We start from the raw sequence: 50,248 nt of genomic DNA, 5'->3' as shown, positions 1-50,248 counted from the left end.
CGCAAGACGCTCGGCTGGGAAACCCCAGCCGAGCGTCTGGCTAAACTCCTCGCGGCCTAGACAACCGACCACGTGTTGCAACGACCACTAAAAACCGCCACGTCTCCGCCGGGCCGCAAAAGCCGCCACCGCGGCATGGGAAGTCGGCCCGTCCGACTTCTCGTGCAGGCCCTCCGCGGCCGCCCGCCCGCCCTGCTCCGGGCCGAGGCCGGGGACCGCGCCGGAAGGAAGCGGGCGAGCCCGACCGCCCCCGCGAACGCCGGGCCGGGCCCGCGTCCGGTCAGCCCGTGGGCGCCGTGGGCGGGGCCGGGGCGGCGGCGGGGGGCGCCGCAGGGAGGCCGGACGGGCCGGCGCCGGGCCAGGACTCGTCGAGGGTGCCGTCGGCCCGGACGGTGTAGCGGGTGGAGGTGACCGCCCCGGTGGCGGCCACGCGCTCCTCGCGGACGACGGTGCTGCCGTCCAGCCGCCAAGTGGCCGCTGCCTGCGGGTCCGCCACCGAGGTGCGGGAGGTGGTGGCGACCGGGGTGTCCCCGGCGAAGGTGTAGAGCTGGACGAGGTCGACCGGCGCCGAGCCCTCCGCCCGCCGCAGGACGACGACCGCGGCCGGCAGGCCCCTGTACCTGGCCGGCAGGACGGCGCTCAGCGCGACCTGCGGCCCGGCCCCCGCCGAGCGCCCGTCCTTCAGCGCGATGGCCGGCCCGCCCGCGCCGTCGGGGTAGCTGCGGTTCGGCCAGTCGACCGCCGGCAGCGGCCCCTGCGGAGGCGTCAGCGCCCCGTCCGCGGCCGCACCGCCGCGCGCCGCCGCCGGCAGCGGGGCGGTCGATGCCTGCGGAGCGACGTCCACCGATGTGTCCGGTGCCGCCAACTGTCCGCCGCCCGAGCCGACGTTCGCACTCGCGACCGTCCCCGCCGCGGGCCGCAGCCCCTGGTTGCTCCGGTTCTCGCAGCCCTGCGCCGCCGCGATGGCCAGGGCCACCCCGACCGTCACCGTGACGAAGACGACCAGCCGCTGCCGCAGCAGTCGTTGCCGCGCGGTGCCGGGCCGCCCGCCGGGGGCGGGGGTGTGCTGGCGGTCCCGGGGCCTGGCCCGGTCGTGGGCTCCGGGGCGAGCCGAGGGAGGCGTCCGGGTGCGGTCCGTCCGCAGCGGCCGGGTCACGGGGGTGGGCTCGGGGCGGGGCAGGGGTGCGCCCGCACCCTGCGGCCGCCGCCCTGCGGTGCCCGCCACCTGCTTCTCGGACCGCCCGGCCGTCGCCCGGGCCCGCGCCGAGGCGGGCGGTTCGGGCGAGTGCCCGGGTGCGGGAACGCCCGGCCGGGCGCCGTCGTGCGGGCCGGGAGCGGACGTGCCGCGCCCGGGCCGTGCCGGGCGCGCGCCGCCGGCGGAGGCCCCGGTGGCGGCGCCGCGTGCCGCCAGCTCGCTGAGCCGCTCGTGCAGCGCCGCCGCGCCGGGCCGTTCGGCGGGCTCCTTGGCCAGGCAGGCCCGGATGAGTGGCGCCAGCTGGAGCGGCACCGCCGACAGGTCGGGCTCCTCGTGGACGACCCGGTACAGCATCACCTCGGAGGACGCCCCGGATCCGAACGGGGTGTCGCCGGTGAGCGCGTACGCGAGGGTCGCCCCGAAGGCGAACACGTCGGTGGCGGGTGTGACGGCCGCCCCGCGGACCTGTTCGGGCGCGAGGAAGCCGGGGGAGCCGACCGCCGTGCCGACGTGGGTGAGCGTGCTGGCGCCGCGCGACCAAGCGATGCCGAAGTCGATGATCCGCGGGCCGCGGGGCGAGAGCAGGATGTTGGACGGCTTGAGGTCCCGGTGGACGACTCCGGCCTCGTGCACCTTGACCAGCCCGTCGGCGAGCGCGGCCCCGATCCGGGCCGCCTCGGGCCAGTGCAGCGGTCCCTCGTCGCCGACCCGCTTGTAGAGCGAGGGGCCGGGCACGTACGCGGTCGCCAGCCAGGGCCGGTCGGCCTCGATGTCCGAGCCGACCACGCGGGCGGTGCAGCCGCCGCGGATGCGGGAGGCGGCCGCGATCTCGCGAGCGAAGCGGGTGCGGAACTCCTGGTCCTCGGCGAGTTCGGCGCGGATCAGTTTGAGGGCGACGCGCTGCCCGCGGCGGTCGGATCCGAGGTACACCACCCCCATGCCGCCGGCGCCCAGTCGCCGGTGCAGGCGGTACGGCCCGACGATGCGGGGGTCCTCACGCCTCAGCCGCATCATCGCCATGTTCCGTTCCCCGTCAGGTGTGGGTGAGGGCCCGTCGGTTGGGCCGTCGTCAGTTCCTGTCCGGCACAGCTTACGGACTGCCCGCTGCGGTGTGCTGATACGCAACACCCCGAGCCGCCGTGCGATTGTCCGATCGTGCGCTGACCCGCAGGTCAGAGGGGCGTCGGATCGCCCCTCGGGGTTACCCCTCAGGGTTCCCCCGGGGGTCGGGCGAGGCTTCCCTCCCCCTGCGGTAGTAGGCCCCGGGGCCGAGCGTCATCCTCCGGGACGTCCGAGGAACAGTACGACGGCATGACGTCCGGCGCGCCCCCGGCCAATAGCGTTGTGCCCAGCGGTGGACGGGGAGCTCGTCCCCCGAGGTACGCCGTTCACCGCGCCAACTCGACCGGATCAGGAGCAAGGGCATGGCACCGCAGCTCATGGGTACGCCCCGGCGCCGTCGGCCGGCCTTCGTCCAGTCCCGGTCCACCACCGAGCAACCCACCCGGCACCCTGCGGTGGCGCTGGCCATGGCCCTGCCGTGCGCCGTGCTCCTGGTGCTGCTCTTCGGCGGTTGGGACCAGATGGTGGGCCAGGCCGAGGCCGTCGCCGATCTGATCTCCCGCTGAGGAGCACCTGAGAAGGACGCCGTCCCCCAGGGGACGGCCACAGAACGGGCACCGGTCCCCAGGGGACGGGGAGCGGTGCCGCCGGGGACGCCGCGGCTGCGATGACACGCGGACGGGCGAGGAGCGGTACGCAGGAGCGCCCCGGCAGGCGGTTGAACCAGTGACCCCTACCGTGTCAAGGTAGTGCTCTCCCGCTGAGCTAATCGCGCCTGGTGTGGCGGTCCTGCAGCAGACCCGGAGGGTCCGACGTGCGCGATACTGGGATTGAACCAGTGACCCCTACCGTGTCAAGGTAGTGCTCTCCCGCTGAGCTAATCGCGCCTGGTGTGGCGGTCCTGCAGCAGACCTCGAAGGGTCCGACGTGCGCGATACTGGGATTGAACCAGTGACCCCTACCGTGTCAAGGTAGTGCTCTCCCGCTGAGCTAATCGCGCGGGGAGGTCTCCCGGAAGAACCGGGTGAGCCTCTTGGAGGTGGAGACGGGATTTGAACCCGTGTACACGGCTTTGCAGGCCGTTGCCTCGCCTCTCGGCCACTCCACCAGGCAACACACGAAGAACGATCTTACACTGTTCTCCATCGAGCGGACGACGAGATTCGAACTCGCGACCCTCACCTTGGCAAGGTGATGCTCTACCAACTGAGCCACGTCCGCCTGTCTCCCGGGACTTCCACCGTTTTTCGCGGCTGCGCTCCCTGGCGACGTGTTGAACTCTAGCGGATTCCTGGGCCAGCTAAAAATCCGTTCCCGCAGCGTGCCGAGGGGATGCCTTCGGCGTGCCGTTCCGTCAGTGCTCCCGGACGGTCACCGGCCGCCACCTGCGGAGCTTCCGGACGATCACCCGCCGGCCATCCGACGCACACCCGCGGGACGCCCGGGACCGCCCACGCCCGAGCGGCCCACGCCAGGGGCGCGGCCCCGCCGCACGCCCCCGCTCACGCGCCCGGTCGCGCGATCGGCTCCCCAGGGCCGGGGCCGCGCCCCCGACCTACACTTCAGGCACCGCCGCCCCGCACACCGCGCAGGAGAACCGTGTCCGGCCACCCCGACCCCAGCACCCCGCTCGCCCGCTTCGGCGGCCGCCTGGCCACCGGGCTGCGAGACGTCACCTCGGACCCGGCCGCCCTCGACTCCTCCGGCTACTGGGCCGTCGCCTACGACTTCGAGGGCCGGCTCACCTGCGCCCGCTTCGACGAGGTCCGCCCCGCCCCGGCCCCGCCCTCCGGCGCCGGCTGGCGCGGCCCGGACGCCGGCAGCTGGCACAGCTCCCTGGACCGTGCCGCCTACACCGCGGGCGTACGCCGCATCCGCGAGCACATAGCCGCCGGCGAGGTGTACCAGGCCAACCTCTGCCGCGTGCTGTCCGCGCCGCTGCCCGACCCGGACCTCAGCGACGTCGACGCCCTCACCGGCCTCCTCGCCCACGGCAACCCCGCGCCGTACGCCGGCACCATCCGCCTGCCCCGGCACGGCGTCGAGATCGCCACCGCCTCACCCGAGCTCTACCTGCGCCGCACCGGCCGCACCGTCTCCTCCGGCCCGATCAAGGGCACCGGCCGCACCGAGGACGACCTCCTCGACAAGGACCACGCCGAGAACGTCATGATCGTGGACCTCGTCCGCAACGACCTCGGCCGCGTCTGCGAGACCGGCAGCGTGACCGTCCCCGACCTCTGCGCCGTCGAGAAGCACCCCGGCCTGGTCCACCTGGTCTCCACCGTCGAGGGCACCCTGCGCGAGGGCGCCGGCTGGCCCGAGCTCTTCGCCGCGAGCTTCCCGCCCGGCTCCGTCACCGGAGCCCCCAAGTCCAGCGCCCTGCGGATCATCGACGCCCTGGAGACCGCCCCGCGCGGGCCCTACTGCGGCGCCGTCGGCTGGGTCGACGCCGACCGGGGCGAGGGTGAACTCGCCGTCGGCATCCGTACCTTCTGGCTCGACCGGTCCGGCCCCGGCGCGCCCGTGCTGCGCTTCGGCACCGGCGCCGGCATCACCTGGGGCTCCGACCCCGAACGCGAGTGGGCGGAAACCGAACTGAAGGCCGCCCGCCTGGTCGCGATAGCGTCGGGCAGCGAAACCGATCCGGCCGGGGCGTGCGCCGCACCAGCCCCACCGGCCCACCGCTGAGGAGCAGCCCTCGATGCACAACCGCACCACGAGCTGGGTCAACGGCACGCTCGTCGACTCCGCCGACGCCGCCGTCTCGGTGCTCGACCACGGCCTCACCACCGGCGACGGCGTCTTCGAGACCATGAAGACCGTCGACGGCAAGGCCTTCGCGGTCACCCGCCACCTCGACCGCCTCACCCGCTCCGCCCGCGGTCTCGGCCTGCCCGACCCCGACCACGACCGGGTCCGCGAAGCCTGCGCCCAGGTCCTCGCCGCCAACCCCGCTCCGCTCGGCCGCCTGCGCGTCACCTACACGGGCGGCGACGCCCCGCTCGGGTCCGAGCGCGGCACCACCGGCCCCACCCTCGTCGTCGCCCTCGGTGCGATCAACCGCCGCCCCGACGCGACCGCAGCCGCCGTCGTCCCCTGGCGCCGCAACGAGCACAGCGCCGTCGCCGGGCTCAAGACCACCTCGTACGCCGAGAACGTCGTCGCCCTGGCCGCCGCCCACCGCGCCGGCGCCTCCGAGGCCCTGTTCGCCAACACCGCCGGCCGGCTCTGCGAGGGCACCGGATCCAACGTCTTCGTGGTCGTCGGCGGCCGGCTGCTCACCCCCGCCCTCACCTCCGGCTGCCTGGCCGGCATCACCCGGCAGCTCGTCATCGACTGGTGCGAGGCAGAGGAGACCGACCTCCCGCTCGACGCCCTCCAGGAGGCCGAGGAGATCTTCCTGACCTCCACCACCCGCGACGTCCAGGCCGTCACCCGCGTCGACGACCGCGAGCTGCCCGGCATCGGGCCCGTCACCGCCAAGGCCATGGCCGTCTTCTCCGAGCGCAGCGGCGACGACCTCGACCCGTGACCCACACCCCCGCCGCCGCTCCCGGGGAGACGGACCGGCTGCGTGGAGGCCCTCGTGGATAACCTCCCGAGCAAGGGGAAGGGAGCACCACATGACCACCACGCTGCGCCCCGAGGGCCCGGAGACACCCACCGCGGCCGGCGGCCGCACCAGACGCTGGCGGATCCTGACCAACGGCCACCCGGTGGGTGCGCTGCGCACCACGGCCGTTCCGCACGGCGGCCGACTCTCGGGCGAGATCGACGAGTTGGAGATCTCCGAAGGGCGTGGCCGGGGTCGCGGCACGTTCGGCGCGCTGGCCGCGGAGGAGGTGCTGCGCACCTGGGGCTGCACCCGGGTGGACGTCCGGATCCCCGAGTCGGCCCCGATCGCCCGCGCCCTCGCCGCCACCCTCGGATACACCGAGCGGATGCGGACCCTGAGCAAGCGCCTGGCCGCGCCCCCCGCCCTGCCCGCCGGTCTCACCGCGAGGCCGATCGATGCCGCGGCCCTTCCGGCCTGGCTCGACCGGGCCGCGGAGGACTACGCCCGCTGGCTCACGGTGTCCGGCCTCAGTGAGGAGGAGGCCCGCACCATGTCGGCCGGCGGCCGGCCGGACCTGCTCCCGCAGGGCGCCGACACCCCGGGCGTCGTCCTGCGCAGCCTGTACGGCGCCGACGGCGGTCCGCAGCCGTACGGCTCGATCTGGGTGGACCTCCACCTGCGCGACCTGCCGGACGGCGAGCCGCTCGCCTGGGTGATGGTGGTCGAGGTGTCCCCGGCCCACCGGGGCCGGGGACACGGCCGCGCCCTGATGCTGCTCGCCGAGCAGGAGTGCCTGGGCGCGGGGGTGCGCAACCTCGGCCTCAACGTCTTCCCCGGCAACGAAGTCGCCGTCCGGCTGTACGACTCGCTCGGCTACCGGATCACCAACCGCCTCTACGGGAAGGCGCTCTGACGTCGCGTCAGGAGGCTTTCGCCGCCTCGATGACGGCCGTGATCCGCTCCCGCAGCCCGTCCTGGCTCTGCCCGCCGTCGAGGCGCTTGCCGCCGATCACGTACGTCGGCGTGCCCGTGATCCCGATCGCCTTCCCCTCGGCCTGGTCGGCGTCCACGGTCAGCATGTGCCGCCCGTCGATCAGCGCGGTGTCGACCTCCTCGACGTCCGCCCCGACCTCCCGGGCAACGTCCAGCAGCACCTGCGGCCCGCGGGCGTCCAGCTCCTCGACCCGGGCCAGCAGCGCCTCGACGAACGGCCAGCCCAGCCCCTGGGCGAACGCCTCCTCGGCCGCCTCCGCCGCGGCATAGGCGTGCTTGTGCTTCTCCAACGGGAAGTGCCGCAACTCGACGGGCAGGGCGTCGCCGTACTGCGCCCGCAGCGCCCGGACGTCGTCCAGCGCGGTGCGGCAGTCGGGGCACTGGAGGTCGCACCAGAACTCGAGCCGGGGGAGGGAACCATCGATCATCCCCCCAGTGTTCCATTAGTGGGTGACCGCCCCGGCCGGCGGTGCGCCCGACGCCGGACCGACAGGGAGGCAACGATGACCAGGACGACCGGACGCGAAGGGGCGGTCCCGTGCTGAGCGCGGCGGTCAGCTTCCTCCTCACCGCGGGCGGCGTGGCCGTCGCGGGCCTGCGGGCCTACCGCCGGCGCTACCTCTCGGCGACCCGCTGGTTCGCGGTGGCGCTGCTGCCCGCCGGGCTCTACCTGACCGGCCTGTTCCCGCTGGCGAGCACGATCGGCCGGGCGTTCACCGACTGGGCGGCCAAGCTGGTCCTCGACCCCCGGGTGTGGGCTGGCATCGTCCTGCTGGGCGTCTCCGCCGTGCTGCTGGTCGCCACCCGCTGGGCGGGCCGGCGCGGCACCGCCGTGGAGGCCGCGCCGACGCGCCCCGCGGCCACCGGTCCGACGCCCGAGCGCCCCGCCGTGGCGCCGGCAGCCAAGGCCTCCCGGAACCAGGCCGGAGGAAAGCCGGCCGGAGGCAAGCAGGCCGGAGGCCGGCAGGAGGACGGCCTCGGCGACTTCGCCGACATCGAGGAGATCCTCCGCAAGCGCGGGATCTGACCGCAGCCCCCGGAGCCAGGTGCCGGAGCGGGCGCCCCGCGGGTCAGGCGGAGGGGACGGCCTCGGCCGAGCGCTGCCGTGCCCGGTAGGCGGCGACGTGCAGCCGGTTGCCGCAGGTCCGGCTGTCGCAGTAGCGCCGCGAGCGGTTCCGGGAGAGGTCGACGAAGATCCGTGCGCAGTCCGGCGCCTCGCACTGGCGCAGCCGCTCCTGCTCGCCCGCCATGAGGATGAAGGCCAGCGCCATGCCCAGCTCGGCCGCGAGGTGGTCGCCGAGGGCGGCATGCGGCGCGAAGTAGTGGATGTGCCAGTCGTGGCCGTCGTGGTCGGTCAGCCGGGGCGTCGTCCCCGCGGCCGCGACGATCGCGTTGACCAGTTCGGCGGCCTCGGCGGTCGACCCCGCCCCGAACACCTCGCGCAGCCGGGTGCGCAGCTCGTGGACCCGGCGCAGGTCGTCCCCGGTCAGCGAGTCGATCTCGCTGATCTCCTGGCGGACCACGAACGCCTCCAGCGCGGCGACGTCCGGCAGCCGCTCGGCGCCGCACACCTCGGGCGCGGTGTTGAGCAGTTCCACGAGGATGCTCAGCGCGCACTCGGTGTCATGGGTGATCAGCACGTTGGGGGCTCCTCGCGCAGGGGGACTCCGATACCCCGCGTCCACGGTTACCCCAGACCATACCGGGCCTTGTGCCAGAAGGGTGAAGGGTTCTTTCGAAGGCGTGTACGGATCGCGTCAGAGCGTCCGAAACCGGGCGCCGCCCCGCCGCCCCGGCCCCGAAGCGGTGTGCGGACCGGACGGACGCGTACCGCGCCGGAACGACGTCGGCGTCCGACACTCAGGCCGGCCACCCGTTTCGGATGGCCGGCCTGAGTGCCGGGCGCCTGCGGTGCTGCGGGCCCGCTCCGGTGGGAGCGGGCCACCTGCCGGCCCCGAGACCGCGCGGTGCGCGGCTGAGTCCGCTGCCGTGCCCCCGAGTAGGACGGCTGCGATGACGGCAGGGGGTACGGCCCCGCCGACAGCGGGACGTGACCGCCTCCGGTCGGGGTCAGCTTTCGGCGAGGATGTGGGACAGCTCCCGGTCGAGGTCGAAGTGACGGTGTTCGGTGCCGGGGGGCACCGCGGCGTCCGTCCGCTTGAGGAACGACTCAAGCGCCCGGGCCGGGGCCTCCAGCAGGGCTTCTCCTTCCGGAGAGCTCAGTGCGATGCAGACCACCCCTTGCCCGTGGCTGCGGGACGGCCACACCCGGACGTCGCCGGTACCGGTGGGTCGGTGCAGCCCCTCCGCGAGGAGATCTCGGGCGAACACCCACTCCACGGTCTCGTCGGCGCCCGTGTGGAACGTGGCGTGCACGGCGTAGGGGTCGGCGGTGTCGTAGCGCAGGCCCGCGGGGACGGGCAGTGAGGACTCGCTGGACACGATGAGGCGCAGGTGCAGCTCGCAGCTGACCGTGGTGTTCATAAGCGCCATGGCCTTTCGCTCAGTGTGCGCTCGGGGAATCGCACGTCGGCGAACGGACCATCCCACCCCCAAGACCGATGTAAACCCCTCTGTCCCGATTCGGGCGCGAGTCGTACCCCTTACGGCGCATTGCGGAATCGTCCCGGTGTGGGCGGGCCCGGCATTACCGAGGTACTTCTTGGTTAGTTTCCTGGCATGACTGTGCGAAACGACAAGACGGCCGAGAACACGAGAACGGGTGAAGCGGCTACGGCGGATGACGGGGCGGCCGGCGGCCGGGCGGTCGGCTCGCGGGCCCCGGCCTTCGCCCGACGCTCCCCGGCGCTGCACCGGGTCTGGCAGGCGGTCGTCTTCCTGGCCGGCCTCGCCGTGGTCGGACTCGGCGTGGTCATGCTGCCGCTGCCCGGCCCCGGCTGGGTGGTGATCTTCCTGGGCATGGGGCTCTGGGCCACCGAGTTCGTCTGGGCCCAGCTGGTCCTGCGCTGGACCCGCCGCAAGGTCGCCGAGGCCGCCCGCCGGGCCATGGATCCGCGGGTGCGCCGCCGCAACCTGGTGATCACCGCGACGGGGCTGGCCGTCATCGCCGTGGCCGGGGGCTGGTACCTGGCCCGCTACGGCCTGGTCGCGCCCTGGCGGCTCGGCGGGAGGTGAGGGGCCCCGGCCCGGAGTCGGAGTCGGGGGCGGGGAGGGTGTTCGGACCACCCTCCGGGATGCGGTAATGTTTTCCCTGCACCCGGGCGATTAGCTCAGCGGGAGAGCACTTCGTTCACACCGAAGGGGTCACTGGTTCGATCCCAGTATCGCCCACCGGAATGCATAGTGATATGTGAGGCCCAGCCGATTATCGGCTGGGCCTCACATGTATTTCCGGTAATCCTCCCGAAGGGCCGGCCGTAATCGGCTGAGCCTCAGTCACCTTCCGCGCGGAGCGCGAGTTCTGTGGATGTGTCGGCGCATCCGTCGGCGCATCCCCGAAGGGGCGAGTTGTACGACCGCCCCCGAATGGTGCTACTGTTCTTCTCGTTGCCCGGGCGATTAGCTCAGCGGGAGAGCACTTCGTTCACACCGAAGGGGTCACTGGTTCGATCCCAGTATCGCCCACCGGACAGCACGCAGGCCCTGACCAGGAAACCGGTCAGGGCCTGCGGCGTACCCGGGGTCCGAGGTGCCCGGGCCGACCGCTACGCCGCTGCCTCGCAGCCGTGGTCCGGCTCCAGCCGGCGTCCGCAGCCGCACCGGGCCGGCCGCAGCGGCCAGGACAGGTCCACCCGCTCCGTCACCCCCGAGCGGTCGAACCAGCTCTGCAGCCCGCGTGCCTGCGCCGCGTGCCAGGTCGCCTGCCGCAGGTGCAGCTCAGCCGGCGTCAGCCCGCCGAGCGCCGCCGGGTAGCGGGCGCCTATTCGCCGGGTCAGGGCCAGCGCGGCCGTCGCGTCCGCCGCCGCGTCGTGTGCTCCGGCCAGCTCCACGCCGTAGTGGGCGCACAGGTCCGTCAACGTCCGGCGGCCCTTGCGGTAGCGGTCCACGTGCTTGTCCAGCACCCGCGGATCCAGCACCAGCAGCCCGGCCGCCTCCAGGCCGTCGGCCAGCGTCAGCCCGTGGTGGCGGCGCAACTCCCGGTCCAGCAGCGTCAGATCGTACGGCGCGTTCATCACCACCACGGGATGCCCGGCCCGTGCCTCGGCCGCCAGCGCGCGGGCGACCTCCGCCACCACCGCGCGGGCCGGTCGGCCGTGGGCGCGGACCCGCTCGTCGGTGATGCCGTGCACCGCGCGGGCGCCGTCCGGGATCGGGACGCCCGGATCGGCGAGCCAGGTGGTCGTCCGCACCGGTGCGCCCGGGGCGAGTTGGACGACGAGGGCGGCCGAGACGATCCGGTCGGACTCGACGTCCACGCCGGTGGTCTCGGTGTCGAAGGAGGCGAGCGGGCCGGTGTACCAGTGCTGCTGCATGACTGCCCCTCAGACGAGCGTTGTGCGCCCGGTTGATACCCGGTTCTGACGCCTCTTCAACCCGTTTGGCCCAGGCCCGACCGGGGATCCTGCCCATGACGGTCCCGTTCGTACGACCGGCGCGTCCGAGACGGCGGGCCCGGAACCGGGGAGGCCACGGGGCGATGGCACTCACACAGCCGCAGCCCGAGGAGGCGGCGGCCGTCCTGCGGGGAAACCTCGCGACCACCGCGTGCATGGAGACGCTGCAGGTCGGCTATCTGCACGCGGTCGCCGCCGCGGCCGGCTGCTCGCTCTGCCAGCCGTTCCCGGACAACGGCATCGACTGGCAGGTCAACCACGGCTCCCGGGCGCACGACGTGGACGACGAGGTCACCATCAAGGTCCAGCTCAAGGCCACCCAGCAGATCGCCCCCGATCCGGCGGGACGGTTCTTCAGCTTCACCCTGGACAACGACCACCTGCGCAAACTCGCCCGCCCCAGGGTCGCCGTCCCCCGGATCCTGGTCGTGATGCTGCTGCCGAGCCGGGTCGACCACTGGCTCCGGGCCCGCCCGGACGCCCTGGAGCTGCGCCACTGCTGCTACTGGGTCACCCTGGCCGGCCACCCCGTCACCGGACAGCGGCGCACCAACGTCCGGGTGCCCACCGACCAGGTCTTCGACGACCGCGCGCTCTGCGACATCATGGCCCGGGTCGGCGCGGGCGGCAGCCCGTGACGGCCCGGCCCCGGCAGCGAGGAGCCGAACCCATGACCCTGCCGCACGGACCGGGCGAGCCGGCCCGACCGCTGCCCGACCCGGCCACCGTCGACCCCGCGGTGCTCGCCACCCTGCTCGCCCGGCACGGCTGGGTCCGCCGCGGCGGCCCGGCCGCCCGGTACGGACGCTGGACCCCGCCCGACGGCGAACCCGGCACCAGCCTGCTCGTCCCGGCCGGGGGCGGCTTCGACGACGCCGTCGAACTCCTCGCCGACGCCGTCACCGCGCTCTCCCGCTCCCGCACCCCCTCAGCCCGCTCGATCCTGCTCGCCCTCGCCGTCCCCGGAGACGAACTGCGCTGGCGCCGCGAACCGCCCGGCCCGGCCGACACCACCCCCTGGGACGACGCCGAGCGGCTCCGCCGGGCGGCCCGCGGGATGCTCGCCGCCGGGGCGAAAGCCGCCCGGACCAGGGCCGCCTACTTCGGTGCCCGCCTGGACGGCCTCGCCGGGGACTACCTGGACCGTGTCCTCGTGGTCGAGCAGGGCGCAGCCCTCACCGCGTACACGCCGGCCCCGGAGGGGCGCGCCGCCGTCACCACCCTCGTCCGCGCACTGGAGGCGCTGCGCGACGCGGTCGACTTCCGCCGGGTCAGCGGCGGGCCCGAGGCCTTCGAGAACGCCGTCCAGGCCGGGGTCAGCCGGGAACTCGTCCGGTCCGTCGAGGAGCTCGTCCGCGACGCGACGGCGGCCCGGCTCACCGTCTCCTGGTCGCCCGCCGCCGGGACGCCGGGCGGCTTCGGGAACCGCGGGGTCGTCCTCGACTTCTCTCCGGGGGACCTGCCCGCCCTCGCCGAGGCCGCCGGGCTGCTGGAGCGGATCGAGCCCGCCGTCGCCGTCACCGTGGTCGGCGTGGTCACCCGGCTCAAGCGCGACGACCCGGCCGGCCCGGGCTCGGTACGGCTGCGCGTCCTCGGCGGCGCCGAGGTCCGCGAACTCAAGGTCCGGCTGCCCGACCCCGGGTACCGGCTCGCCGCCGAGGCCCACCTCGCCGGCCTGCCCGTCCGGGTCGCCGGCAGGCTGGAGCGGCACGGCGGCTTCCGCCGGCTCACCCACCCCCACGGACTGGAACTGTGCGGCTGGGAGGAAGGGGACCGCGAGCGGCTGCTGAAGTCGCTCGGCGAGGGCGCGGAGGGAGGGGAGGAGGGGACGTAGGTGGACGGCGGGGGCGGCGCTCTCGGTACCATCGTCACGCGCAGCGCTGTGTTGCGTCCTCTGAATCCAGCACGTCAGGAGAGACCGGTGACGGACGTCCGGGTAATCATCAGCCGCGAACCCGATCGGGAAGAGCGCGTGGTGACGACGGGCACTACGGCCGCCGAGCTCTTCGCCGACGACCGCTCGATCATCGCCGCCCGGGTCGGCGGACAGCTCAAGGACCTCGCCTACGCCGTCCAGGACGGCGACGAGGTCGAGCCGGTCGCGATCGGCAGCAAGGACGGCCTCGACATCCTGCGCCACTCCACCGCGCACGTCATGGCCCAGGCCGTGCAGCAGCTCTACCCGGAGGCCAAGCTCGGCATCGGCCCGCCGGTCAAGGACGGCTTCTACTACGACTTCGACGTCGAGAAGCCCTTCCACCCCGATGACCTCAAGGCCATCGAGAAGAAGATGCAGGAGATCATCAAGCGCGGGCAGAAGTTCTCCCGCCGCGTGGTCACCGACGACTCCGCCCGCGAGGAACTGGCCGCCGAGCCGTACAAGCTGGAGCTGATCGGCCTCAAGGGCTCCGCCGCGACCGCCGGCGAGGGCGCCGACGTCGAGGTCGGCGCGGGCGAACTCACCATCTACGACAACCTGGACGCCAAGACCGGCGAGCAGTGCTGGGGCGACCTCTGCCGCGGCCCGCACCTGCCCAGCACCCGCCACATCCCGGCGTTCAAGCTGATGCGCAACGCGGCCGCCTACTGGCGCGGCAGCGAGAAGAACCCGATGCTCCAGCGCATCTACGGCACCGCCTGGCCGACCAAGGACGAGCTGAAGGCCCACCTCGACTTCCTCGTCGAGGCTGAGAAGCGCGACCACCGCAAGCTCGGCAACGAGCTCGACCTCTTCTCCATCCCGGAGGAGATCGGCTCCGGCCTCGCCGTCTTCCACCCCAAGGGCGGCATCATCCGCCGGGCCATGGAGGACTACTCGCGCAAGCGGCACGAGGAGGAGGGCTACGAGTTCGTCTACACCCCGCACGCCACCAAGGGGAAGCTCTTCGAGAAGAGCGGCCACCTCGACTGGTACGCGGACGGCATGTACCCGCCCATGCAGCTCGACGAGGGCGTGGACTACTACCTCAAGCCGATGAACTGCCCGATGCACAACCTGATCTTCGACGCGCGCGGCCGGTCGTACCGTGAACTGCCGCTGCGCCTCTTCGAGTTCGGGACGGTGTACCGCTACGAGAAGTCCGGCGTCGTGCACGGCCTGACCCGGGCCCGCGGCTTCACGCAGGACGACGCGCACATCTACTGCACCCGCGAGCAGATGGCGGAGGAGCTCGACTCCACGCTGACCTTCGTGCTCAACCTCCTCCGCGACTACGGCCTGACCGACTTCTACCTGGAGCTGTCGACCAAGGACCCGGTGAAGTTCGTCGGCAGCGACGAGGTCTGGGAGGAGGCCACCGCCGTCCTGGCGAGCGTGGCCGAGAAGCAGGGCCTGCCGCTGGTCCCGGACCCGGGCGGCGCGGCCTTCTACGGCCCGAAGATCTCGGTGCAGGCGAAGGACGCCATCGGCCGCACCTGGCAGATGTCGACCATCCAGCTGGACTTCAACCTGCCGGAGCGCTTCGACCTGGAGTACACGGCGGCGGACGGCTCGCGCCAGCGGCCGGTCATGATCCACCGTGCGCTGTTCGGCAGCATCGAGCGGTTCTTCGCGGTGCTGCTGGAGCACTACGCCGGCGCCATGCCGCCGTGGCTGGCCCCGGTCACCGTGACCGGCATCCCGATCACCGACGAGCACGTGCCGTACCTGCTGGAGGTCGCGGCCGAGCTGAAGAAGCACGGGATCCGGGTCGAGGTCGACACCTCGGACGACCGCATGCAGAAGAAGATCAGGAACGCGCAGAAGAGCAAGGTCCCGTTCATGCTCATCGCGGGCAACGACGACGTCGAGGCGGGCGCGGTGTCCTTCCGCTACCGCAACGGCGAGCAGAAGAACGGCGTACCGGTGGCCGAGGCGGTCCAGGAGATCGTCGACGCGGTGAAGGACCGGATCCAGGTGTGATCCGCCGGCACCACCGTCCCGCGCGGGGCAGGCTCTCCCGATGAGTCTGCCCCGCGCGGCTTTGCATCCACCGTCGGGCGAATATGCTGATCAGCATGACGACTGAGCCGGAACTGCAGCGGGGCGTCGGGGAGCCGGACGGCTTCCGCCGCCTGTGGACCCCCCATCGGATGGCGTACATCCAGGGTGAGAACAAGCCCACCGGCCCGGCTCCGGACGACGGTTGTCCGTTCTGCTCGATCCCGTCGCTGAGCGACGAGGACGGGCTGGTCATCGCCCGGGGGAGCGCCGTGTTCGCGGTGCTGAACCTGTACCCGTACAACGGCGGGCACCTGATGGTGGTCCCGTACCGGCACGTGGCCGACTACACCGACCTGGACGAGGCGGAGACGGCCGAGCTGGCCGACTTCACCAAGAAGGCGATGACCGCGCTGCGCGCGGCCTCCGGGGCGCACGGCTTCAACATCGGGATGAACCAGGGCGCGGCGGCCGGCGCCGGGATCGCGGCGCACCTGCACCAGCACGTGGTGCCGCGCTGGGGCGGCGACACCAACTTCATGCCGGTGGTCGGTCACACCAAGGTGCTGCCGCAACTGCTCGCGGACACCCGCAAGATGCTGGCCGAGGTCTGGCCGAAGGGCTGAGGTCCGGCCGAAGGGCCGAGGCGGAGCGATCGCGGGAAGGGGCCCGCCACCGACGGGGATCGGTGGCGGGCCCCTTCGCCGTGGGGCGGCCGGCTCAGCCGGCGTTGAACGTGTCGACGTCGTACGGACGGGGGCTCTGCGCCTCGGACTTGATGACCGAGGTGCGGTTCTTGAAGAAGCGGTCGGCGTCGAGGTCGTGCTCCCGCAGGAACTCCAGCGTGGCGGTGTGGACCGCGTTGAGCACCGGGACGGAGGCGTTCATGGCGTTGTCGATCATGGTGCGGTTGTCCCAGGCGCGGCCGACCCAGACGTGCCGCAGTCCGAACGGCTCGGGCAGGCCGAGCCCGCCGCCGAGCCAGCCGAGCAGGCCGGGCATCCGGTGGAAGGGTGCCCGGACGGCCTGGCGGACGACCTCGTCGTTGTCGATCAGGGGGAGCTTGACGGTGCGCTCCTCCCAGAACTTCACCGTCCGGGAGATCGTCTTCTCCTTGTCCTTGGGCTTGTCGAAGAAGACGCCCTTGACCGGGCCGAGCGCGTAGCCGGCCACCGAGATGGTCAGCACGTCGGCGAGCAGCGTGACGGTGACGGTGAAGGTCAGGACCAGCTTGCCGTCGTGGGTGATGAACTGGGTGGCGAGGTAGTGCCGGGGGCCGCCGGGGAAGGTCTGCTTGTCGGCGATGCTCTGCACGGCGAAGTCGCGCATCCGGTCGCCGTCCATGTCGGCGTTGCCGGGGCGGCTGATCTCGTCGGCGCCCGCGCTGATGTCGAAGACCACCCACTGCTTGACGGCCACGTTGGGGATGCCGCTGTTGGCGACGTGGCTGATGCCGAGGCCCTTGAGGTGGGAGGAGATCCGGCGGACCAGGTCCCACGGGTGGAAGGCGCGGAAGTCGGCGTGGCCCTCGGCGGGGTGCAGGGTGTCGGCGAGGCGCCACTCGCCCCAGCGGCGGCCGGCGCCGAGGATGCCCTTGGGGACGGCGTAGTGGTGGACGTTGGTGTCCTGCTCGGCGTCCAGGCGGCCGAGCTTGTCGCGCAGTTCGACGGCCTTCTTGTCGAGGTCGTCGCGGGGGACGGCCTTGGCGACGGTGGCGGCCACCGCGCTGCCCTCGACCAGGGACTGCCAGCGGGCGCGCATGTCCTTGGCGGAGCGCTCCACGATCCGGCGGGCGAGGTACCAGCCGACGATCGGGGCGAGCATCGTGATCCGCAGGTAGACGCCCAGGACGCCGACGGCCGGGGGGCGCAGCACGAGGAAGACCGCGAGGGCGCCGGCCAGGGCGAGGGCGATGCCGCCGTAGACGCCCGCGCTCCTCGGGCTGTCCCGCTTGAGCCAGGCGCGGACCTGGAAGGCGGCGAGCCAGAGCAGGGTGCCGGGCAGGAAGAGCGCGCCGGTGACGAGGGTGACGGTGGTGAGCTGCCGGTCCCGGGCGTGGCGGAGCTCCTCGGCGGCCAGGCAGTGCTCGACGACCTGGCGGGTGTCGACGCCGAAGGACGGGACGAGGGGCTTGCGGCCGCCGCCGAGCGCGCGGGAGACGAGCGCCTTGCTGAAGGCCTCGCCGACGTTGGGGCGGAAGAGGGCGAAGCGGCCCTTCTTCTCCTTGGCGTCGGCGACGGCTTCCACGAAGGGGCCGACCTCGCCGTCGCGGTAGGCGGCCGAGGAGAGCGCCTGGGTGACGGCGGTCTGCGGGCCGGCGTCGGTACGGGGTATCTGCGCACCCGGGGTCATGTCGAGCGTGGTCACGGTGGCGTCCCCTCCTCCCCTTGTCAGCGGCAGGTTACCGTGCCGCGGCGGCCCTGCGCGGATGATCGTCTGAAGTACCGTCACGATCGGGCCGAACCGGCGCCCGAGGGGCATGATGCCCAGCTTCGGTCCGGTCGATACCCCGCGGGGCGGGCCGGGGCGGGGCGGAGGATGATGCCGGTGGGAACGAGGAAAGGGGAAGGGCTGTGAAGGATCCGGTGCTGGTCTTCGACGGGGACTGCGCGTTCTGTTCGTCCTGTGTGCGCTGGGCCGAGCGGTACCTGCGGCAGACGCTGGCCTCGGGCGGCTGGGAGGCGGTGGCGTTCCAGTTCGCCGATCTGGCGGCGCTGGACGCGCGCGCGGGCGGCCGGGGGGAGGTGTCGGCCGAGCGGGCGGAGCGCGAGGTGCTGTGGGTGACGCCGACGGGGCGGGTGCACGGGGGCGCGCAGGCGGTTGCGCGGCTGCTGATGCGCTCCGGCGGGGCGTGGGCGTACCTGGGCGCGGTGTTGACGGCGGCGCCGGTGCGGCCGGTGGCGGCCCTGGCGTACCGGTGGGTGGCGCGCAACCGGCACCGGCTGCCGGGGGGTACGGCGGCGTGCGCGCTGCCGAACCGTCAGGCCGCTCAGTCGGTGTAGCGCTCGGCCAGGGCAGTGGGCATGGGTTCGTGGCGCAGGTAGGCGCGGGAGAACTCGGCGGTGCCGTGGGTGAGGGAGCGCAGGTCGACGGGGTAGCGGACGAGTTCGAGTTCGGGGACCTCGGCGCGCAGCAGGGTGAGGCCGGGGCCGCCGGTCTCGGTGCCGAGGACGCGTCCTCGGCGGGCGGAGAGGTCGCCGAGGACGGCGCCGAGGTAGTCGTCGGGCAGCAGGACGCTGACTGCGGCGACGGGTTCGAGCAGGCGGATGACGGCGTGCTCGGCGGCGTCGCGCAGGGCGAGGGCGGCGGCGTTCTGGAAGGACGCGTCGGATGAGTCGACGGAGTGCGCCTTGCCGTCGGTCAGGGTGACCCGGACGTCGACGAGCGGGTAGCCGGTGGCGACACCCTTGCCGAGTTGGGCGCGGACGCCCTTCTCGACGGAGGGGATGAAGTGCTTGGGGACGGCGCCGCCGACGACGTGCTCGTGGAACTCGAAGCCCGAGCCGGCCGGGAGGGGTTCGACCTCGAGGTCGCAGATGGCGTACTGGCCGTGGCCGCCGGACTGCTTGACGAGGCGGCCGTGGCCGGCGGCCGCGGTGCCGAAGGTCTCGCGCAGGGCGACCTTGGGCGCGACGGTGTCGACGTGGACGCCGTGGCGGGTGCGGAGGCGGTCGAGGACGACCTCGGCGTGGGCCTCGCCGGTGCACCACAGGACGAGCTGGTGGGTGTCGGGGTTCTGTTCGAGGCGTAGTGCCGGGTCCTCGGCGGTGAGGCGGGCGAGAGCCTGGGAGAGCTTGTCGTCGTCGGCCTTGCTGTGGGCTTCGACGGCGACGGGGAGCAGGGGTTCGGGCAGGGTCCAGCCGTCGAGGTCGACGGGGTGGCCGGGGTCGTGGACGGTGTCTCCGGCGCGGGCGGTGGTGAGCTTGGCGGCGCAGACGAGGTCGCCGGCCACGGCGTGCGGGACGGGGCGCTGGAGCTTGCCGAACGGGCTGGTGAGGGCGGTGACGCGTTCGTCGCCGTTCTGGTCGGCGGTGTGGGCCGGGCCGACGAGGTGGATCTTGGTGTCGGGGCGCAGGGTGCCGGCGTAGACGCGCAGCAGGCTGATCCGTCCGACATAGGCGTCGCCGGTGACGCGGACGACCTGGGCGGCGAGCGGGGCGTCGGGGTCGCAGGCGGGGGCGGGGCGGGTGCGCTCGGTGGGGTCGGGGAACGTGTGCGCGACGAGGTCGAGCAGTTCCGTGGCGCCGAGGCCGTTCTCGCTGGTGGGGACGGCGGGGTGGAGCGCGCAGGCGAGGACTTCGCGGCGCAGGCCGGCTTCCAGGGAGTCGGTGTCGAGGGCGTCGCCGGCGAGGTAGCGCTCCATGAGGGCGTCGTCCTGGCCGGAGATGGCCTCGACGAGGCTGTCGTGGGCGGGCCCGGTGTCGGGGAGCGGGCTGGCGTCGCCGTAGGTGTCGCCGGTGAGGAGGTCGACGCTGCCGTCGGGGTGGCCGTCGTGGAGGACGGGCAGGTAGAGCGGGCGCAGGGTGTCCGGGCCCAGGTCGAAGGCGTCGTGGCAGGCGGTGAGGATGTCGTCGAAGCTGCTGCGGGCGATGTCGAGTTTGGCGACGGCGATGGCGCGGGGGATGCCTTCGGCGGCGCACTCGCGCCACAGGGCGCGGGTGGGGGCGGTGACCGGGTCGGTGGCGGAGACGACGAAGACGGCGGCGTCGGCGGCGTGCAGGGCGGCGCGCAGGTCCGCGGTGAAGTCGGGGTGGCCGGGCGGGTCGAGCAGGTTGATCTTGACGCCCTTCCATTCGAGCGGCAGCAGCGAGAGCTGGACGGAGCGCTGCTGCTGGTGCTCGATGTCCTCGTGGTCCGAGACGGTGGTGCCGTCGGTGACGCGGCCGGCGCGGCCGATGGCGCCGGCCGCGTGGGCGAGGGATTCGGCGAGGGTGGTCTTGCCCACACCGCTGGAGCCGATGAGGACGACGTTGCGCAGGTCCCGGGGGCCGGTGACGGCGGGTGCCTGGCCGGCTCGTGCCGTGCTGCGGTCGGGCATCGGGGTCTCCTCCCGTGGCGCCGAGGCTGTCCTTCGCAGTCTAGGGTCGGGTCCGCCCGGGGCGCGTGTCGTACGACCGGTCGGTGACCGTACGTGTGCGTGCCGGGGGTGGGGGCGGTCTCGGGCGGTGCGTGCGCCGGAGCGTGTCGTCGGCGTGGCTACGATGGGTGGGCCGGACGGGCTGATCCGTTCGGCCGTCTGCCGCGCGTGTGCTGCGCCAGGCGGGTATCTGGGAGATCGGAGCGGCTGGGAAGGCCATGCTCAACAAATACGCGCGTGCCTTCTTCACACGTGTCCTGACCCCGTTCGCCGCGTTCCTGATCCGGCTGGGCGTGAGCCCGGACGCGGTGACGCTGATCGGTACCGCCGGCTCGGTGGCCGGTGCGCTGGTGTTCTTCCCGCGCGGGGAGTTCTTCTGGGGCACCATCACGATCACCCTGTTCATCTTCTCGGACCTGGTGGACGGGAACATGGCCCGCCAGCTGGGCCGGAGCAGCAAGTGGGGGGCTTTCCTGGACTCCACGCTGGACCGGGTCGCGGACGCGGCGATCTTCGGCGGCCTGGCGATGTGGTACGCGGGCAAGGGCGACAACAACCTGCTCTGCGCGGTGGCGATCTTCTGCCTGGCGAGCGCCCTGGTGGTGTCGTACACCAAGGCGCGGGCGGAGAGCCAGGGCCTGCCGTGCGACGTGTCGGGGCTGGTGGAGCGGGCCGAGCGGCTGGTGGCGAGCCTCGTGGCAGCCGGGGTCGCCGGTCTGCACAAGTTCGGTATGCCGTACGTGGAGTGGCTGCTGCCGGTGGCGCTGTGGCTGGTGGCGGCGGGCAGCCTGGTGACGGTGTTCCAGCGGATGCTGACCGTGCGCCGGGAGGCGTTCGAGGCCGACCGAGCGGCGGCCGGGAGCTGATGGGGGGCGTCCTGCGGTGACGGACCGACTGGTGTACTGGGCGTACGCGCTGGGGTGGGGGCTGCTGAAGCACCTGCCGGAACCGGTGGCGCGGGGGTTGTTCGACCGGCTGGCGGACTACGCGTGGCGCAAGCGCGGCAAGCGGGTGCTGCAGTTGGAGGCGAACCTGCGCCGGGTCCGCCCGGAGCTGGACGAGGCCGCGCTGCGGTCGCTGTCCCGGGCCGGGATGCGCTCGTACCTGCGGTACTGGATGGAGTCGTTCCGGCTGCCGGTGTGGAGCCGGGAGCGGGTGGCCCGGGACGTCCGGGTGGACGGCTTCGAGCACCTGCGGGGGACGCTGGAGGCCGGTCGGGGCGCGGTGATAGCGCTGCCGCACATGGGCAACTGGGACCTGGCGGGCACCTGGGTGGCGCAGCAGGGCTACCCGTTCACCACGGTCGCGGAGCGGCTGAAGCCGGAGCGGCTGTTCGACCGGTTCGTGGCGTTCCGGGAGGGCCAGGGCATGGAGGTCCTGGCGCTGACCGGCGGCGGGGTGAACGTGATCGGCACGCTGGCGCGAAGGCTGCGGGAGGGCCGCCTGGTGTGCCTGGTCGGGGACCGGGACCTGTCGGAGGCCGGCATCGAGGTGTCGTTCTTCGGCGAGGCCACCCGGATGCCGGCCGGTCCGGCGGCGCTGTGCCAGCGGACCGGGGCGGCGCTGCTGCCGGTGACGCTCTGGTACGACGGCCCGGTGCTGCGGGCGCGGATCCACCCCGAGGTGGTGGCGCCCGAGGAGGGCGACCGCAAGGAGCGCACCCGGGCGATGACCCAGGCGATGGCGGACGTGTGGGAGCGGGGGATCCGCGAGTACCCGCAGGACTGGCACATGCTGCAGAAGTTCTGGCTGGCCGACCTGCCCGCCCGTGAGACGGTGAAGGCGGAGGCGTCCGCGGTGCGCGCGGAGGCGGCTCCGGAGCCCGCGGCCGAGGCCACCGGGGCCTCCGGGGCATGAGTCCGGCCGGTACGACTGTCCTGAGGAGCTTGAGGAACCCGTGAAGATCGGCATCGTCTGTCCGTACGACTGGGACGTCCCCGGCGGGGTGCAGTTCCACATCCGGGACCTGGCCGAGCACCTGATCGCCCTGGGGCACGAGGTGTCGGTGCTGGCGCCGGCCGAGGACGACGAGGCGCTGCCGCCGTACGTGGTCTCGGCCGGGCGGGCGGTGGCCGTGCCGTACAACGGGTCGGTGGCGCGGCTGAGCTTCGGCATCCTGTCGGCGGCGCGGGTGCGGCGGTGGCTGCACGACGGGCGGTTCGACATCCTGCACGTGCACGAGCCGGCCTCGCCGAGCCTGTCGATGCTGGCCGCCTGGTCGGCGACCGGGCCGATGGTGGGGACCTTCCACACCTCCAACCCGCGCTCCCGGGCGATGATCGCGGCCTCGCCGATCCTGCAGCCGGGCCTGGAGAAGATGCGGGCCCGGATCGCGGTGTCGGAGTACGCCCGGCGGACGCTGGTGGAGCACCTGGGCGGGGACGCGGTGGTGATCCCGAACGGCGTGGACGTCGGCTTCTTCGCCGGGGCCGAGCCGGACGAGCGGTGGACCGGCGGTGCGGCGAAGGGCGAGCCCGGCACGATCGGCTTCATCGGCCGGATCAACGAGCCGCGCAAGGGCCTGCCGACGCTCCTGGCGGCGCTGCCGAGGATCGTGGCGGAGCGGCCGGGGGTGCGGCTGCTGGTGGCCGGCAAGGGCGACGAGCAGGAGGCCGTCGCGGGCCTGGCACCGGAGGTGCGCCGCCAGGTGGAGTTCCTCGGGATGGTGAGCGACGAGGAGAAGGCCAGGCTGCTGCGCAGCGTGGACCTGTACGTGGCGCCGAACACCGGCGGCGAGAGCTTCGGCATCATCCTGGTCGAGGCGATGTCGGCGGGCGCCCCGGTGCTGGCGAGCGACCTGGACGCGTTCAAGCAGGTGCTGGACGGCGGGGACGCCGGCGAACTGTTCCCGGTGGAGGACGCGGACGCGCTGGCCGGGACGGCGCTGCGGCTGCTCGGCGACCCGGCGCGGCTGGACGAGCTGCGGAAGGCAGCCTCGCGGCACGTGCGGCGGTTCGACTGGTCGACGGTCGGCGCGGACATCCTGGCGGTGTACGAGACCGTGACGGCGGGGGCCGCGGCGGTGGTCGAGGAGGACGAGCGCAGCGGGCGGCGCGGCCGGTTCGGGCTCGCCCGGGACTGATCCGCGCCTGGTGGGCGCCTGGTCGGCGCCTGGGCCGTGCCTGGTCCGCGACTGCGGAGGGGGGCCGGGCCGTGCCGGCCGTCGGTGGGGTTAGGGTCGGACGACCGTACCGCTGCACAGCAAGGGGGAAACCGATGCCGCACATCTCCGTCGACTACTCGGCCGGCCTGGCCGACGGCTTCGACCGCCGGGCGCTGGGCCTGGCCATCAACCGGCTCGCGGAGGAGACGATCGACGCCAAGCCCGGGTCCTGCAAGACGCTGTTCCGGCAGAGCCAGCAGCTCGTGGTCGGCACCGACGGCACTCCGGCCGACGCCCAGGTGTACGTCGAGGTCCAGATGTTCCCGGGCCGGACGCCGGAGGCGAAGGCCGCGTTGAGCGAGGGCGTGCTGGCGCTGCTGGCCGAGCACGTCAAGCCGGCCGCCGGGACTCGGCTGCTCACCGCCGTGAACCTCGCGGACATCGACCGGGACGGTTACCGCAGCGCGGTCGCGGCGGGCTGACACCGGCTCGGGCGTCCGGTGACACCCGGTAACGTAGCGGCCCGTGACTACCTGGATCTGGGCCGGCGTGGCCGTGGTGCTCTTCGGCATGTACCTGAGTTGGACGGCCGGCCGGTTGGACCGGCTGCACGCCCGGATCGACGCCGCTCGGGCGGCGCTGGACGCGCAGCTGGTCCGCCGGGCCTCGGTGGCGATGGAGCTGGCGACGTCCTCGCTGCTGGACCCGGCGGCCTCGCTGCTGCTGCTGGACGCGGCGCACGCGGCCCGGCAGGCCGACGACGAGCAGCGCGAGGTGGCGGAGAGTCAGCTGAGCCTGGCGCTGCGGGCGGTGTTCGAGGAGCCGGAGCAGGTGGCGGTGCTGGTGGCCGAGCCGGGGGGCGAGGACGCGGTCCGGGACCTGACGGCCGCCGTGCGCCGGGTGCCGATGGCCCGTCGGTTCCACAACGACGCGGTGCGGGCGGCGCGCGCGGTGCGCGAGCACCGGCTGGTGCGGTACTTCCGGCTGGCCGGGAAGGCGCCGTTCCCGATGGCCTTCGAAATGGACGACGCCCCGCCGCCCGCCCTCACGCCCGAAGGGGCGCCTGCTTAGGGTGTTCCCCGGATACGGCCCGTTTGTCGTATCCCGTCGCCCGGGCTGGACTCGGTGGCACATGGAGGGGGAACCCCTTCCGCCTACCATAGGGCGATAGCACTGGTTCATCTTCGAGTGAGGTCTCACGTGTCCACCACCCACACCACCGCAGACCAGCCGCAGATCGGCACCGCCCGGGTCAAGCGCGGCATGGCCGAGCAGCTCAAGGGCGGTGTGATCATGGATGTGGTCAACGCCGAGCAGGCCAAGATCGCCGAGGACGCCGGCGCGGTGGCCGTCATGGCGCTCGAGCGGGTTCCGGCCGACATCCGCAAGGACGGCGGGGTGGCCCGCATGTCCGACCCGAACATGATCGAGGAGATCATCGCCGCGGTCTCCATCCCGGTGATGGCCAAGTCCCGCATCGGCCACTTCGTCGAGGCCCAGGTGCTGCAGTCGCTCGGTGTCGACTACATCGACGAGTCCGAGGTGCTGACCCCGGCCGACGAGGTCAACCACTCGGACAAGTGGGCCTTCACCACCCCCTTCGTCTGCGGCGCCACCAACCTGGGCGAGGCCCTGCGCCGCATCGCCGAGGGCGCGGCCATGATCCGCTCGAAGGGCGAGGCCGGCACCGGCAACGTCGTCGAGGCCGTCCGCCACCTGCGCCAGATCAAGAACGAGATCGCCAAGCTGCGCGGCTTCGACAACAACGAGCTGTACGCCGCCGCCAAGGAGCTGCGCGCCCCGTACGAGCTGGTCAAGGAGGTCGCCGAGCTGGGCAAGCTGCCGGTCGTGCTGTTCTCCGCCGGTGGCGTGGCCACCCCGGCCGACGCCGCGCTGATGCGCCAGCTGGGCGCCGAGGGCGTCTTCGTCGGCTCCGGCATCTTCAAGTCGGGCGACCCGGCCAAGCGCGCCGCCGCCATCGTGAAGGCCACCACCTTCTACGACGACCCGAAGATCATCGCGGACGCCTCCCGCAACCTCGGCGAGGCCATGGTCGGCATCAACTGTGACACCCTGCCGGAGACCGAGCGCTACGCCAACCGCGGCTGGTAGTCGCCGCAGCTCCCGAGCCGGCCCGCCGCAGCGCCTCGGCGCGTGCGGCGGGCCGTGCCACGTACTCCCGTAGGAACGATCGATTGAGGTTGAAGACCGTGAGCACTCCAGTCATCGGCGTCCTCGCCCTGCAGGGCGACGTCCGCGAGCACCTCGTGGCGCTGGCCGAGGCAGACGCCCTCGCCCGTCCGGTGCGCCGCGCCGAGGAGCTGGCCGAGGTCGACGCGCTGGTCATCCCCGGTGGGGAGTCCACCACCATGTCCAAGCTGGCGCTGCTGTTCGGCGTGATGGACCCGCTGCGCGAGCGGGTCGCCGCCGGGATGCCGGTCTACGGCACCTGTGCGGGCATGATCATGCTGGCCGACAAGATCCTGGACGGCCGCGACGACCAGGAGACGGTCGGCGGGATCGACATGACGGTCCGCCGCAACGCCTTCGGCCGCCAGAACGAGTCCTTCGAGTCCGGGATCGCCTTCGAGGGCCTGGACGACGCGCCGGTGCACGGCGTCTTCATCCGCGCCCCCTGGGTCGAGGCGGTCGGCGCGGGCGTCCAGGTGCTGGCCGAACTGCCCGCCGCGGACGGCCCGGAGAGCCGGATCGTCGCCGTGCGCCAGGGCAACCTGCTGGCCACCTCCTTCCACCCGGAGCTGACGGGCGACCACCGGGTGCACGGGTACTTCGTGAGGATGGTCGAGGAGCACCTCGCGGTGGCCGCGCGCTGACGGCGTGACGACCGGGCGGCAGCCGCGCGGTGGCCGCGCGCTGACCGTGTGCGTCTCACCGGTGACGGCACCGGTAAGATCTCATCTGTTTCATTCCCATTGGCGACGTAAAGGAGCTGGCGATGTCCGGCCACTCTAAGTGGGCTACCACCAAGCACAAGAAGGCCGTGATCGACGCCAAGCGCGGCAAGCTCTTCGCCAAGATGATCAAGAACATCGAGGTGGCGGCGAAGACCGGCGGGCCCGACCCGGCGGGCAACCCGACCCTGTACGACGCCATCCAGAAGGCGAAGAAGAGCTCGGTCCCGATCGACAACATCAACCGCGCCGTCAAGCGCGGTGGCGGTCTGGAGGCCGGCGGTGCCGACTACCAGACCATCATGTACGAGGGCTACGGCCCCAACGGCGTCGCCGTCCTGATCGAGTGCCTCACCGACAACCGCAACCGCGCCGCCTCCGACGTGCGCGTCGCGATGACCCGCAACGGCGGCTCGATGGCCGACCCGGGCTCGGTGTCGTACCTGTTCACCCGCAAGGGCGTCGTCATCGTCCCCAAGGCCGACGGCGTGGACGAGGACAAGCTGTTCGAGATCGTCCTCGACCAGGACCCGGAGGAGATCAACGACCTCGGCGACTCGTTCGAGATCGTCTCCGAGGCCTCCAAGATGGTCGACGTGCGCACCGCGCTGGTGGACGCCGGCATCGACTACGACTCGGCCGAGGCCAACTTCCTCCCGAGCATGCAGGTCGAGCTGGACGTCGACGGCGCGCGCAAGATCCTCAAGCTGATCGACGCGCTGGAGGACAGCGACGACGTGCAGAACGTCTTCGCCAACTTCGACATCCCCGACGAGGTCGGTGCGCAGCTCGACGCCGAGTGATCGACGGCGAGTGATCGACGGCGAGTGATCGTTCCCGCTGCCCGGCCCGGTGGTCCCAGGACCGCCGGGCCGGTGTCGTCGGCGGGTTGTCGGACCCGGACGGTAGCCTTCGCAGGTCGGAGACGAGAGGCGGGGCGAGTGGTACGGGTACTGGGCGTGGACCCGGGGCTGACCAGGTGCGGGGTCGGCGTGGTCGAGGGCGCGCCGGGCCGGCCGTTGCGGATGGCCGGGGTCGGGGTGGTGCGCACCCCCGCCGAGGCCGAGATCGGGCAGCGCCTGCTCCAGGTCGAGCAGGGCATCGAGGCCTGGCTGGACGAGCACCGGCCCGACCTGGTCGCCGTCGAGCGGGTCTTCGCCCAGCACAACGTGCGCACCGTGATGGGCACCGCACAGGCCAGCGCGGTCGCCATGCTCTGCGCGACGCGCCGCGGCATCCCCGTCACCCTGCACACCCCGAGCGAGGTCAAGGCGGCCGTCACCGGCTCCGGCCGGGCCGACAAGGCCCAGGTCACCGCCATGGTGCAGCGCCTGCTGCGACTGGACGCGCCGCCCAAGCCCGCGGACGCCGCCGACGCGCTGGCGCTCGCGATCTGCCACATCTGGCGCGGCGGGGCGACCAACCGGCTGGAGGCCGCCGTCCGGGCCGCCCGTGCCACGCCCCGCGCCACCCCCGTGAAAGGAACCTTCCGGTGATCGCCTTCGTGCAAGGGCCCGTGGCGGCCATGTCCTCCGGGGTCGCGGTGGTCGAGGTCGGCGGGGTGGGCATGGCGGTGCAGTGCACCCCGAACACGCTGGCCGGCCTGCGGCTGGGGGAGCCGGCCCGGCTGGCGACGTCGCTGGTGGTGCGGGAGGACTCGCTGACCCTCTTCGGCTTCGCGGACGACGACGAGCGCGCCGTCTTCGAGATCCTGCAGGCCGCGCCGGGTGTCGGTCCCAAGCTGGCGCAGGCGATCCTCGGTGTGCACAGTCCCGACGCGCTGCGGGCCGCGATCGCGGGCGGGGACGAGAAGGCGCTGGTCGCCGTGCCGGGCATCGGCAAGGCGAAGGCCGCCAAGCTGCTGCTGGAGTACAAGGACAAGCTCGGTGCCCCGCACGGTGCGGTGCCCGCGCAGAAGCCGATCGCCACCGGCCCGGCGCCGTGGAGCGAGCAGTTGCACTCCGCGCTGACCGGCCTCGGCTACGCCCCGCGCGAGGCGGACGAGGCGGTGGCGGCCGTCACCCCGGATGCCGAGGCCCAGCAGACGCCGGACGTCGGCGCGCTGCTCCGGCTCGCGCTGCGCGGCCTCAACCGGGCCCGCTGAGACCACCTGACGACCTGTCGGCTTGTCGACTTCGGAGACTTTGGAGCCCGCAACGATGCACGACTCGGAACCCGCCGACCGGCTGGTCACGGCCGCCGCGGACGGTGAGGACCAGGCGGTGGAGGCGGCACTGCGCCCCAAGCTCCTGGACGAGTTCATCGGCCAGGAGCGGGTGCGCGAGCAGCTCTCCCTGGTGCTCCAGGCCGCCCGCAAGCGCGGCAGCGCGCCCGACCACGTGCTCCTGAGCGGGCCGCCCGGGCTGGGCAAGACCACCCTTTCCATGATCATCGCGGCCGAGCTGGGCGCCCCGATCCGGATCACCTCCGGCCCGGCCATCCAGCACGCGGGGGACCTCGCGGCGATCCTCTCCTCGCTCACCGAGGGCGAGGTGCTGTTCCTCGACGAGATCCACCGGATGTCCCGGCCCGCCGAGGAGATGCTCTACATGGCGATGGAGGACTTCCGGGTCGACGTGATCGTCGGCAAGGGCCCGGGCGCCACCGCCATTCCGCTGGAGCTGCCGCCCTTCACCCTGGTCGGCGCCACCACCCGGGCCGGCCTGCTGCCACCCCCGCTCCGGGACCGCTTCGGCTTCACCGGGCACATGGAGTTCTACGCCCCGTCCGAGCTGCAGCGGGTGGTGCACCGCTCGGCCGCCCTGCTGGACGTGGAGATAGACCCGGCGGGCGCCGCCGAGATCGCGGGCCGCTCGCGCGGCACCCCCCGCATCGCCAACCGGCTGCTGCGCCGGGTGCGCGACTACGCGCAGGTGCGGCACGACGGCGTGGTCACCGTCGAGATCGCCGCCCAGGCGCTGGACGTCTACGAGGTGGACGCCCGGGGGCTGGACCGGCTGGACCGCGCGGTGCTGGACGCGCTGCTGAGGCTGTTCGGCGGCGGTCCGGTCGGTTTGTCGACACTCGCGGTCGCCGTGGGGGAGGAGTCGGAGACCGTCGAGGAGGTGGCCGAGCCCTTCCTGGTCCGCGAGGGCCTGCTCGCCCGGACCCCGCGAGGGCGGATCGCCACCGCCGCGGCCTGGCAGCACCTCGGGCTGACCCCGCCGGTCCAGACCACTCGCACCCGCCTGCCGGCCCAGTCGGAGCTGTTCCCGGCCGACGAAAGTTGACCGCCCTCGGCTGAACGGGTGAGCCGCACCCGGACGTTCCCGCCCGGTGCCGCCGCCGCGCCCCAAGGCGGGGCCGGGAGCCCGGTCCCGGAAACAGTGCAGGCGGAGGGTCGCCACTTTCGGGGCCAGGATGCGATGCTTGGCGTTGTCCGATCGATTCGGGGTTGCATAGACTCCGCCGGACCGCCCCTCTCACCTGACGGGCCGACCCATACCACACAGGCCGCCGGCCGGCGGCCCGTAAAGGACCCTGGCTGCAGTGAACCTCATCATCCTTCTCCTCCCGATCATCGCGATCGTGCTCATGTTCCGGTCGCAGAAGAAGCGCCAGCAGCAGCAGCAGAGCATGCAGACCGCGCTGGAGCCCGGGGCCGGAGTGCGCACCATCGGCGGCCTGTACGCCCAGGTGAAGGCGGTCAACGACGAGACCGTCGAGCTGGAGATCGCGCCCGGCGTGGTCACCCACTTCACCAAGAGCGCAGTCGCGGCCGTCCTGGACCCCCAGGAGTACGACGCGATCATCAACGGCCGCCCCGCCGATGACGAGCTCCCCGAGCCGGAGGCCGAGGACGCCGACGCCGAGCCGGCCGAGGACAAGCCGCTGTCGCTCACCAAGGACAGCGCCGAGAAGGGCGACGTCGAGGGCGGGGCTCCCGCGAGCAAGTAGTACGGACGGGCAACCCGCCCGGCCGCGCGGCGCAGTGCCGCGAGCCCACAGGACCTCAGGGCCGCAGAACCGCCGGACCCCTGTCCCGCCACGAGCCGGACGGGGGTCCGGTCGGGGAAGTGGCATGGACAGGGAGAAACGAGCAAGGTGGCAACACCCAAGTCGCGCCCGCGCGACGGCTACCCAGGGCGGGCGCTGGCCCTCATCCTGGTCGTCACCGTCGGACTGGTCGCCCTCATGTTCGGGACGGGCAACACCAAGCCCCGGCTCGGGATCGACCTCGCCGGTGGCACCAGCATCACGCTGACGGCGAAGTCGACGGACCCCAAGGCGATCAACAAGTCCAGCATGGACATCGCCACCGGGATCATCGAGCGCCGCGTCAACGGTATGGGTGTCTCCGAGGCGGAGGTCCAGACCCAGGGTGACGACACGATCATCGTGAACATCCCCAAGGGCGGCGACCGGCAGAACGCGGCGGACCAGGTGGGTACCACCGCGAAGCTGTTCTTCCGTCCCGTCCTGGCCGTGGCGCCCAGCGGCATCACCGCCCCGACGCCGACCGGCACCCCGTCCGCGGGCGCCACCGGCACCCCGGGCGCGACCCCGTCGGCCGCCGCCGGCACGCCGTCCGCGCCCGCGAGCGCCACCAAGCAGGGCCGCACCGTCGGTGAGGCGCTGGCCGCCGAGGGCGCCAGCCCGACCGCCGCCGCGACCGGCGCGAGCGCGGCCCCGACCGCCGCCGCGACCGGCAGCGCCGCCCCGAGCGCCCCGGCCACCCCGCCGAGCGCCGCCGACCTCAGCGCCGCGATGACCCAGGGCACCGTGCCGCCGGAGCTGTCCGCCGCCTTCGCCGCCCTCGACTGCTCCAAGCCCGAGGTCCGCGCCGCCCAGACCGGCCCCGAGGACAAGGCCGTCGTCGCCTGCTCCCAGAAGGCCGAGAACGGCTACTACGAGAAGCTGGCTCTCGGCCCCGTCGCCGTGAAGGGCTCGGACGTCTCCAAGGCCCAGCCCAGCCTGGACACCCAGCAGGGCTCCGGCTGGCAGGTCCAGCTGCAGTTCAACGGGACCGGCACCGACGCCTTCGCCAAGGTCACCGGCCAGCTGGCCACCCAGACCCCGCCGACCAACCAGTTCGCCATCGTGCTGGACAACCAGGTCGTCTCGCACCCGCAGGTCAACGGCCCGATTCCGGGCGGCAGCGCGGTCATCACCGGCCGCTTCACGCAGGCCGAAGCGAAGGACCTCGCCAACGTCCTGGGCTACGGCGCCCTGCCGCTGGAGTTCGCCAAGAGCGACATCACTACCGTCTCCCCGGCCCTGGGCGGGGACCAGCTCAAGGCTGGTCTCGTCGCGGGTCTGATCGGCATGCTGCTGGTCGTCGCGTACTCGCTGGTCTACTACCGCGGCCTCGGCCTGGTCTCGATCGCCGGTCTGATCGTCTCGGCGATCATGACCTACTCGATCATGAGCCTGCTCGGCGGCGGGATCGGCTTCGCGCTGAACCTGCCCGCCGTCTGCGGTGCGATCGTCGCGATCGGCATCACCGCCGACTCCTTCATCGTGTACTTCGAGCGCATCCGCGACGAGGTCCGCGAGGGCGCCCCGCTGCGCCCGGCGGTCCAGCGGGCCTGGCCGCGCGCCCGGCGCACCATCCTGGTCTCGGACTTCGTGTCCTTCCTCTGTGCCGCGGTGCTCTACGCGGTCTCGGTCGGCAAGGTCCAGGGCTTCGCGTTCACGCTGGGGCTGACCACCGCGCTCGACGTCGTGGTGATCTTCCTCTTCACCAAGCCGCTGATCACGCTGCTGGCCCGCCGCAAGTTCTTCCTGGACGGCCACCCGTGGTCCGGCCTGGACCCGAAGCGGCTGGGCGCCCGCCCGCCGCTGCGCAGCAGCCGTCGTCGTAGCCCCTCCTCTGCCGCCGTGAAGGAGGCCTGACACCGTGTCGCGCTTCTCCAATCTGGGCCACCGGCTCTACCAGGGCGAAATCAGCTTCGACTTCGTCGGCCGTCGCAAGATCTGGTACTCCATCTCCGGCGTGATCGTGCTGGTCGCCGCGATCGGTCTGGCCATGGGCCTGCACCTGGGCATCGAGTTCAAGGGCGGCTCGGTCTACACCGTGGCCAAGCCCGGCCTGACCGTCTCGCAGGCGCAGGAGAAGGCCGACCAGGTCGTCTCCTCGCACCCGTTGGTCCAGTCGACCGACAACGGCAAGATCCGGATCCAGGTCAGCACCGAGGAGCCGAAGAGCTCGGACGAGGTGCGCTCGCAGCTCGCCGAGAAGATCGGCGTTCCGCTGGACACCGTCGAGGCCCAGGTGATCGGCCCCAGCTGGGGCAAGCAGATCTCCAACAAGGCGCTCACCGGTCTGGTCATCTTCATGATCCTGGTGACGATCTACCTGGCGATCGCCTTCGAGTGGCGGATGGCGGTGGCCGCCCTGGTCGCCCTCATCCACGACCTCCTGATCACCATCGGTGTGTACGCCCTGGTGGGCTTCGAGGTCACCCCCGGCACGGTGATCGGCTTCCTGACGATCCTCGGTTACTCCCTCTACGACACGGTCGTCGTCTTCGACACCGTGAAGGAGAACACCAAGGGGCTCACCAAGCAGAACAAGCTCACCTACAGCGAGGCGGCCAACGCGGGCCTCAACCAGACCCTGGTGCGCTCGCTCAACACCACCGTGGTCGCGCTGCTCCCGGTCGCCGCGCTGCTGTTCATCGGCGGCGGCTTCCTGGGCGCCGGCACGCTGAACGACATCTCCCTCGCGCTGTTCATCGGCCTCGCGGCCGGCGCCTACTCCTCGATCTGCGTCGCCACCCCGCTGCTGGCGCAGCTCAAGGAGGAGCAGCCGGACATGAAGGCGCTGCGCAAGCGCGTCCTGCAGCACCGTGCCGCGGCCGCCAAGGCCGAGGCCGAGGCCGCGGACGCGTCCGCCGGGGACGAGCCGGCGGAGGGCGACCAGCCTGCGGGTATGGTCGGTCAGCGCGGCCGGGCGGCCGGCACCACCCGTGCCAAGAACCGCCCGTCCACCAAGCGCTGACCGCACCACGACCCCGAGGACACATAGTGACCACCGCCGACATCGCACTGGCCGAGCTGCTGAACAGCCGGATCCGGGACGTCCCGGACTACCCGAAGCCGGGTGTGCTGTTCAAGGACATCGCGCCGCTGCTCGCCGACGCCGAGGCCTTCGGCGCCCTCACCCGGGCGCTGGCGGACCGGGCGGCGGCACTGGGGGCGACCAAGGTGGTGGGCCTGGAGGCGCGCGGCTTCGTGCTGGCGGCCCCGGCGGCCTTCGCGGCCGGGCTCGGGTTCGTGCCGATCCGCAAGCAGGGCAAGCTGCCCGGCGAGGTGTTCCGGCGCTCGTACGAGCTGGAGTACGGCTCGGCGACGCTGGAGGTGCAGTGCGACGCCTTCACGCCCGGTGAGCGGGTGCTCGTGGTGGACGACGTGCTGGCCACCGGCGGGACCATCGGCGCCTCGCTGGACCTGGTGAAGGAGGCCGGGGCCGAGCTGGCGGGCGTCGTGGTCCTGATGGAGCTGGGTTTCCTGGACGGCCGTGAGCGGCTGGCCGGGCACCTCGGCGACGCCCCGCTGGAGACGCTGGTCACGGTCTGAGGGACATCCGCGAAGGACGGCGGTCGGAACATCCGACCGCCGTCCTTCCGTTTCCAGGCCCGGCCGGATGAACACCGGGCCGCCCGGCTCGGTACCATGAAGATTCATCCCCTCCCGGTTGTCCCCGCCCGTTCGGGCCCGGCCCGGCAGGGGTCGGCCCGGTGCCCCGAGGAGTAGTCCTTGCCCGACGAGGTTGTGCCCACGGCCGCAGCGGCCGCCCCCGAAGACCCCACGCCCTCGGGGGCCACCCCGGCACGCCCGGCTCCGACCTCCTCGCGTCCGCCCGCGCCCTCCGGTCGGGGCTCCACCGGCGGCATGCGGGCGCGCCTGGCCCGCCTCGGCGGTCAGCGCTCCAGCGTGCTCAATCCCGTCCTGGAGCCGCTGTTCCGCTCGATCCGGGCCAACGACCCGAAGGCCGACCCGGCGCTGCTGCGGGACATCGAGCGGGCGTACGCGGTCGCCGAGAAGTGGCACCGGGGCCAGAAGCGCAAGAGCGGCGACCCGTACATCACCCACCCGCTGGCCGTCGCGACGATCCTCGCCGAACTCGGCATGGACGCCCCGACCCTGATGGCCGGGCTGCTGCACGACACGGTCGAGGACACCGACTACGGCCTGGAGACCCTGCGCAAGGACTTCGGCGACTCGGTGGCCCTGCTGGTGGACGGCGTCACCAAGCTGGACCGGGTCAAGTTCGGCGAGGCCGCGCAGGCCGAGACCGTCCGCAAGATGGTCGTGGCGATGGCCAAGGACCCGCGCGTCCTGGTGATCAAGCTGGCCGACCGCCTGCACAACATGCGCACGATGCGCTACCTCAAGCGGGAGAAGCAGGAGAAGAAGGCCCGCGAGACGCTGGAGATCTACGCCCCGCTGGCGCACCGGCTGGGCATGAACACCATCAAGTGGGAACTGGAGGACCTCGCCTTCGCGATCCTCTACCCGAAGATGTACGACGAGATCGTCCGGCTGGTCGCCGAGCGCGCCCCCAAGCGGGACGAGTACCTGGCGACCGTCATCGACCAGGTCCAGGCGGACCTGCGCGGCGCCCGGATCACCGCCTCCGTCACCGGCCGACCGAAGCACTACTACTCGGTCTACCAGAAGATGATCGTCCGGGGCCGGGACTTCGCCGAGATCTACGACCTGGTGGGCATCCGGGTCCTGGTCGACACCGTCCGCGACTGCTACGCGGCGCTGGGCACCATCCACGCGCGGTGGAACCCGGTGCCGGGGCGGTTCAAGGACTACATCGCGATGCCCAAGTTCAACATGTACCAGTCGCTGCACACGACGGTGATCGGCCCCGGCGGCAAGCCCGTCGAACTCCAGATCCGCACCTTCGACATGCACCGCCGGGCCGAGTACGGCATCGCCGCGCACTGGAAGTACAAGCAGCGCGCCGTCGCCGGGGCCTCCAAGGTCCGCACCGACACCCCGACCCAGGCCCGCAAGGACGACAAGGCCGGCGCCGTCAACGAGATGGCCTGGCTGCGGCAGCTCCTGGACTGGCAGAAGGAGACCGCCGATCCGGGCGAGTTCCTGGAGTCGCTCCGCTTCGACCTGGCCAGCAACGAGGTCTTCGTCTTCACGCCCAAGGGCGACGTGATAGCCCTCCCGGCCGGCGCCACCCCGGTCGACTTCGCCTTCGCGGTGCACACCGAGGTCGGCTACCGGACGATAGGCGCCCGGGTGAACGGACGCCTGGTGCCGCTGGAGTCGACCCTGGAGAACGGCGACACCGTCGAGGTGTTCACCTCCAAGGCGGAGAACGCCGGCCCGTCCCGGGACTGGCTGGGCTTCGTCAAGTCCCCGCGCGCCCGCAACAAGATCCGCGCCTGGTTCTCCAAGGAGCGCCGCGAGGAGGCGATCGAGCACGGCAAGGAGGCGATCGTCCGGGCGATGCGCAAGCAGGGCCTGCCGATCCAGCGGATCCTCACCGGCGACTCGCTGGTCACCCTGGCCCACGAGATGCGCTACCCCGACATCTCCTCGCTCTACGCCGCGATCGGCGAGGGCCACGTCGCGGCGCAGAACATCGTGCAGAAGCTGGTCCAGGCGCTCGGCGGCGAGGAGGGCGCCACCGAGGACCTGGCGGAGACCGCCACCCCGACGCACGACAACCGCCGCGCGGTGCGCCGCCGGGCCAAGGGCGACCCGGGCGTGATCGTCAAGGGCGTCGAGGACGTCTGGGTCAAGCTGTCCCGCTGCTGCACCCCGGTGCCGGGCGACCCGATCGTCGGCTTCGTCACCCGGGGCAACGGCGTCTCGGTGCACCGCGCCGACTGCGTCAACGTGGAGTCGCTGAGCCAGCAGCCGGAACGCATGATCGACGTCGAGTGGGCGGCCACCCAGTCGTCGGTCTTCCTGGTGGCCATCCAGGTCGAGGCGCTGGACCGCTCCCGACTGCTCTCGGACGTCACCCGCGTGCTGTCCGACCAGCACGTCAACATCCTGTCGGCGGCGGTGCAGACCTCGCGGGACCGGGTGGCGATGAGCCGCTTCACCTTCGAGATGGGCGACCCGAAGCACCTCGGCCACGTGCTCAAGGCGGTGCGCGGCGTCGAGGGCGTGTACGACGTCTACCGCGTCACCTCCGCCCGCAAGTGACGGCGGGCGCCACGGCGGCCACGGCCTGACGGCTGACGGCATGAGGAAGGCCCCGGGGAGTTCCCCGGGGCCTTCCTCATGGAGACGGGTCCGGCGGGATCAGCCGCTGAACTCCTCCTGGCTCTTGTGCGCCTGCTCCAGCAGGGTCTGCACGCCGGCCAGCTCGGACTCCAGCTTGGCGACCTTGGAGGCGTTGCCGGCCGTACGGGCCTTGTCCAGGTCCGACTGGATCTTCTCGGCCTTGGCCTGGAAGAGGCCGACCATGCCGGCCGCGCGGGCCTTGGCCTCCGGGTTGGAGCGCTTCCACTCGCTGTCCTCGGCCTCGCGGATGGCCCGCTCGACCGCGTTCAGCCGACCGTCCAGCTTCGGACGGACGTCGCGCGGCACGTGCCCGATCGCCTCCCAGCGCTCGTTGATCTCGCGCAGCGCGGCCTTGGCGGCCTTCAGGTCGGTGATCGGCAGGATCGCCTCGGCCTCGGCGGCCAGCGCCTCCTTGAGCTTCTGGTTCTCCACCTGCTCGGCGTCGCGCTCGCTGAACACCGAGGAACGGGCCTGGAAGAAGACGTCCTGCGCGCCGCGGAACCGCGCCCACAGCTCGTCCTCGATGTCCCGCTGGGCCCGGCCGGCGGCCTTCCAGCGCGCCATCAGGTCGCGGTAGGCGGCCGCGGTGCTGCCCCACTCGGTGGACGAGGACAGCGCCTCGGCCTCGGCGACCAGCGCCTCCTTGGTCTGCCGGGCCTGCTCGCGCTCGGCGTCCAGGGTGGCGAAGTGCGCCTTGCGGTGCTTGGAGAAGACCGAGCGGGCGTGCGAGAAGCGGTGCCACAGCTCGTCGTCGCTCTTGCGGTCCAGGCGGGGCAGGCCCTTCCAGGTGTCCACCAGGGCGCGCAGCCGGTCCCCGGCCTCCCGCCACTGGGTGGACTCGGCGAGCTGCTCGGCCTCGGCGACCAGGGCGTCCTTGGCCGCACGGGCCTCGTCCTGCGCCTTGGCGCGGGCGGCCTTGCGCTGCTCCCGCCGGGCCTCGATCTCGCCGGCAAGCGTGTCCAGCCGCTTGGCCAGGGCCTCCAGGTCACCGACGGCGTGCCCCTCGACCACCTGCGCGCGCAGGTGCTCCAGCGCGGTCTGGGCGTCCTTGGCGGCCAGGTCGGTGGTGCGCACCCGCTTCTCCAGCAGGCCGATCTCCACCTCGATGCCCTGGTACTTGCGCTCGAAGTAGGCCAGAGCCTCCTCGGGCGAGCCGGCCTGCCAGGAACCCACGACGCGTTCGCCGTCGGCCGTCCTGACGTAGACCGTGCCCTGCTCGTCCACACGGCCCCACGGGTCGCTGCTCATAGCGCGTCCTCCACATGACGTCGCGCCCGCGCCGGGGCGGCGCGCGACCGTCGTCCACAGTTGATGTGCGGCGGACCGATGAGTCCGCCGTCCCCGTCCGCCGTGCCTTTCTGCCGAGGGTGACGGCTAGGCGGGTCCGGGCACCCTATACAACGCCAACATAGGCGACCAGGCCCGGTGCTGTCCGCATCCGGGCCGGGCGATTTCGGGCCGGGACCGGGCGAGGACGTCGTGGACGTCGCCCGCCGCGGCCCCGGGTCTGGTCAACCCTTCGACACGGTAGCCGAGTTGAAGGTGACGTCGGCCATCGGGTGGCCGTCCGGGGAACCCTCCAGGGTGCCCGCGGCGGCGATCTTCTGCACCACGTCCAGGCCGCCGGTGATCTTGCCGAAGGGGGTGTAACTCGGCGGCAGCTGGGTGTCCTTGTAGACCAGGAAGAACTGGCTGCCGTTGGTGCCGGGGCCCGAGTTGGCCATCGCCACGGTGCCCGCCGGGTAGGTCGCGCCGGTGAGGTTCTCGTCCGCGAACTTGTAGCCGGGACCACCGGTACCGCCGGGGACCGTCGCGCTGGCGGTCGGATCGCCGCACTGCAGCACGAAGATGCCGTCGGTGGTGAGGCGGTGGCACTTCGTGTGGTCGAAGTACTGCTGGCCGGCCAGGAAGGCGAAGGAGTTCACCGTGTGCGGTGCCTTGGCCGCGTCCAGCGCGATCGTCACCTTGCCGCAGTTGGTGTCCAGGGCCATCGTGTACGAGGCGCCCGGGTCGATCGACATGGCCGGCTCCGCCTGCCACTGCTTGCCGTTGGGCGCACCCGGTGCCGGGGCGGCGCAGCCCTCGACCGGCTTGCGGGTCGGCACCGGCGGCGTGCTCGCCGCCGTGGCCTGGGTCGGCGCGGCCTGCGCCGAGCTCGCGGTCGTCTTGTCCTTGTCGTCCGAGCCGAAGGCGCCGGTGGCGATGAGCGTTCCGCCGCCGGCCAGGACCACGACGGCGAGCGAGGCGCCCAGGATCGTGTTGCGGCGCCTGCGCGCGGCCGCCGCCTCGGCCCGCCGCTCCATCTGGCGCTCGTACTTCTCGCGGGCGAGCTGCCGCCGCCGCTGTTCGCTGCTGACCACCGGCCGTGTCTCCTACGGATCGTGCGGGGAAAAAGTGGATGGATTCCGGAGCGGATCATCGCATCCCTCGGCGGCCAAGTGTAGGGACCGGGCCCGTAAGAACGCGGTGAACCTGTCAGCCGGCCGCGCCCCGTCACCCCCATCTGGTTAGCAACCGGGCCCGCACCGCCGGTAGGCTGCCCCTGAATGACGGATTCGCAGCATCACTCCTGGTGGTCCTCGCAAACCGACCGCCGCACACCCGAAGGACGCGCGTGTTCATCGCCGGATTCCCCGCTGGAGCCTGGGGCACCAACTGCTACCTGGTCGCTCCGGCGGCGGGCGAGGAGTGCGTCATCGTCGACCCCGGCCACCAAGCCGCCCGCGGTGTCGAGGAAATGGTCCGCGAGCACCGGCTCAAGCCCGTCGCGGTGCTGCTCACGCACGGCCACATCGACCACGTCGCGTCGGTGGTCCCGGTCTGCGGCGCCCGCGGCGTCCCGGCCTGGATCCACCCCGAGGACCGGTACATGATGTCCGACCCGGAGAAGGCGCTCGGCCGCTCCCTGGGCACCCAGCTGATGGGCGAGCTCACCGTCGGCGAGCCCGACGACGTGCGCGAACTCACCGACGGCAGCGTGCTGGAGCTCGCCGGCCTGCGGCTCACCGTGGACCACGCCCCAGGCCATACCAAGGGGTCGGTGACCTTCCGGACGCCCGCTGCCGAGGACCTCCCCCCGGTGCTGTTCTCGGGCGACCTGCTGTTCGCCGGCTCCATCGGGCGCACCGACCTCCCGGGCGGGGACAGCGAGGCGATCATGGCGTCGCTGGCCCGGGTGTGCCTGCCCCTCGACGACTCCACCGTGGTCCTCTCCGGCCACGGCGGTCAGACCACCATCGGCCGCGAGCGCGACACCAACCCCTACCTCCGACAGGCAGCAGGGGCGACCGGCGCCCCGGCTTTCCCGCGACGAGGAATGTGACGGATAGAGAAGTTGAGCACCTTCACCGCCCCCAAGGGCACCTACGACCTGCTGCCCCCCAGCTCCGCGACCTTCCTGGCGATCCGCGAGCGCATCGCCGCGCCCGCCCGCCGGGCCGGCTACGGCTACGTCGAGACCCCGGTCTTCGAGGACGTGAAGCTGTTCTCCCGCGGCGTCGGCGAGTCCACCGACATCGTCACCAAGGAGATGTTCTCGCTCACCAAGCGCGGCAAGGAGGACCTCGCGCTGCGCCCCGAGGGCACCGCCTCGGTGCTGCGCGCCGCACTCCAGGCCAACCTGCACAAGCAGGGCAACCTGCCGGTGAAGCTCTGGTACTCCGGCTCCTACTACCGCTACGAGCGCCCGCAGGCCGGCCGCTACCGCCAGTTCTCCCAGGTCGGCGCCGAGGCGATCGGCGCCGAGGACCCGGCACTCGACGCCGAGCTGATCATCCTCGCCGACGACGCCTTCCGCTCGCTGGGCCTGAGCAACTACACCCTGCTGCTCAACAGCCTCGGCGACAAGCAGTGCCGCCCGGTCTACCGCACCGCGCTGATCGAGTTCCTCTCCGGGCTGGACCTGGACGAGGACACCCGCCGCCGCGCCGAGATCAACCCGCTGCGCGTCCTCGACGACAAGCGCGAGGCCGTCCAGGCCCAGCTGGTCGGCGCGCCGATGCTGCGCGACTTCCTGTGCGAGGACTGCAAGGCGTACGACGTGAAGGTCCGCGAGCTGCTCACCGCGGCCGGCGTGGCCTTCGTGGACGACCCGAAGCTGGTCCGCGGCCTGGACTACTACACCCGCACCACCTTCGAGTTCGTGCACGACGGCCTCGGCGCGCAGTCCGCGATCGGCGGCGGCGGCCGCTACGACGGCCTGTCCGAGATGATCGGCGGCCCGGCGCTGCCGTCCGTCGGCTGGGCCCTCGGCGTGGACCGCACCTTCCTCGCGCTGGAGGCCGAGGGCGTCACCCTCGACCTGCCGTCCGCCACCGCGGTGTACGCGGTCGCGCTCGGCGAGGAAGCCAAGAACGTCCTGTTTGCCAAGGTGGTCGAGCTGCGCCGGGCCGGCGTGGCCACCGACCTCGCCTTCGGCGTCAAGAGCATCAAGAACGCCATGAAGTCCGCCGACCGGTCCGGCGCCCGCTTCGCCCTGATCGCCGGGGACCGGGACCTCGCCGAGGGCGTCGTCCAGCTCAAGGACATGAGCACCGGCGAGCAGGCCCCCGTCGCCCTCGACGCACTCGTCCCCACCCTGAAGGAGAAGCAGCTGTGATCCGCACGCACGACGCGGGCACGCTCCGCCCGGAGCACGCAGGCACCACCGTCACCCTGGCCGGCTGGGTCGCCCGCCGCCGCGACCACGGCGGCGTCGCCTTCATCGACCTGCGCGACGCCTCCGGCACCGTGCAGATCGTGGTCCGCGACCTCGACTCGGTGCACGGTCTGCGCGCCGAGTACTGCGTCAAGGTCGTCGGTGACGTCCGGGTGCGCCCCGAGGGCAACGAGAACCCGGACATCCCGACCGGCGCCGTCGAGGTCGTCGTCAGCGGCATCGAGGTGCTCTCCGAGGCCGCGCCGCTGCCCTTCCCGGTCGCCGAGTACGAGCCGGGCACGGTCAACGAGGAGGTCCGGCTGCGCTACCGCTACCTGGACCTGCGCCGCGAGGGCCCGGCCAAGGGCCTGCGGCTGCGCTCCAAGGTCAACAACATCATCCGCCGGGTGATGGAGGAGAACGACTTCCTCGACATCGAGACCCCGTACCTCACCCGCTCCACCCCCGAGGGCGCCCGCGACTTCCTCGTCCCGGTCCGCCTGCAGCCCGGCCACTGGTACGCGCTGCCGCAGTCGCCCCAGCTGTTCAAGCAGCTGCTGATGGTGGCCGGCATGGAGCGCTACTACCAGATCGCCCGCTGCTTCCGCGACGAGGACTTCCGCGCCGACCGGCAGCCGGAGTTCACCCAGCTGGACATCGAGGCCTCCTTCGTCGACCAGGAGGACATCCTGGCCCTCGGCGAGAAGATCATCGGTGCCGTCTGGCGCGAGGTGCACGGGTACGAGATCCCGAACCCGCTGCCGCGGATGACCTACGCGGACGCCATGGGCCGCTACGGCTCCGACAAGCCGGACGTCCGCTTCGGCCAGGAACTCACCGACCTCACCGAGTACTTCAAGGGCACCGAGTTCCGCGTCTTCCAGGCCCCGTACGTCGGCGCCGTGGTCATGCCCGGCGGCGCCTCGCAGCCGCGCAAGCAGCTGGACGCCTGGCAGGACTGGGCCAAGGCGCGCGGCGCCAAGGGCCTGGCCTACGTGCTCATCGACGCCGAGACCGGCGAGCTGCGCGGCCCGGTCGCCAAGAACCTCTCCGAGGAGCACCTGGCCGGCCTGGCCGCCGCCGCCGGCGCCAAGAACGGTGACGCGGTGTTCTTCGCGGCCGGCAAGAAGCGCGCCTCGCAGGAGCTGCTCGGCGCCGCGCGGCTGGAGATCGGCCGCCGCTGCGGGCTGATCGACGAGTCGAAGTGGGCCTTCCTCTGGGTCGTCGACTTCCCGATGTTCGAGCCGATCGAGGACGACAAGGGCGCGTTCCAGGGCTGGCACGCGGTGCACCACCCGTTCACCGCCCCGACCGCGGAGTCGCTGGCCACCTTCGACACCGACCCGGGCGCGGCGCTGTCCAACGCCTACGACCTGGTCCTCAACGGCTCGGAGCTGGGCGGCGGTTCGATCCGTATCCACCAGCGCGACGTGCAGAAGCGGGCGTTCGACGCGATCGGCCTCTCCGAGGAGGAGGCCGCCTCGCAGTTCGGCTTCCTGCTGGACGCCTTCAACTACGGCCCGCCGCCGCACGGTGGGGTCGCCTTCGGCCTGGACCGGATCGTCACCCTGCTCGGCGGGTACGACACCATCCGCGACGTCATCGCCTTCCCGAAGACGTCCACCGGCGGCGACCCGCTGACCGGTGCTCCGACCCCGATCACCCCGGCGCAGCGCCGCGAGGCCGGCGTGGACGCCCAGCCCAAGGTCCGCGAGGACGCCAAGTCCGAGGCGCAGCCCAAGTCCTGACGCTGCGTCATCCGCTAACCTGCAGCGGCCCCGGACGGTCCACCCACCGTCCGGGGCCGGTCCACAACGGTGTGTGACACAGGGAGGGTTGACCCATGCAGGTCACCACGAGAGTCGAATGTCCGCAGGACGCCCCCGCGACCAGACGCGTCCACATGGCCGCGTTCCCCGGCCCGGACGAGGCGGACCTGGTGGACGCGCTGCGCCGCGATCCCGCCTGGCTGCCCGGCCTGTCACTGGTCGCGGTCGACGAGACCGGGCTGGTGATCGGGCACGCCCTGCTGACCCGGCTGCGGGTCGGGGAGGGCGACGCGGTGGCGCTGGCGCCGGTCGCCGTGGCGCCCGAGTGGCAGCGCAGGGGCGTCGGCGAACTCGTCGTCCGGGCCGCGCTGTCGGCGGCCGAGGAGGCGGGGGAGAAGCTCGTGGTCGTCCTCGGCGACCCGCAGTACTACGCGCGGTTCGGCTTCCGGCCGGCCGGGCGGCACGAGATCGTCGGCCCGTTCGAGGTGCCGGAGGCCTACTTCCAGGCGCTGCCCCTGGCGGGGTACGACGGCGATCCGCGCGGGCTCTGCCGCTACCCCGAGCCGTTCGTCGGGGTCTAAGGCCCCTCCGCCTCCCCGCCCCCTCCGCGTCCTGTGCTCCTCCGCGTCCTGCGACCGCTCCGGTCCGATCTGCGGACCCGCCGTGCTGCGCCTACGGTGAGTAGGCATCAGCGTCAGCCGGACGGAGGACCAGAGGGTGGCCGAGGAGCAGCGGACCGCGAAGCCGGGGCGACTGGCGAGGAAGCCGTACGAGCGGGAGCTGCTGCGGCTGCAGGAGGAGCTGGTGAAGCTCCAGGAGTGGGTGCGGGTCGAGGGCGCCCGACTCGTGGTGGTCTTCGAAGGGCGTGACGCCGCGGGCAAGGGCGGCGCGATCAAGCGGGTGACGGAGTACCTGAACCCCCGCATCGCCCGGGTCGCGGCGCTGCCCACGCCGACCGAGCGGCAGAGGACCCAGTGGTACTTCCAGCGGTACGTCGAGCACCTGCCGGCGGCCGGGGAGATCGTGCTGTTCGACCGCAGCTGGTACAACCGGGCCGGGGTCGAGCGGGTGATGGGCTTCTGCACCGACGAGGAGTACTGGCAGTTCCTGCACCAGTGCCCGACCTTCGAGCGAATGCTGATCGAGGCGGGCATCCTGCTGCGCAAGTACTGGTTCTCGGTGAGCGACACCGAACAGGAACGGCGCTTCCGTGAGCGGCTGAAGGACCCGATGAAGCGCTGGAAGCTCTCCCCGATGGACGTCGAGTCGATCACCCGCTGGGAGGACTACTCGCGGGCCAAGGACGAGATGTTCATCCACACCGACAGGCCGGACTCGCCCTGGTTCGTGGTGGAGAGCGACGACAAGCGCCGGGCCCGGATCGACATGATCGCCCACCTGCTCTCCACCGTGCCCTACCGGGAGATCGAGGCGCCGCAGGTCGTGCTGCCGCCCCGCCCGGACTCGCGCGGCTACCAGCGGCCCCCGCGGGACCTGCAGAAGTACGTTCCGCACCACGCTGCCACACTGGACTGAGGGGACGGGGTTTCTCCGGGCGCCGCATCCGACGACGGCCCCGCGTGGCGTCCGGGCGTCCTGAGGAGGCGCGCTCATGTTCGTTCGCACCGTCTACGCCACCGGTCACCCCGGCCGGGTCGAGCAGACCCTCGACGGGCTCCGCACCGAAGCCCTCGCACTGCTCACCGGGCGGCCCGGCTACCGCGGCTTCGGACTCTTCGCCGACCGGGAGCTCGGCAAGATCACGATGGGCTCGTGGTGGGAGTCCCGGCAGGCCGAGCAGGACAGCGACCAGTACCTGGGCGACCGGCGGGCCGGGCTGCTGGCACCGCTCGGGGGCACGGTGGCCACCGACGTCTGGGAGGCCGCGGTGGTGGCCCGGCCCGGTGGGCACCGGGCCCGTGCGGACCGGCCCGGCGCGGGGTTCCGGCTGGTCCGGGGCTGGATCGACCCGGCCGGACTGGACAAGCTGGTCGCGGCCTTCCGGGACGGCGCGCTGCCCACCCTGGAGAAGCTGGACGGCTTCGTCACCGGCGCGATGCTGGTCGACCCGGCGAGCGGGCGCCTCTCGGTGGGCGCGGTCTTCGCCGACCGGGCGAGCTTCGTGGACTCGCGAGGTCCGATGGCCGACGCCCGGGCCGAGGCGGTCGCCGCGGCCGGGTCGACCGTCTGGTCGGTCGAGGAGTTCGACGTCGTGCTGCTGGACCAGCCGCCGCAGGGCTGACACCTTCCGACCCGAGGGTGTCGGCGGCCTCGCATAGGCTTCCGGTGTGGACGAACCGGACCTCTTCACCGCCGCCGCCGAGGAACGCCAGGCCAAGGAGCCCGGCCGGGCGCCCCTGGCCGTAAGGATGCGCCCGCGCACCCTGGACGAGGTGGCCGGGCAGCGGCAGCTGCTCAAGCCCGGCTCGCCGTTGCGGCGGCTGGTCGCGGGCTCGCGCGGGCCGGCGGCCACCAGCTCGGTGATCCTCTGGGGGCCGCCCGGCACCGGCAAGACCACGCTGGCGCACGTGATCAGCCAGGCCGTCGAGGGGCGGTTCGTCGAGCTGTCCGCGATCACCGCCGGGGTCAAGGAGGTCCGGGCGGTGATCGACGGTGCCCGCCGGGCGGTCGGCATGTCCGGCCGGGAGACGGTGCTCTTCCTGGACGAGATCCACCGCTTCTCCAAGGCCCAGCAGGACTCGCTGCTGCCGGCCGTGGAGAACCGCTGGGTCACCCTGATCGCGGCGACCACCGAGAACCCGTACTTCTCGGTGATCTCCCCGCTGCTGTCCCGCTCCCTGCTGCTCACCCTGGAATCGCTGACCGACGAGGACATCCGCGCGCTGCTGCGCCGGGCGGTGGCCGACGAGCGCGGCCTGGAGGGCGCGCTGGAGCTGACCGAGGAGGCCGAGGACCACCTGGTGCGGCTGGCCGGCGGCGACGCCCGGCGCGCGCTCACCACCCTGGAGGCGGCGGCCGGGGCGGCGCTGGAGAAGGGCGAGGCGAGCATCACGCTGGCCACCACCGAGACGGCCGTCAACCAGGCGGCGGTGCGCTACGACAAGGACGGCGACCAGCACTACGACGTGGCGAGCGCGCTGATCAAGTCGATCCGCGGCAGCGACGTGGACGCCACCCTGCACTACCTGGCCCGGATGATCGAGGCGGGGGAGGACCCGCGGTTCATCGCCCGCCGACTGATGATCTCGGCCAGCGAGGACGTCGGCCTGGCGGACCCGACGGCGCTGCAGACGGCCGTCGCGGCGGCGCAGGCGGTGGCGCTGATCGGGTTCCCCGAGGCGCGGATCATCCTCTCCCAGGCTGCGATCGCGCTCGCCCTGGCGCCCAAGTCGAACGCCGCCTACCTGGCGATCGACGCGGCGCTGGCGGACGTCCGGCAGGGCCTGGCGGGAGCGGTGCCGGCGCACCTGCGGGACGCGCACTACGGCGGTGCGGGCAAGCTCGGCCACGGCAAGGGCTACCAGTACCCGCACGACCTGCCGGAGGGCATCGCCGCCCAGCAGTACGCGCCGGACACGGTGCACGGCAGGGAGTACTACCAGCCGACGCGGCGCGGCGGCGAGGCCCGGTACGCGGACGTCGTGGAGTGGACCCGCGGGCGGCTGCGCGGGGAGCGGCGGAGCGAGAAGGCGGCCGAGAAGAAGGCCGAGAAGAAGGCCGAGCGGAAGACCGACCCGAAGCCCGGGGAAGAGGGCGACTGATCGGCGGCTATACTCGATCGGAGTGCCATGTCCCGGGACGGCGGCGGGGGAGACCCCACCGACCGGCCGCACCAGCGGGGCATCGGCGGTAGGCCCCTTCAGAGGGGCCCGCAACAGGAGCGTCGCGCACCGCATCGGTGTCGCGGGCGGCCCGGATTCCGGGCCGTTCCGTGTGACAAGCACTTTCGTGCCCGGCTCCGGAGAGCGGCTGATCCCATCGCGCAGGTGGCGGGGTTTTCTCCGGGTCGCGACATGCGACCTCCGTCAACACCTGGTGAAGCCGTATTCGTAAGCAAGGAAGGTTTGGTTCATGGCGAACCAGAAGCGCCCCAAGGTCAAGATCGCGCGTGCGCTCGGCGTGCCGCTGACCCCGAAGTCCGTCAAGTACTTTGAGGCCCGCCCGTACCCGCCCGGCCAGCACGGCCGTGGTCGCAAGCAGAACTCGGACTACAAGGTCCGTCTGCTCGAGAAGCAGCGTCTGCGCGCCCAGTACGACCTGAGCGAGAAGCAGATGGCGCGCGCGTTCGACCGCGCGAAGAAGGCCGAGGGCAAGACCGGTGAGGCGCTCGTCGCCGACCTGGAGACCCGCCTGGACTCCCTGGTGCTGCGTTCGGGCATTGCCCGCACCATCTACCAGGCCCGCCAGATGGTCGTCCACGGCCACATCGAGGTCAACGGCGGCAAGGTCAACAAGCCGTCGTTCCAGATGAAGCCGGGCTTCGTGGTGACCGTCCGCGAGCGCAGCAAGGAGAAGGTCCCGTTCCAGGTCGCCCGTGAGGGTGGCTACGCGGGTGAGGGCCAGACCCCGAAGTACCTCGAGGTCAACCTGAAGGCCCTGGCCTTCCGCCTGGACCGTGCGCCGCAGCGCAAGGAGGTCCCGGTGATCTGTGACGAGCAGCTGGTCGTCGAGTACTACTCGCGCTGACCCGCGTCCGCTCTTCGCAGGACCACGAGCGAGCCCCTGTCGCCTTTCGAGGCGGCGGGGGCTCGCCCCGTTCTCCGGCTGTCTCCGATCGCTCCCGGCGCTCCGCCGGTCGCGCCCGGCGGAGCGCCGGCTGCACCGGCTGCTCCGGCGGCGCCCTACCGGCTCTCGCCGGTCATCGCGGCGGCCAGCCGCAGGTGCGGGCGGGCCTCCTCGGCGCGGCCCTGGCGCTCCAGGGTGCGGCCGAGCATCATCCGGGCGTAGTCCTCGGCCGGGTCCGCGTCCAGGATCCGGCGCAGTTCGGCCTCGGCGCGGCCGAGCTGGGCGGAGTGGTAGTAGCTGCGGGCGAGCAGCAGCCGGACGGAGAGGTTGGCCGGCTCCGTGGCCAGCACGCCCTCCAGCATGCGGGCGGCGTCGGTGTACGCCTTGGAGTCGAAGTAGAACTTCGCCATGCGGTACTCGTCGGCGGCGTTGTGGACGGCCATGGTGCCCCTTCCGGGTAGATCCTTGCCTCCTCAAGCAACGGGCAAGGATCGACTATTCCGGGCCGCCGCCGCCGGGAGTCGGCGCCTGCTCCGACCCCGGTCGGGGCGCGCTCGACGCCTCAGCTGTTCCGGACGGGCGAGGGCGCCGGGGCGGGCGGCACCGAGCGCGGCCCCGGGCCCGGCTCCGAGCCGTCCGCCGAGCCCCCGGCGCCGAGCGCCCGGGAGACGGCGGCGTCCAGGTCCAGCCGGGCACCGGCCTCGTAGCACTGCTCGTACTCCTCCTCGGTCAGTCCGGCCCGGGCCCGCTCGGCGCACGCCTGGTGCGTGCCGAAGAAGCTCCGCGAGCCCAGGAAGGGCTTGCCGACGGTCCGCCAGATCCGGTGCGCGGCGCCCTGCAGCACCCGCGCCTCGCGCAGGTCGCCCGGCTCTCCCGGGCCACTCGGCTCGGTCTCCAGCAGGGCCAGCAGGTCGATCCCCAGCACGATGCCGAGCAGGTCGTGGAAGAGGTGGTTCAGCCGGACGCACTCGCGGGCCAGCTCGCGGGCCGGCTGGACGGCGCCGTCCAGCCAGTGCGAGTACGCCGTGGCGTACAGCACGTACGCGTACGCCCACTGCTCGCCGTGCTCCTCGCACAGCTCGCGGGCCTGGCCGAACCAGAGCTCGCCGCTGTCCAGGTCGCTCCGGAAGAGGTAGGCCAGGCCCAGCTCCAGCATGGCCATCACCACGTTGCTGTTGAGCTCGCCGATGGTCCGGTAGTGCCAGAGCGCCTCCTCGAACAGCTCGGTGGCGCGCTCCGGGTCGTCGCCGATCAGGGCGACGCAGCCCTGGCGGTGGACGGCGTAGGCGAGGGCGCGGTCGTCGCCGGTGTCCAGGGCCTGGCGGCGGCACTCCTCCAGGGCCGGCCGGGCGGCGGCCAGGTCGCCCTGGAGGGTGGCCATGTAGCCGGTCACCCAGAGCGCCTTGGCGCGGGCCTCGGTGGGTTCGCGGTCGAGGGCGAGCGCGCGGTCCAGCCAGTGCCGGCCCTCGCCGAGGTGGCCGCAGCCGACCCAGTAGAACCAGAGCGTGCCGGCCAGCAGCAGGGCGATCTGCTCCTCGCCCGGTTCGGCCAGGCAGAACTCCAGTGCCGCGCGGAGGTTGGTGTGGGCCAGCTCGGTGCGCTCGGCGGTCTCGGCCTGCCGGGGGCCGAACCACTCGACCTCGCCCCAGGTGGCGACGCCCAGGTACCAGTCCCGGTGGCGGCGCAGCAGCCGCTGCTCCCCGCCGGTGGCGCGCAGCCACTGGCCGCCGTACTCGCGCAGGGTGTCCAGCAGGCGGAAGCGGACGCCGAAGGCGCTGTCCTCGCGCAGCACCACCGACTTGGCGACCAGTTCGTCGAGCAGGTCGAGGACGTCCTCGGGCTCGATGCCCTCGCCGGCGCAGACGTAGTCGGCGGCCTCCAGGTCGAAACTGCCGGCGAAGACCGAAAGGCGGGCCCAGAGTAAACGTTCCTGCACCGTGCAGAGCTCGTGGCTCCAGCCGATCGTCGTCCGCAGCGTCTGGTGCCGCGGCAGGGCCGTACGGGAGCCTCCGGTCAGCAGCCGGAAACGGTCGTCCAGCCGGGCGGTGATCTGCTCCACCGACAGCGCGCGGAGCCGCCCGGCGGCCAGCTCCACGGCCAGCGGGATGCCGTCCAGTCGACGACAGAGCAGGGCGACCGCCTCCGCGTTCGCGGCGGTCACCTCGAAGGAGGGCAGCACCGCCCGGGCCCGCTCGGCGAACAGCCGCACCGCGTCCGGCAGCGCGTCGGCGGCCACCGGGCCGTCCGGCCCCGGAGCGGTGGGGAGCGGGCCGACCGGCAGCGGCGCGAGGGTCAGCAGGTACTCGCCCGAAGCCCGCAGGGCGGTGCGGCTGGTGGCCAGCAGCCGCAGCCCGGGCAGGGCCCGCAGCAGCGCGTCCGCCAGTTCGGCGCAGGCCTCCACCAGGTGCTCGCAGCCGTCCAGCACCAGCAGCAGGCGCCGGCCGGCCAGCCGCTCGGTCAGGATGTCGAGCGGCGGACGGGCGGTGCCGTCGGTCAGCCGCAGGGACTCCAGGACGGCGTGGCCGAGCAGCAGCGGGTCCTGCACCGGGGCCGCGTCCACCAGCCAGGCGCCGTCCGGGAACGCGTCGCCCGCGTGCGCCGCCGCGCGCAGCGC

Annotated in this window: 45 protein-coding genes, 6 tRNA genes and 1 pseudogene (1 of these 52 running past the window's edge); 37 read left to right on the top strand and 15 right to left on the bottom strand. The window is 72.7% G+C overall.

Features of this window, described 5'->3' with window-relative positions:
- Positions 1-868: 868 nt before the first annotated feature.
- A pseudogene (locus IF30_RS0121320) lies at positions 869-2,215 on the bottom strand (protein kinase domain-containing protein); the annotation flags it as partial.
- Between the two features lie 404 nt (positions 2,216-2,619).
- On the opposite strand from IF30_RS0121320, the gene IF30_RS0121315 reads away from it, so the two are divergent.
- On the top strand, positions 2,620-2,823 hold the full coding sequence (locus tag IF30_RS0121315) for a hypothetical protein (protein WP_030240813.1): 204 nt from the start codon (positions 2,620-2,622) through the stop codon (positions 2,821-2,823).
- 249 nt (positions 2,824-3,072) lie between these two features.
- Here IF30_RS0121315 and IF30_RS0121310 read toward each other — a convergent pair.
- The 4 genes from IF30_RS0121310 to IF30_RS0121295 form a co-directional block, all read right to left on the bottom strand.
- A tRNA-Val gene (locus IF30_RS0121310) sits at positions 3,073-3,144 on the bottom strand.
- Positions 3,145-3,185: 41 nt separating this feature from the next.
- A tRNA-Val gene (locus tag IF30_RS0121305) sits at positions 3,186-3,257 on the bottom strand.
- Between the two features lie 34 nt (positions 3,258-3,291).
- Positions 3,292-3,365, bottom strand: a tRNA-Cys gene (locus IF30_RS0121300).
- A 40-nt stretch (positions 3,366-3,405) separates the two neighbouring features.
- A tRNA-Gly gene (locus IF30_RS0121295) sits at positions 3,406-3,478 on the bottom strand.
- A gap of 378 nt (positions 3,479-3,856) precedes the next feature.
- Here IF30_RS0121295 and IF30_RS0121290 point away from each other — a divergent pair.
- The 3 genes from IF30_RS0121290 to IF30_RS0121280 all read left to right on the top strand — a co-directional run bounded on the left by IF30_RS0121290 (position 3,857) and on the right by IF30_RS0121280 (position 6,729).
- Positions 3,857-4,948, top strand: a complete 1,092-nt coding sequence (locus IF30_RS0121290) for a chorismate-binding protein (RefSeq protein ID WP_030240811.1) — start codon at positions 3,857-3,859, stop codon at positions 4,946-4,948.
- 13 nt (positions 4,949-4,961) lie between these two features.
- Positions 4,962-5,792 carry an aminotransferase class IV gene (locus IF30_RS0121285; protein WP_030240809.1) on the top strand — a complete coding sequence of 277 codons (831 nt, stop codon included), beginning with the start codon at positions 4,962-4,964 and terminating at the stop codon, positions 5,790-5,792.
- A gap of 91 nt (positions 5,793-5,883) precedes the next feature.
- Entirely contained in the window at positions 5,884-6,729 is an 846-nt protein-coding gene (locus IF30_RS0121280) for a GNAT family N-acetyltransferase (protein WP_030240807.1), read from the top strand.
- A gap of 7 nt (positions 6,730-6,736) precedes the next feature.
- Here IF30_RS0121280 and IF30_RS0121275 read toward each other — a convergent pair whose 3' ends face one another.
- On the bottom strand, positions 6,737-7,237 hold the full coding sequence (locus tag IF30_RS0121275) for a DsbA family protein (RefSeq protein ID WP_030240804.1): 501 nt from the start codon (positions 7,235-7,237) through the stop codon (positions 6,737-6,739).
- A 110-nt stretch (positions 7,238-7,347) separates the two neighbouring features.
- Between IF30_RS0121275 and IF30_RS0121270 the strand changes: the two genes are divergently transcribed.
- Positions 7,348-7,836: a hypothetical protein gene (locus IF30_RS0121270; RefSeq protein ID WP_030240801.1), complete on the top strand. Its 489-nt coding sequence runs from the start codon at positions 7,348-7,350 to the stop codon at positions 7,834-7,836.
- A 43-nt stretch (positions 7,837-7,879) separates the two neighbouring features.
- Here IF30_RS0121270 and IF30_RS0121265 read toward each other — a convergent pair whose 3' ends face one another.
- Together IF30_RS0121265 and IF30_RS0121260 are read right to left on the bottom strand one after the other, a co-directional pair.
- A complete protein-coding gene (locus IF30_RS0121265) occupies positions 7,880-8,449 on the bottom strand; it encodes a CGNR zinc finger domain-containing protein (RefSeq protein WP_030240799.1) in 570 nt (189 codons plus the stop codon).
- Positions 8,450-8,879: 430 nt separating this feature from the next.
- The gene (locus tag IF30_RS0121260; protein WP_030056266.1) at positions 8,880-9,293 is read right to left on the bottom strand and encodes an SsgA family sporulation/cell division regulator; all 414 of its coding nucleotides are present in this window, start codon (positions 9,291-9,293) and stop codon (positions 8,880-8,882) included.
- 195 nt (positions 9,294-9,488) lie between these two features.
- On the opposite strand from IF30_RS0121260, the gene IF30_RS0121255 reads away from it, so the two are divergent.
- The 3 genes from IF30_RS0121255 (at position 9,489) to IF30_RS0121245 (ending at position 10,394) form a co-directional block, all read left to right on the top strand.
- Entirely contained in the window at positions 9,489-9,944 is a 456-nt protein-coding gene (locus IF30_RS0121255) for a TIGR02611 family protein (RefSeq protein WP_030240793.1), read from the top strand.
- Positions 9,945-10,028: 84 nt separating this feature from the next.
- A tRNA-Val gene (locus IF30_RS0121250) sits at positions 10,029-10,100 on the top strand.
- A 222-nt stretch (positions 10,101-10,322) separates the two neighbouring features.
- Positions 10,323-10,394: transfer RNA gene (locus tag IF30_RS0121245), tRNA-Val, on the top strand.
- An 80-nt stretch (positions 10,395-10,474) separates the two neighbouring features.
- Here IF30_RS0121245 and IF30_RS0121240 read toward each other — a convergent pair.
- The gene (locus IF30_RS0121240; protein ID WP_030240790.1) at positions 10,475-11,242 is read right to left on the bottom strand and encodes an exonuclease domain-containing protein; all 768 of its coding nucleotides are present in this window, start codon (positions 11,240-11,242) and stop codon (positions 10,475-10,477) included.
- Between the two features lie 164 nt (positions 11,243-11,406).
- On the opposite strand from IF30_RS0121240, the gene IF30_RS0121235 reads away from it, so the two are divergent.
- The 4 genes from IF30_RS0121235 to IF30_RS0121220 all read left to right on the top strand — a co-directional run bounded on the left by IF30_RS0121235 (position 11,407) and on the right by IF30_RS0121220 (position 15,868).
- Positions 11,407-11,961, top strand: a complete 555-nt coding sequence (locus IF30_RS0121235) for a DUF4365 domain-containing protein (RefSeq protein ID WP_030240788.1) — start codon at positions 11,407-11,409, stop codon at positions 11,959-11,961.
- A gap of 32 nt (positions 11,962-11,993) precedes the next feature.
- Entirely contained in the window at positions 11,994-13,157 is a 1,164-nt protein-coding gene (locus tag IF30_RS0121230) for a hypothetical protein (protein ID WP_051710737.1), read from the top strand.
- An 87-nt stretch (positions 13,158-13,244) separates the two neighbouring features.
- On the top strand, positions 13,245-15,224 hold the full coding sequence (thrS, locus tag IF30_RS0121225) for a threonine--tRNA ligase (protein ID WP_030240782.1): 1,980 nt from the start codon (positions 13,245-13,247) through the stop codon (positions 15,222-15,224).
- A gap of 83 nt (positions 15,225-15,307) precedes the next feature.
- On the top strand, positions 15,308-15,868 hold the full coding sequence (locus IF30_RS0121220) for an HIT family protein (RefSeq protein ID WP_030240778.1): 561 nt from the start codon (positions 15,308-15,310) through the stop codon (positions 15,866-15,868).
- Positions 15,869-15,962: 94 nt separating this feature from the next.
- Here IF30_RS0121220 and IF30_RS0121215 read toward each other — a convergent pair whose 3' ends face one another.
- Positions 15,963-17,609, bottom strand: coding sequence for a hypothetical protein (locus tag IF30_RS0121215; protein WP_030240775.1), 1,647 nt, complete (start codon positions 17,607-17,609; stop codon positions 15,963-15,965).
- A 206-nt stretch (positions 17,610-17,815) separates the two neighbouring features.
- Here IF30_RS0121215 and IF30_RS0121210 point away from each other — a divergent pair, with 206 nt between their 5' ends.
- Entirely contained in the window at positions 17,816-18,244 is a 429-nt protein-coding gene (locus IF30_RS0121210) for a thiol-disulfide oxidoreductase DCC family protein (RefSeq protein ID WP_030240773.1), read from the top strand.
- Here the strand turns inward: IF30_RS0121210 and IF30_RS0121205 are convergent.
- Positions 18,232-20,280 (bottom strand): elongation factor G-like protein EF-G2, encoded by a 2,049-nt coding sequence (locus IF30_RS0121205; protein WP_030240770.1) that lies wholly within the window; start codon positions 20,278-20,280, stop codon positions 18,232-18,234. The two genes, IF30_RS0121210 and IF30_RS0121205, sit on opposite strands and share 13 nt — an antisense overlap.
- Positions 20,281-20,537: 257 nt before the next feature.
- On the opposite strand from IF30_RS0121205, the gene pgsA reads away from it, so the two are divergent.
- The 16 genes from pgsA to IF30_RS0121125 all read left to right on the top strand — a co-directional run bounded on the left by pgsA (position 20,538) and on the right by IF30_RS0121125 (position 36,462).
- Positions 20,538-21,185, top strand: coding sequence for a phosphatidylinositol phosphate synthase (pgsA, locus tag IF30_RS0121200; RefSeq protein WP_030240768.1), 648 nt, complete (start codon positions 20,538-20,540; stop codon positions 21,183-21,185).
- A 16-nt stretch (positions 21,186-21,201) separates the two neighbouring features.
- The gene (locus IF30_RS0121195; protein WP_234322786.1) at positions 21,202-22,176 is read left to right on the top strand and encodes a phosphatidylinositol mannoside acyltransferase; all 975 of its coding nucleotides are present in this window, start codon (positions 21,202-21,204) and stop codon (positions 22,174-22,176) included.
- 40 nt (positions 22,177-22,216) lie between these two features.
- Complete coding sequence (locus tag IF30_RS0121190) at positions 22,217-23,401, top strand: glycosyltransferase family 4 protein (RefSeq protein WP_030240762.1); 1,185 nt, start codon at positions 22,217-22,219, stop codon at positions 23,399-23,401.
- Between the two features lie 134 nt (positions 23,402-23,535).
- Positions 23,536-23,904, top strand: coding sequence for a 5-carboxymethyl-2-hydroxymuconate Delta-isomerase (locus IF30_RS0121185; RefSeq protein WP_030240758.1), 369 nt, complete (start codon positions 23,536-23,538; stop codon positions 23,902-23,904).
- A gap of 88 nt (positions 23,905-23,992) precedes the next feature.
- A complete protein-coding gene (locus IF30_RS0121180) occupies positions 23,993-24,493 on the top strand; it encodes a hypothetical protein (protein WP_051710743.1) in 501 nt (166 codons plus the stop codon).
- A 129-nt stretch (positions 24,494-24,622) separates the two neighbouring features.
- Positions 24,623-25,534, top strand: coding sequence for a pyridoxal 5'-phosphate synthase lyase subunit PdxS (pdxS, locus tag IF30_RS0121175; RefSeq protein ID WP_030240753.1), 912 nt, complete (start codon positions 24,623-24,625; stop codon positions 25,532-25,534).
- Positions 25,535-25,632: 98 nt separating this feature from the next.
- A complete protein-coding gene (gene pdxT / locus IF30_RS0121170) occupies positions 25,633-26,256 on the top strand; it encodes a pyridoxal 5'-phosphate synthase glutaminase subunit PdxT (protein WP_030240750.1) in 624 nt (207 codons plus the stop codon).
- Between the two features lie 122 nt (positions 26,257-26,378).
- A complete protein-coding gene (locus IF30_RS0121165; RefSeq protein ID WP_030240747.1) occupies positions 26,379-27,137 on the top strand; it encodes a YebC/PmpR family DNA-binding transcriptional regulator in 759 nt (252 codons plus the stop codon).
- A 138-nt stretch (positions 27,138-27,275) separates the two neighbouring features.
- Positions 27,276-27,830 (top strand): crossover junction endodeoxyribonuclease RuvC, encoded by a 555-nt coding sequence (gene ruvC / locus IF30_RS0121160; protein ID WP_030240744.1) that lies wholly within the window; start codon positions 27,276-27,278, stop codon positions 27,828-27,830.
- On the top strand, positions 27,827-28,438 hold the full coding sequence (gene ruvA / locus IF30_RS0121155) for a Holliday junction branch migration protein RuvA (protein WP_030240743.1): 612 nt from the start codon (positions 27,827-27,829) through the stop codon (positions 28,436-28,438). Before ruvC ends, ruvA begins: the two co-directional genes overlap by 4 nt.
- 55 nt (positions 28,439-28,493) lie before the next feature.
- Positions 28,494-29,564, top strand: a complete 1,071-nt coding sequence (gene ruvB / locus IF30_RS0121150) for a Holliday junction branch migration DNA helicase RuvB (protein WP_051710735.1) — start codon at positions 28,494-28,496, stop codon at positions 29,562-29,564.
- A gap of 259 nt (positions 29,565-29,823) precedes the next feature.
- Positions 29,824-30,231 carry a preprotein translocase subunit YajC gene (gene yajC / locus IF30_RS0121145; RefSeq protein ID WP_051710733.1) on the top strand — a complete coding sequence of 136 codons (408 nt, stop codon included), beginning with the start codon at positions 29,824-29,826 and terminating at the stop codon, positions 30,229-30,231.
- A 147-nt stretch (positions 30,232-30,378) separates the two neighbouring features.
- Positions 30,379-32,169 (top strand): protein translocase subunit SecD, encoded by a 1,791-nt coding sequence (gene secD, locus IF30_RS0121140; protein ID WP_030240738.1) that lies wholly within the window; start codon positions 30,379-30,381, stop codon positions 32,167-32,169.
- 4 nt (positions 32,170-32,173) lie between these two features.
- Positions 32,174-33,277 (top strand): protein translocase subunit SecF, encoded by a 1,104-nt coding sequence (secF, locus tag IF30_RS0121135; protein WP_030240736.1) that lies wholly within the window; start codon positions 32,174-32,176, stop codon positions 33,275-33,277.
- A 26-nt stretch (positions 33,278-33,303) separates the two neighbouring features.
- On the top strand, positions 33,304-33,855 hold the full coding sequence (locus IF30_RS0121130) for an adenine phosphoribosyltransferase (RefSeq protein WP_030240735.1): 552 nt from the start codon (positions 33,304-33,306) through the stop codon (positions 33,853-33,855).
- Positions 33,856-34,035: 180 nt separating this feature from the next.
- Complete coding sequence (locus IF30_RS0121125; RefSeq protein ID WP_037900699.1) at positions 34,036-36,462, top strand: RelA/SpoT family protein; 2,427 nt, start codon at positions 34,036-34,038, stop codon at positions 36,460-36,462.
- A 99-nt stretch (positions 36,463-36,561) separates the two neighbouring features.
- On the opposite strand, the gene IF30_RS0121120 is transcribed toward IF30_RS0121125, so the two are convergent.
- Both IF30_RS0121120 and IF30_RS0121115 read right to left on the bottom strand, forming a co-directional pair.
- On the bottom strand, positions 36,562-37,791 hold the full coding sequence (locus tag IF30_RS0121120) for a DUF349 domain-containing protein (protein WP_030240731.1): 1,230 nt from the start codon (positions 37,789-37,791) through the stop codon (positions 36,562-36,564).
- A 263-nt stretch (positions 37,792-38,054) separates the two neighbouring features.
- Positions 38,055-38,903, bottom strand: a complete 849-nt coding sequence (locus IF30_RS0121115) for a peptidylprolyl isomerase (protein WP_030240729.1) — start codon at positions 38,901-38,903, stop codon at positions 38,055-38,057.
- 254 nt (positions 38,904-39,157) lie between these two features.
- Between IF30_RS0121115 and IF30_RS0121110 the strand changes: the two genes are divergently transcribed.
- From IF30_RS0121110 to rpsD, 8 genes are all read left to right on the top strand, one after another.
- Positions 39,158-39,865, top strand: coding sequence for an MBL fold metallo-hydrolase (locus IF30_RS0121110; protein ID WP_030240726.1), 708 nt, complete (start codon positions 39,158-39,160; stop codon positions 39,863-39,865).
- Between the two features lie 12 nt (positions 39,866-39,877).
- Positions 39,878-41,140, top strand: a complete 1,263-nt coding sequence (gene hisS / locus IF30_RS0121105; RefSeq protein ID WP_030240724.1) for a histidine--tRNA ligase — start codon at positions 39,878-39,880, stop codon at positions 41,138-41,140.
- A complete protein-coding gene (gene aspS / locus IF30_RS0121100) occupies positions 41,137-42,927 on the top strand; it encodes an aspartate--tRNA ligase (protein WP_030240721.1) in 1,791 nt (596 codons plus the stop codon). The genes hisS and aspS overlap by 4 nt, the downstream gene beginning before the upstream one ends.
- 95 nt (positions 42,928-43,022) lie before the next feature.
- On the top strand, positions 43,023-43,529 hold the full coding sequence (locus IF30_RS0121095; RefSeq protein WP_030240718.1) for a GNAT family N-acetyltransferase: 507 nt from the start codon (positions 43,023-43,025) through the stop codon (positions 43,527-43,529).
- Between the two features lie 136 nt (positions 43,530-43,665).
- Positions 43,666-44,484 (top strand): polyphosphate kinase 2, encoded by an 819-nt coding sequence (gene ppk2, locus IF30_RS0121090; protein WP_030240716.1) that lies wholly within the window; start codon positions 43,666-43,668, stop codon positions 44,482-44,484.
- Positions 44,485-44,560: 76 nt separating this feature from the next.
- The gene (locus tag IF30_RS0121085; protein ID WP_030240713.1) at positions 44,561-45,190 is read left to right on the top strand and encodes a hypothetical protein; all 630 of its coding nucleotides are present in this window, start codon (positions 44,561-44,563) and stop codon (positions 45,188-45,190) included.
- A gap of 46 nt (positions 45,191-45,236) precedes the next feature.
- Entirely contained in the window at positions 45,237-46,670 is a 1,434-nt protein-coding gene (locus tag IF30_RS0121080) for a replication-associated recombination protein A (RefSeq protein WP_234322785.1), read from the top strand.
- 310 nt (positions 46,671-46,980) lie between these two features.
- Complete coding sequence (gene rpsD / locus IF30_RS0121075; RefSeq protein ID WP_030240707.1) at positions 46,981-47,595, top strand: 30S ribosomal protein S4; 615 nt, start codon at positions 46,981-46,983, stop codon at positions 47,593-47,595.
- A gap of 155 nt (positions 47,596-47,750) precedes the next feature.
- On the opposite strand, the gene IF30_RS0121070 is transcribed toward rpsD, so the two are convergent.
- Together IF30_RS0121070 and IF30_RS0121065 are read right to left on the bottom strand one after the other, a co-directional pair.
- Complete coding sequence (locus IF30_RS0121070) at positions 47,751-48,077, bottom strand: tetratricopeptide repeat protein (protein WP_030240705.1); 327 nt, start codon at positions 48,075-48,077, stop codon at positions 47,751-47,753.
- Positions 48,078-48,196: 119 nt separating this feature from the next.
- Positions 48,197-50,248, bottom strand: the 3' portion of a protein-coding gene (locus IF30_RS0121065; protein WP_158835309.1) for an ATP-binding protein. Its footprint extends 192 nt past the window's final position; the window shows 2,052 of its 2,244 coding nt (coding positions 193-2,244); the start codon falls outside the window, past its right edge — the gene reads right to left on this strand; the stop codon is at positions 48,197-48,199.

The sequence above is a fragment of the Streptomyces sp. NRRL S-350 genome (genome assembly GCF_000719705.1).
Lineage (GTDB): Bacteria > Actinomycetota > Actinomycetes > Streptomycetales > Streptomycetaceae > Kitasatospora.
Note: the sequence above shows the minus strand (reverse complement) of the source record. Positions and strands in the feature narration are given on the sequence as shown.

What these genes read in the sequence shown, in the direction of transcription:
- IF30_RS0121240 (WP_030240790.1), bottom strand. Translation starts at nt 11,242, where the DNA reads ATGCAGCAGCACTGGTACACCGGCCCGCTCGCCTCCTTCGACACCGAG.
- IF30_RS0121085 (WP_030240713.1), top strand. Translation starts at nt 44,561, where the DNA reads ATGTTCGTTCGCACCGTCTACGCCACCGGTCACCCCGGCCGGGTCGAG.
- IF30_RS0121205 (WP_030240770.1), bottom strand. Translation starts at nt 20,280, where the DNA reads ATGCCCGACCGCAGCACGGCACGAGCCGGCCAGGCACCCGCCGTCACC.
- IF30_RS0121070 (WP_030240705.1), bottom strand. Translation starts at nt 48,077, where the DNA reads ATGGCCGTCCACAACGCCGCCGACGAGTACCGCATGGCGAAGTTCTAC.
- IF30_RS0121220 (WP_030240778.1), top strand. Translation starts at nt 15,308, where the DNA reads ATGCTGATCAGCATGACGACTGAGCCGGAACTGCAGCGGGGCGTCGGG.
- IF30_RS0121285 (WP_030240809.1), top strand. Translation starts at nt 4,962, where the DNA reads ATGCACAACCGCACCACGAGCTGGGTCAACGGCACGCTCGTCGACTCC.
- ruvB (WP_051710735.1), top strand. Translation starts at nt 28,494, where the DNA reads ATGCACGACTCGGAACCCGCCGACCGGCTGGTCACGGCCGCCGCGGAC.
- IF30_RS0121180 (WP_051710743.1), top strand. Translation starts at nt 23,993, where the DNA reads ATGTACCTGAGTTGGACGGCCGGCCGGTTGGACCGGCTGCACGCCCGG.
- IF30_RS0121165 (WP_030240747.1), top strand. Translation starts at nt 26,379, where the DNA reads ATGTCCGGCCACTCTAAGTGGGCTACCACCAAGCACAAGAAGGCCGTG.
- pgsA (WP_030240768.1), top strand. Translation starts at nt 20,538, where the DNA reads ATGCTCAACAAATACGCGCGTGCCTTCTTCACACGTGTCCTGACCCCG.
- IF30_RS0121260 (WP_030056266.1), bottom strand. Translation starts at nt 9,293, where the DNA reads ATGAACACCACGGTCAGCTGCGAGCTGCACCTGCGCCTCATCGTGTCC.
- IF30_RS0121235 (WP_030240788.1), top strand. Translation starts at nt 11,407, where the DNA reads ATGGCACTCACACAGCCGCAGCCCGAGGAGGCGGCGGCCGTCCTGCGG.
- IF30_RS0121315 (WP_030240813.1), top strand. Translation starts at nt 2,620, where the DNA reads ATGGCACCGCAGCTCATGGGTACGCCCCGGCGCCGTCGGCCGGCCTTC.
- IF30_RS0121185 (WP_030240758.1), top strand. Translation starts at nt 23,536, where the DNA reads ATGCCGCACATCTCCGTCGACTACTCGGCCGGCCTGGCCGACGGCTTC.
- IF30_RS0121120 (WP_030240731.1), bottom strand. Translation starts at nt 37,791, where the DNA reads ATGAGCAGCGACCCGTGGGGCCGTGTGGACGAGCAGGGCACGGTCTAC.
- IF30_RS0121280 (WP_030240807.1), top strand. Translation starts at nt 5,884, where the DNA reads ATGACCACCACGCTGCGCCCCGAGGGCCCGGAGACACCCACCGCGGCC.
- IF30_RS0121230 (WP_051710737.1), top strand. Translation starts at nt 11,994, where the DNA reads ATGACCCTGCCGCACGGACCGGGCGAGCCGGCCCGACCGCTGCCCGAC.
- IF30_RS0121275 (WP_030240804.1), bottom strand. Translation starts at nt 7,237, where the DNA reads ATGATCGATGGTTCCCTCCCCCGGCTCGAGTTCTGGTGCGACCTCCAG.
- IF30_RS0121255 (WP_030240793.1), top strand. Translation starts at nt 9,489, where the DNA reads ATGACTGTGCGAAACGACAAGACGGCCGAGAACACGAGAACGGGTGAA.
- IF30_RS0121095 (WP_030240718.1), top strand. Translation starts at nt 43,023, where the DNA reads ATGCAGGTCACCACGAGAGTCGAATGTCCGCAGGACGCCCCCGCGACC.
- rpsD (WP_030240707.1), top strand. Translation starts at nt 46,981, where the DNA reads ATGGCGAACCAGAAGCGCCCCAAGGTCAAGATCGCGCGTGCGCTCGGC.